At 41.4% G+C, this 57,131-nt stretch carries 53 protein-coding genes and 28 tRNA genes (1 of these 81 running past the window's edge); 31 read left to right on the top strand and 50 right to left on the bottom strand.

All coding sequences use genetic code 11. The annotated features are described in order from the left end of the window. The 5 genes from H6G75_RS22025 to H6G75_RS22005 all read right to left on the bottom strand — a co-directional run. Positions 1–294: the 5' end (the start) of a Crp/Fnr family transcriptional regulator gene (locus H6G75_RS22025; RefSeq protein ID WP_190982123.1), read on the bottom strand. It extends 390 nt beyond the left edge of the window; the window shows 294 of its 684 coding nt (coding positions 1–294); its start codon is at positions 292–294; the stop codon falls past the left edge of the window. A 205-nt stretch (positions 295–499) separates the two neighbouring features. Then, positions 500–1,660 (bottom strand): pilus assembly protein PilB, encoded by a 1,161-nt coding sequence (locus H6G75_RS22020; RefSeq protein ID WP_190982122.1) that lies wholly within the window; start codon positions 1,658–1,660, stop codon positions 500–502. Between the two features lie 256 nt (positions 1,661–1,916). Continuing rightward, positions 1,917–3,059, bottom strand: a complete 1,143-nt coding sequence (locus H6G75_RS22015; protein WP_242051610.1) for a HetZ-related protein 2 — start codon at positions 3,057–3,059, stop codon at positions 1,917–1,919. 871 nt (positions 3,060–3,930) lie between these two features. Continuing rightward, a complete protein-coding gene (locus H6G75_RS22010; RefSeq protein WP_190589813.1) occupies positions 3,931–4,281 on the bottom strand; it encodes a carbon dioxide-concentrating mechanism protein CcmK in 351 nt (116 codons plus the stop codon). A gap of 87 nt (positions 4,282–4,368) precedes the next feature. Further along, positions 4,369–4,680, bottom strand: a complete 312-nt coding sequence (locus tag H6G75_RS22005) for a carbon dioxide-concentrating mechanism protein CcmK (protein ID WP_190982120.1) — start codon at positions 4,678–4,680, stop codon at positions 4,369–4,371. A 153-nt stretch (positions 4,681–4,833) separates the two neighbouring features. On the opposite strand from H6G75_RS22005, the gene H6G75_RS22000 reads away from it, so the two are divergent. Then, the gene (locus H6G75_RS22000) at positions 4,834–5,727 is read left to right on the top strand and encodes an alpha/beta fold hydrolase (RefSeq protein WP_190982119.1); all 894 of its coding nucleotides are present in this window, start codon (positions 4,834–4,836) and stop codon (positions 5,725–5,727) included. A 245-nt stretch (positions 5,728–5,972) separates the two neighbouring features. Here the strand turns inward: H6G75_RS22000 and H6G75_RS21995 are convergent, their stop codons facing one another. From H6G75_RS21995 to H6G75_RS21985, 3 genes are all read right to left on the bottom strand, one after another. Beyond that, on the bottom strand, positions 5,973–6,740 hold the full coding sequence (locus H6G75_RS21995) for a ChaB family protein (protein WP_190982118.1): 768 nt from the start codon (positions 6,738–6,740) through the stop codon (positions 5,973–5,975). A 202-nt stretch (positions 6,741–6,942) separates the two neighbouring features. Next, complete coding sequence (locus H6G75_RS21990; RefSeq protein ID WP_190982117.1) at positions 6,943–7,482, bottom strand: Dps family protein; 540 nt, start codon at positions 7,480–7,482, stop codon at positions 6,943–6,945. A gap of 346 nt (positions 7,483–7,828) precedes the next feature. Next, positions 7,829–8,188, bottom strand: a complete 360-nt coding sequence (locus H6G75_RS21985) for a hypothetical protein (RefSeq protein WP_190982116.1) — start codon at positions 8,186–8,188, stop codon at positions 7,829–7,831. A gap of 631 nt (positions 8,189–8,819) precedes the next feature. Between H6G75_RS21985 and nfi the strand changes: the two genes are divergently transcribed. From nfi to H6G75_RS21960, 5 genes are all read left to right on the top strand, one after another. After that, positions 8,820–9,485, top strand: coding sequence for a deoxyribonuclease V (gene nfi / locus H6G75_RS21980; protein WP_190982115.1), 666 nt, complete (start codon positions 8,820–8,822; stop codon positions 9,483–9,485). A gap of 116 nt (positions 9,486–9,601) precedes the next feature. Then, on the top strand, positions 9,602–10,321 hold the full coding sequence (locus H6G75_RS21975) for a GDSL-type esterase/lipase family protein (RefSeq protein ID WP_190982114.1): 720 nt from the start codon (positions 9,602–9,604) through the stop codon (positions 10,319–10,321). A gap of 508 nt (positions 10,322–10,829) precedes the next feature. After that, positions 10,830–13,022 (top strand): cation:proton antiporter, encoded by a 2,193-nt coding sequence (locus tag H6G75_RS21970; RefSeq protein ID WP_190982113.1) that lies wholly within the window; start codon positions 10,830–10,832, stop codon positions 13,020–13,022. Positions 13,023–13,048: 26 nt separating this feature from the next. Next, positions 13,049–13,555, top strand: coding sequence for a hypothetical protein (locus H6G75_RS21965; protein ID WP_190982112.1), 507 nt, complete (start codon positions 13,049–13,051; stop codon positions 13,553–13,555). Positions 13,556–13,701: 146 nt separating this feature from the next. Then, positions 13,702–14,535, top strand: coding sequence for an AMIN domain-containing protein (locus tag H6G75_RS21960; protein WP_190982111.1), 834 nt, complete (start codon positions 13,702–13,704; stop codon positions 14,533–14,535). A gap of 122 nt (positions 14,536–14,657) precedes the next feature. Here the strand turns inward: H6G75_RS21960 and H6G75_RS21955 are convergent, their stop codons facing one another. Next, complete coding sequence (locus tag H6G75_RS21955; RefSeq protein WP_190982110.1) at positions 14,658–15,197, bottom strand: DUF3172 domain-containing protein; 540 nt, start codon at positions 15,195–15,197, stop codon at positions 14,658–14,660. Positions 15,198–15,462: 265 nt separating this feature from the next. Between H6G75_RS21955 and H6G75_RS21950 the strand changes: the two genes are divergently transcribed. Further along, the gene (locus H6G75_RS21950) at positions 15,463–16,290 is read left to right on the top strand and encodes an ABC transporter permease (protein ID WP_190982109.1); all 828 of its coding nucleotides are present in this window, start codon (positions 15,463–15,465) and stop codon (positions 16,288–16,290) included. A gap of 211 nt (positions 16,291–16,501) precedes the next feature. On the opposite strand, the gene H6G75_RS21945 is transcribed toward H6G75_RS21950, so the two are convergent. From H6G75_RS21945 to H6G75_RS21935, 3 genes are all read right to left on the bottom strand, one after another. Next, positions 16,502–16,852, bottom strand: a complete 351-nt coding sequence (locus H6G75_RS21945; protein ID WP_015113818.1) for a DUF1257 domain-containing protein — start codon at positions 16,850–16,852, stop codon at positions 16,502–16,504. 138 nt (positions 16,853–16,990) lie between these two features. Beyond that, positions 16,991–18,505, bottom strand: a complete 1,515-nt coding sequence (locus H6G75_RS21940) for an AAA family ATPase (RefSeq protein ID WP_190982108.1) — start codon at positions 18,503–18,505, stop codon at positions 16,991–16,993. An 86-nt stretch (positions 18,506–18,591) separates the two neighbouring features. Further along, the gene (locus H6G75_RS21935; protein WP_190982107.1) at positions 18,592–18,945 is read right to left on the bottom strand and encodes a hypothetical protein; all 354 of its coding nucleotides are present in this window, start codon (positions 18,943–18,945) and stop codon (positions 18,592–18,594) included. Positions 18,946–19,215: 270 nt separating this feature from the next. Between H6G75_RS21935 and H6G75_RS21930 the strand changes: the two genes are divergently transcribed. From H6G75_RS21930 to H6G75_RS33575, 3 genes are all read left to right on the top strand, one after another. Continuing rightward, positions 19,216–19,722 (top strand): hypothetical protein, encoded by a 507-nt coding sequence (locus H6G75_RS21930; protein ID WP_190982106.1) that lies wholly within the window; start codon positions 19,216–19,218, stop codon positions 19,720–19,722. Positions 19,723–19,872: 150 nt separating this feature from the next. Next, positions 19,873–21,027, top strand: coding sequence for an NAD-dependent epimerase/dehydratase family protein (locus tag H6G75_RS21925; RefSeq protein ID WP_190982105.1), 1,155 nt, complete (start codon positions 19,873–19,875; stop codon positions 21,025–21,027). An 11-nt stretch (positions 21,028–21,038) separates the two neighbouring features. Further along, the gene (locus H6G75_RS33575) at positions 21,039–21,173 is read left to right on the top strand and encodes a hypothetical protein (protein WP_277884100.1); all 135 of its coding nucleotides are present in this window, start codon (positions 21,039–21,041) and stop codon (positions 21,171–21,173) included. On the opposite strand, the gene H6G75_RS21920 is transcribed toward H6G75_RS33575, so the two are convergent. Beyond that, positions 21,163–21,759, bottom strand: coding sequence for a Uma2 family endonuclease (locus H6G75_RS21920; RefSeq protein WP_190982138.1), 597 nt, complete (start codon positions 21,757–21,759; stop codon positions 21,163–21,165). The two genes, H6G75_RS33575 and H6G75_RS21920, sit on opposite strands and share 11 nt — an antisense overlap. Positions 21,760–21,775: 16 nt before the next feature. On the opposite strand from H6G75_RS21920, the gene H6G75_RS21915 reads away from it, so the two are divergent. The 7 genes from H6G75_RS21915 (at position 21,776) to H6G75_RS21885 (ending at position 27,352) form a co-directional block, all read left to right on the top strand. Then, positions 21,776–21,952: a hypothetical protein gene (locus H6G75_RS21915; protein WP_190982104.1), complete on the top strand. Its 177-nt coding sequence runs from the start codon at positions 21,776–21,778 to the stop codon at positions 21,950–21,952. After that, entirely contained in the window at positions 21,949–22,158 is a 210-nt protein-coding gene (locus tag H6G75_RS21910) for a hypothetical protein (RefSeq protein WP_190982103.1), read from the top strand. The genes H6G75_RS21915 and H6G75_RS21910 overlap by 4 nt, the downstream gene beginning before the upstream one ends. Continuing rightward, positions 22,148–22,537 (top strand): type II toxin-antitoxin system VapC family toxin, encoded by a 390-nt coding sequence (locus tag H6G75_RS21905; RefSeq protein WP_190982102.1) that lies wholly within the window; start codon positions 22,148–22,150, stop codon positions 22,535–22,537. Before H6G75_RS21910 ends, H6G75_RS21905 begins: the two co-directional genes overlap by 11 nt. Positions 22,538–22,715: 178 nt before the next feature. Then, the gene (locus H6G75_RS21900) at positions 22,716–23,300 is read left to right on the top strand and encodes a hypothetical protein (RefSeq protein WP_190982101.1); all 585 of its coding nucleotides are present in this window, start codon (positions 22,716–22,718) and stop codon (positions 23,298–23,300) included. Further along, the gene (locus tag H6G75_RS21895; protein ID WP_190982100.1) at positions 23,281–23,484 is read left to right on the top strand and encodes a hypothetical protein; all 204 of its coding nucleotides are present in this window, start codon (positions 23,281–23,283) and stop codon (positions 23,482–23,484) included. The genes H6G75_RS21900 and H6G75_RS21895 overlap by 20 nt, the downstream gene beginning before the upstream one ends. A gap of 7 nt (positions 23,485–23,491) precedes the next feature. Further along, complete coding sequence (locus H6G75_RS21890) at positions 23,492–24,628, top strand: glycosyltransferase family 1 protein (protein ID WP_190982099.1); 1,137 nt, start codon at positions 23,492–23,494, stop codon at positions 24,626–24,628. A 117-nt stretch (positions 24,629–24,745) separates the two neighbouring features. Next, the gene (locus H6G75_RS21885) at positions 24,746–27,352 is read left to right on the top strand and encodes a GAF domain-containing protein (protein ID WP_190982098.1); all 2,607 of its coding nucleotides are present in this window, start codon (positions 24,746–24,748) and stop codon (positions 27,350–27,352) included. A gap of 54 nt (positions 27,353–27,406) precedes the next feature. Here H6G75_RS21885 and H6G75_RS21880 read toward each other — a convergent pair whose 3' ends face one another. Continuing rightward, a complete protein-coding gene (locus H6G75_RS21880; protein WP_397332498.1) occupies positions 27,407–27,670 on the bottom strand; it encodes a hypothetical protein in 264 nt (87 codons plus the stop codon). A 943-nt stretch (positions 27,671–28,613) separates the two neighbouring features. Between H6G75_RS21880 and purC the strand changes: the two genes are divergently transcribed. From purC to H6G75_RS21845, 7 genes are all read left to right on the top strand, one after another. Next, positions 28,614–29,351, top strand: coding sequence for a phosphoribosylaminoimidazolesuccinocarboxamide synthase (purC, locus tag H6G75_RS21875; protein ID WP_190982096.1), 738 nt, complete (start codon positions 28,614–28,616; stop codon positions 29,349–29,351). Positions 29,352–29,460: 109 nt separating this feature from the next. Next, positions 29,461–31,923, top strand: a complete 2,463-nt coding sequence (locus H6G75_RS21870; RefSeq protein WP_190982095.1) for a BamA/TamA family outer membrane protein — start codon at positions 29,461–29,463, stop codon at positions 31,921–31,923. Positions 31,924–32,069: 146 nt separating this feature from the next. Further along, entirely contained in the window at positions 32,070–32,939 is an 870-nt protein-coding gene (lpxC, locus tag H6G75_RS21865; RefSeq protein WP_190982094.1) for a UDP-3-O-acyl-N-acetylglucosamine deacetylase, read from the top strand. A 57-nt stretch (positions 32,940–32,996) separates the two neighbouring features. Then, entirely contained in the window at positions 32,997–33,521 is a 525-nt protein-coding gene (gene fabZ, locus H6G75_RS21860) for a 3-hydroxyacyl-ACP dehydratase FabZ (RefSeq protein ID WP_190982093.1), read from the top strand. A 228-nt stretch (positions 33,522–33,749) separates the two neighbouring features. Continuing rightward, positions 33,750–34,568 carry an acyl-ACP--UDP-N-acetylglucosamine O-acyltransferase gene (gene lpxA / locus H6G75_RS21855; protein ID WP_190982092.1) on the top strand — a complete coding sequence of 273 codons (819 nt, stop codon included), beginning with the start codon at positions 33,750–33,752 and terminating at the stop codon, positions 34,566–34,568. 132 nt (positions 34,569–34,700) lie between these two features. Further along, entirely contained in the window at positions 34,701–35,864 is a 1,164-nt protein-coding gene (gene lpxB / locus H6G75_RS21850) for a lipid-A-disaccharide synthase (protein ID WP_190982091.1), read from the top strand. Between the two features lie 319 nt (positions 35,865–36,183). Continuing rightward, entirely contained in the window at positions 36,184–37,431 is a 1,248-nt protein-coding gene (locus H6G75_RS21845; RefSeq protein WP_190982090.1) for a DNA cytosine methyltransferase, read from the top strand. A gap of 40 nt (positions 37,432–37,471) precedes the next feature. On the opposite strand, the gene H6G75_RS21840 is transcribed toward H6G75_RS21845, so the two are convergent. Further along, positions 37,472–38,641, bottom strand: a complete 1,170-nt coding sequence (locus H6G75_RS21840) for a hypothetical protein (RefSeq protein ID WP_190982089.1) — start codon at positions 38,639–38,641, stop codon at positions 37,472–37,474. 643 nt (positions 38,642–39,284) lie between these two features. Between H6G75_RS21840 and H6G75_RS21835 the strand changes: the two genes are divergently transcribed. After that, positions 39,285–40,310 carry a tetratricopeptide repeat protein gene (locus H6G75_RS21835; protein WP_190982088.1) on the top strand — a complete coding sequence of 342 codons (1,026 nt, stop codon included), beginning with the start codon at positions 39,285–39,287 and terminating at the stop codon, positions 40,308–40,310. A gap of 16 nt (positions 40,311–40,326) precedes the next feature. Here the strand turns inward: H6G75_RS21835 and H6G75_RS21830 are convergent. From H6G75_RS21830 to H6G75_RS21700, 27 genes are all read right to left on the bottom strand, one after another. Then, a tRNA-Lys gene (locus H6G75_RS21830) sits at positions 40,327–40,398 on the bottom strand. 100 nt (positions 40,399–40,498) lie between these two features. Further along, positions 40,499–40,581 (bottom strand) — tRNA-Ser (locus H6G75_RS21825). A gap of 7 nt (positions 40,582–40,588) precedes the next feature. Then, positions 40,589–40,662: transfer RNA gene (locus H6G75_RS21820), tRNA-His, on the bottom strand. A 6-nt stretch (positions 40,663–40,668) separates the two neighbouring features. Next, positions 40,669–40,742: transfer RNA gene (locus H6G75_RS21815), tRNA-Ala, on the bottom strand. Positions 40,743–40,827: 85 nt separating this feature from the next. Continuing rightward, a tRNA-Arg gene (locus tag H6G75_RS21810) sits at positions 40,828–40,901 on the bottom strand. Positions 40,902–40,907: 6 nt separating this feature from the next. Beyond that, positions 40,908–40,982 (bottom strand) — tRNA-Val (locus H6G75_RS21805). 5 nt (positions 40,983–40,987) lie between these two features. Beyond that, a tRNA-Gly gene (locus H6G75_RS21800) sits at positions 40,988–41,058 on the bottom strand. A gap of 9 nt (positions 41,059–41,067) precedes the next feature. Beyond that, positions 41,068–41,143, bottom strand: a tRNA-Thr gene (locus H6G75_RS21795). Positions 41,144–41,213: 70 nt separating this feature from the next. After that, a tRNA-Met gene (locus tag H6G75_RS21790) sits at positions 41,214–41,289 on the bottom strand. 10 nt (positions 41,290–41,299) lie between these two features. After that, positions 41,300–41,373: transfer RNA gene (locus H6G75_RS21785), tRNA-Leu, on the bottom strand. A 12-nt stretch (positions 41,374–41,385) separates the two neighbouring features. Beyond that, a tRNA-Leu gene (locus H6G75_RS21780) sits at positions 41,386–41,462 on the bottom strand. Between the two features lie 106 nt (positions 41,463–41,568). Beyond that, positions 41,569–41,642 (bottom strand) — tRNA-Pro (locus tag H6G75_RS21775). Position 41,643: 1 nt separating this feature from the next. Next, a tRNA-Leu gene (locus H6G75_RS21770) sits at positions 41,644–41,722 on the bottom strand. Between the two features lie 6 nt (positions 41,723–41,728). Then, positions 41,729–41,805: transfer RNA gene (locus tag H6G75_RS21765), tRNA-Leu, on the bottom strand. A 6-nt stretch (positions 41,806–41,811) separates the two neighbouring features. Then, positions 41,812–41,887: transfer RNA gene (locus H6G75_RS21760), tRNA-Gln, on the bottom strand. Between the two features lie 3 nt (positions 41,888–41,890). Then, positions 41,891–41,963, bottom strand: a tRNA-Gln gene (locus H6G75_RS21755). A 5-nt stretch (positions 41,964–41,968) separates the two neighbouring features. Next, a tRNA-Asn gene (locus H6G75_RS21750) sits at positions 41,969–42,044 on the bottom strand. Positions 42,045–42,050: 6 nt separating this feature from the next. After that, positions 42,051–42,124: transfer RNA gene (locus tag H6G75_RS21745), tRNA-Phe, on the bottom strand. An 82-nt stretch (positions 42,125–42,206) separates the two neighbouring features. Continuing rightward, positions 42,207–42,281: transfer RNA gene (locus tag H6G75_RS21740), tRNA-Arg, on the bottom strand. Positions 42,282–42,364: 83 nt separating this feature from the next. Continuing rightward, positions 42,365–42,454, bottom strand: a tRNA-Ser gene (locus H6G75_RS21735). A gap of 4 nt (positions 42,455–42,458) precedes the next feature. Continuing rightward, positions 42,459–42,541: transfer RNA gene (locus H6G75_RS21730), tRNA-Tyr, on the bottom strand. Positions 42,542–42,545: 4 nt separating this feature from the next. Next, positions 42,546–42,617 (bottom strand) — tRNA-Glu (locus tag H6G75_RS21725). A gap of 11 nt (positions 42,618–42,628) precedes the next feature. Next, a tRNA-Trp gene (locus tag H6G75_RS21720) sits at positions 42,629–42,700 on the bottom strand. 647 nt (positions 42,701–43,347) lie between these two features. Next, positions 43,348–43,420, bottom strand: a tRNA-Cys gene (locus tag H6G75_RS21715). Between the two features lie 3 nt (positions 43,421–43,423). Further along, a tRNA-Glu gene (locus H6G75_RS21710) sits at positions 43,424–43,500 on the bottom strand. Positions 43,501–43,503: 3 nt separating this feature from the next. Further along, positions 43,504–43,577 (bottom strand) — tRNA-Asp (locus H6G75_RS21705). Between the two features lie 119 nt (positions 43,578–43,696). Then, positions 43,697–43,846 carry a hypothetical protein gene (locus H6G75_RS21700; RefSeq protein ID WP_242051609.1) on the bottom strand — a complete coding sequence of 50 codons (150 nt, stop codon included), beginning with the start codon at positions 43,844–43,846 and terminating at the stop codon, positions 43,697–43,699. 244 nt (positions 43,847–44,090) lie between these two features. Between H6G75_RS21700 and H6G75_RS21695 the strand changes: the two genes are divergently transcribed. Continuing rightward, a complete protein-coding gene (locus H6G75_RS21695) occupies positions 44,091–44,933 on the top strand; it encodes a polysaccharide deacetylase family protein (protein WP_190982086.1) in 843 nt (280 codons plus the stop codon). Between the two features lie 19 nt (positions 44,934–44,952). On the opposite strand, the gene H6G75_RS21690 is transcribed toward H6G75_RS21695, so the two are convergent. The 3 genes from H6G75_RS21690 to H6G75_RS21680 form a co-directional block, all read right to left on the bottom strand. Further along, positions 44,953–45,345 (bottom strand): alr0857 family protein, encoded by a 393-nt coding sequence (locus H6G75_RS21690; RefSeq protein ID WP_190668242.1) that lies wholly within the window; start codon positions 45,343–45,345, stop codon positions 44,953–44,955. A 16-nt stretch (positions 45,346–45,361) separates the two neighbouring features. Then, positions 45,362–45,880, bottom strand: a complete 519-nt coding sequence (locus H6G75_RS21685) for an HNH endonuclease (RefSeq protein ID WP_190982085.1) — start codon at positions 45,878–45,880, stop codon at positions 45,362–45,364. Between the two features lie 81 nt (positions 45,881–45,961). Beyond that, positions 45,962–46,210 carry a hypothetical protein gene (locus H6G75_RS21680; protein ID WP_190982084.1) on the bottom strand — a complete coding sequence of 83 codons (249 nt, stop codon included), beginning with the start codon at positions 46,208–46,210 and terminating at the stop codon, positions 45,962–45,964. A gap of 71 nt (positions 46,211–46,281) precedes the next feature. Between H6G75_RS21680 and H6G75_RS21675 the strand changes: the two genes are divergently transcribed. From H6G75_RS21675 to H6G75_RS21665, 3 genes are all read left to right on the top strand, one after another. After that, positions 46,282–46,617, top strand: a complete 336-nt coding sequence (locus H6G75_RS21675) for a hypothetical protein (protein WP_015113795.1) — start codon at positions 46,282–46,284, stop codon at positions 46,615–46,617. 766 nt (positions 46,618–47,383) lie between these two features. Further along, positions 47,384–49,408 (top strand): GAF domain-containing sensor histidine kinase, encoded by a 2,025-nt coding sequence (locus H6G75_RS21670; protein WP_190982083.1) that lies wholly within the window; start codon positions 47,384–47,386, stop codon positions 49,406–49,408. Between the two features lie 9 nt (positions 49,409–49,417). Beyond that, a complete protein-coding gene (locus H6G75_RS21665; RefSeq protein ID WP_190982082.1) occupies positions 49,418–50,005 on the top strand; it encodes an SRPBCC family protein in 588 nt (195 codons plus the stop codon). A gap of 80 nt (positions 50,006–50,085) precedes the next feature. Here H6G75_RS21665 and H6G75_RS21660 read toward each other — a convergent pair. Together H6G75_RS21660 and H6G75_RS21655 are read right to left on the bottom strand one after the other, a co-directional pair. Next, positions 50,086–50,158: transfer RNA gene (locus H6G75_RS21660), tRNA-Glu, on the bottom strand. A gap of 49 nt (positions 50,159–50,207) precedes the next feature. Continuing rightward, a tRNA-Glu gene (locus tag H6G75_RS21655) sits at positions 50,208–50,280 on the bottom strand. 350 nt (positions 50,281–50,630) lie between these two features. Between H6G75_RS21655 and H6G75_RS21650 the strand changes: the two genes are divergently transcribed. Then, positions 50,631–52,553, top strand: a complete 1,923-nt coding sequence (locus H6G75_RS21650) for a sodium:proton antiporter (protein WP_190982081.1) — start codon at positions 50,631–50,633, stop codon at positions 52,551–52,553. On the opposite strand, the gene H6G75_RS21645 is transcribed toward H6G75_RS21650, so the two are convergent. Next, the gene (locus H6G75_RS21645; protein WP_190982080.1) at positions 52,520–53,155 is read right to left on the bottom strand and encodes a cytochrome b N-terminal domain-containing protein; all 636 of its coding nucleotides are present in this window, start codon (positions 53,153–53,155) and stop codon (positions 52,520–52,522) included. The two genes, H6G75_RS21650 and H6G75_RS21645, sit on opposite strands and share 34 nt — an antisense overlap. A gap of 96 nt (positions 53,156–53,251) precedes the next feature. Next, positions 53,252–53,947 carry a triacylglycerol lipase gene (locus H6G75_RS21640; RefSeq protein ID WP_190982079.1) on the bottom strand — a complete coding sequence of 232 codons (696 nt, stop codon included), beginning with the start codon at positions 53,945–53,947 and terminating at the stop codon, positions 53,252–53,254. A 546-nt stretch (positions 53,948–54,493) separates the two neighbouring features. Between H6G75_RS21640 and H6G75_RS21635 the strand changes: the two genes are divergently transcribed. Then, a complete protein-coding gene (locus H6G75_RS21635; protein ID WP_190982078.1) occupies positions 54,494–55,921 on the top strand; it encodes a hypothetical protein in 1,428 nt (475 codons plus the stop codon). 141 nt (positions 55,922–56,062) lie between these two features. Here H6G75_RS21635 and H6G75_RS21630 read toward each other — a convergent pair whose 3' ends face one another. Beyond that, positions 56,063–56,707: a Uma2 family endonuclease gene (locus tag H6G75_RS21630; protein WP_062294278.1), complete on the bottom strand. Its 645-nt coding sequence runs from the start codon at positions 56,705–56,707 to the stop codon at positions 56,063–56,065. Positions 56,708–57,131: the final 424 nt, after the last annotated feature.

Genomic DNA, 57,131 nt, shown 5'->3' with positions numbered 1-57,131 from the left:
TGAAAGGGCAATTACATCCGTAGAACGTGGAGATTCATCTAAAATTGCCATTTCGCCAAAAAAATCACCCCGACCTAAAATCGCTATGGCCACAGAATCTTCGCCAGAGGTACGGCGGACTTTTACCCAGCCAGATACTACAAAGTAAACGGCGTTACCCCAGGCATCTTCCATCAATACGGCTCGTCCTACGGGATATTCGTGATCAACGGCAACATTGAGCAGCCATTCTAAAGTTTGTGGGTTGGCTGTACTCAGCAAGGGGAAAAGTTCACTAAAAACCTCAGTCTGCATGAAATATCTGTAAAAAATGAATTCAATAATGGAAAATTTAGTTGACTGCTATAAGTTTTAAACCCGTTACCACAGTATTAATACATATTTAAAATGTAATAATTCAGACTAACAATCTATGGTTTTTCGGTTTAATGTTCCTTTACAACATAGCAATTATGTCAGGGATCGAAATCAGCGGTTTTACTGACCCAATTGTGATTTATTATTTGCTCATTGAATCGCTATTTGCTGTGAGTATTTTGACTTGTTGGTCTAAGTTTTCCACGATGCGATTTAAATTATCTAAAGCATCTGATTGTTCTGATGTGAGGCTAGAGTTGAGTATCAGCCTTTGATGCAGTTCTTGTAATTTATAGCTAAGTTGTTGAGAAATACCCAAAATATCACGGCTTAGACGAGCTAATTGTTGTTGTTGATAAAACTTTAAGGCGGCTCCTCGCAATACTTGTAGTGTGGCTTCTTCACCATAAATGCCTGGCATGACTCGCAGGCGTAATAACAAACGGTTTTGTTGATATAAACATTCTTTTTCTATTTGTTTTGGTTCTGTAATTGTGGCTACAGGTAAACTAGCAAATCGCTTTAATTCATTCAGTACACCTTGAAAAACTGATAGAGGTAAATTATCTAGTACCGACTGTACAACACCGTTATCACTCCAGAGTATCCTACCTTGGTAGGGTTGTCTTTCTAAATACAAGCGACCAATGCCGCCACCCAAAACTCGACCGAGTAATTCCTCTAGTAGTTTCTTGGGTGGGAGCAGTGCCAGCACTTCCACAGGAGTGGATAGTTCTGGGGTAGGGACTGGCAGGATGGTTAAATTAGTTGCCAGTGTAGCTTCTGTGATTTCTTCTTTGAGCTTTTGGGCTAAAGCTGAAAGGTTGGGTTCTGGAAGCGGCGGAAAATCTGTTAATTTGCGAGTATTTTCAGGAGTTTCCATATTTGCCACCATTGATGTTGGTGGTTGCTGTTGAGATGAGCTGAGATCAGAATGATTGAGGGCTGGAATATTTGAGCTAAAAGTATTTTTATAGTTGAGGTAGGCTGAGAGGATTTGGCGGTGGCTGTCGCTGGCAATTTCTTGAGCCACCATTGTGCAGTGGATATAAGCTAGGATGCGATTTACGTAATCAAGGGCGCTGCTGTCTTGCGGATGCACCATTCCTAGGAGTAATTTTTTACCTTCTAGTCGAAAGGGCAGAATTTGGTGGTACAAGCAAGCTTCAAAGGACAAGAGATGATCAATTAGCTGAAATATTTGTTGCCGATCGCTTTCTTGTTCTAAGTTGATCGGTATATTCGATAGTACCTGCTGCTCACTGGCTTCGGTATCATTTGATTTGTCCTCTGAAGACAACATAGGTTTAATTATTTACAGTTTCCTTATATTTTATTTTGCTCTAAGCTAGTTGGCAGTAAATAAAGATACTTTGTTATCTTGGTAAAAATTAAATTAATCTCAGTTAATCTCAGTAAGATGATGCTGGGTTTGATAGGTATAAATTTTTCTGTAATAATTAGTCTTTGTTGATGTCAGTGAGCGTGAGAAAGTTGCGCTCCCAAGGGCATTCCGCAAAGTCTCCGATGAATTTGAGGGCAGAAATTGCGGCTGCTGCTTATACTCCTGATTCTTCGGTTCTCAGTGATTGGGCGGTAAGATAAATTTTTGTCCATTCTCCCATTGCTTGATGGGTTTTCAGACCTAACTGTTGGGCGATCGCTTCTAGGGTATGACCTGCTTTGCGTAAATCTAGCACTTGCTGACCCAATGGTGTTAATTTTTGGTAAAGTTGTTGCCATTGGTTAGGTGTCAGTCCCAAATTATGTTCTTCTAAGGAAATTGATAGCCAGCTATTAACAAGTTCTGGTTTCCCTTTGAGGGCAAAAACCCGGACTGCATGGTAGCTGATTTTCTCCCGCAGACGGTAGATTTCTCGAATGGGTTTTTGCAGCTGTTTGGCAATTTCGTCTTGAGATTTGCCTTGGAGATATAACCGCAGCCAATCTACTGCGTCTTTTCCAAGATTTTCTTGTAAGTAGTCGGCAAATTCTGTTTGCACAGACTGGCGCAGTGCTTGTTGTTCTTCTAGTTGTTGTGCTTCTTGATATTCAGCGATCGCTTGGGTATCTACCAAGTTGACACGATTATCACTGTCATCGGTGAGAATTTCTTCGGAAACCAGTCTCACCAGATCACTACCCGGTACTTGAGTTAAGCCACCGCGCTGAGTCCGACGCAAGTAATTGACAAATCTGTAAACCAGTAGCGGTTGATTGCGGACGGGCCGCAAGGCATACTCTTCAATGCTGGCAAACAGTAATGTATCTTGTAGTCTTCTGTCGGTGGTGAATTCGGCAATACAGGCCATTTGTTGCTGCATATAAGTATCGCTTTGCAGCAGTTCTTGGATGACTTCTTGTAAGACATCTATGACACTGCGTTGGCGATCGCGGCTGAGGGCTACCCAAGTTTGAATTTTATGGCGTAAGCTGACTAAACTCCCTAAGCGAGTAATTAAGTTACGATAAGCCCGCTCTCTACCAAGACCCAAGTAGCGTTGATGTAAAATTTTCCAGCGATATTCCATTGCTTGTTTAGCAATTTCTAGTTGTTTGGGGTCTAATAGTTCAAATCTGTTTAAGTCTTTGCCTAAAAGCCACAAAACAATACTCTCCCTCACAGATGTGCTTTGTTCTGGAATTTCTACAGCTAGGCGTTTGTGCCAATACTGTGCCAGTTTGTCTGCATCTGTTGCCATAGTGAGATTGTTTTCCTCAAAACCTTGCCTTAAAGTTTGCATCACAACCCCCGTTGATCGTCACTCACTCTTAACATCTTGGCTGGCAGTTGTCCATGAATCGGTCACTTTCATGAAGACATTTCAGCGATTCTATTCTTATTTACGTTTTTATTCCCAAACTTTATGCAGAAGTTTTCAAATTAAAATTGGATTTTTATTTTCTGCACAATAAAAATTTTTGTAGTTAGCAATTTTTTTCATATTTCATAATTTTCAATTTTTGTCAACTTATCATCAAAATACCTAAAAAGCTGACTAATCCTAAATCAATCTGATCAGGACAAACTAGGATTAAAGTGCTTCAGTTCGGAAAAACGAGAAAGTCTACACTGCTACTCAAGAACCAGTGAGATTTACCGAAATTTCAGACGTTATCTTGAGTGGATAAGTTTCACGTCCTCAAATCTTTGCTTCGTGTTTGAGGAAATATGTAATTTTTCTTATCAATTTCTACTAACTTTTCTATGGCGCTCATATCTAAAAGCCATAGTTTTTACAGTTAACTCCTTAATTCTGTTCAGGATGGGAAAGTTGTATGAAAGATTGCCGTGATCGCTAACACTACAATTTTCTTAAAATTTCATGCTGTTGGTAAAGCAATTTTTTTTAATTATAGGCAAATTTGACAACTAGTCGTAGAAGTAATTTGTTTCTCTTAAGAGTTTCTATTCCAGGAATGGAGATAGTGGCAGGGAAAAATGGAATTAAATTGCAACCGCATACTTAGCAAAAAGTCAATAGTCTAGTCGCAATTATTAATCATTGATTAGCAATTGGACTGGGGACTTTTGACTTTAGCAAGGGAATTAATATGTGAATAAATCTAACTTTATCTGCCGTTACCAGACCTGATGATCGGATTTTCTACGGAGTCACGATACTGCTGTACCTCTGCGGTGTAAGCAATTGGTAAAACAGCCTCCACGTTTTCATGAGGACGAGGGATAATTACCCAAGATTCTAATGTGCCTCCATAAACATTTTCTGCTGCTTCCACACCGGCAGCCATCGCGGTTTTTACTTCCGAAACATCTCCCCGAATATTTACTGTAAAACGTGCGCTACCAACTCGGATATAACCAACGAGGGTAACTCGGCCAGCTTTTACCATTGCGTCTGCTGCGGCTAACACAGCAGGAAAACCCTTAGTTTCCAGCGAACCAACTGCCTGTAGTGACATTAGCAATCTCCTGATATAAATCAACCTATGTATCGCTGCAAAATTAATTGTAGGCAGCTTTGTTACAAATTTTAATGGCGAAACTGTTTAGAAGATCCGGAAAGGCTCAGATTTCTGGGTGAAGTGGATGGGCAGAACTGTTTCCACATTTTCTGGGGGATTAGGAACTATATAATGAGTGATTACTGTTTCCGCCTTTACCTGCTCCCCAGCATTTATACCTTGTTCAACAGCTCTGTTGACTTCAGCAACATGTCCTCGGACAGCAACAACAAAGCGACCACTTTCCGCTAGTCCATAATACACCAGCGTGACTGCGGCAGATTTCACCATTGCATCTGCTGCGGCTAACACAGATGGAAAACCTAAAGTTTCAATTACGCCAACAGCCATTGGCATGGCATTAGCTCCTGAGACAATAAATAGAGTGATCTTTATTTTACGCGGGTTTGGCTCCAATGGTGACATTCATGACTGTTTTTTTCAGTACACTGAGTCATTGGCTGACAAATCAGCACGATTTTGGCGATGGGGTGTTGTAAACTATAACTTATGTTTCCCAGCTTTTTACCAGCCGCAGTTAGGCAATTAACTGAACAAAACTCGATCGCACTAGCTCGGAGTATTCAAAGTCAAGCGATCGCCACTCCTTTATCTGATCAACCAATCACCACTACTTATGTGAAACAAGGCAGTGGTGGCACACCAATTTTACTGATCCACGGCTTTGATAGTTCTGTATTAGAATTTCGTCGATTACTACCACTACTGGCAGAAAATAATCAAACCTGGGCAGTGGATTTACTCGGTTTTGGCTTTACCGACAGACTCCAAGGCATAGCATTTAGTCCTGTCGCCATTAAAACCCATCTATATTATTTCTGGAAAACCTTAATTAAAGAGCCTGTAATTTTAGTGGGTGCATCGATGGGAGGTGCAGCCGCCATTGACTTTACACTCACCTATCCAGAAGTCGTCAAAAAACTGGTGTTAATTGATAGTGCTGGCTTAAAAGCAGGTTCACCTTTAGCAAAATTCATGTTTCCGCCCTTAGATAATTGGGCGACACAATTTTTGCGTAATCCTAAAGTCCGCGATCGCATTTCTCGCACTGCTTATAAAAATCCTAGTTTAATTACTCTAGATGCTACATATTGTGGCGGACTGCATTTAGAAATGCCGAGTTGGCATCTAGCTTTAATTGCTTTTACCAAAAGTGGTGGTTACAGTGCTTTTAGATTTAAGCAACTAGAACAAATTCTGCAACCCACATTAATTCTTTGGGGAGACTCAGATAAAATCTTAGGCACTACAGATGCGAAAAGATTTAAACGAGCTATTCCCAATAGTAAACTCATTTGGATTCAAGATTCCGGTCATATCCCTCATCTAGAACAACCACAAGCTACAGCCCAGCATATTCTTGAATTTGGAGATGAGTCATAAACAGGACTGACGCACAAAGCTGATCTGTTAAGAATTGGTGTAAGGGTGTGAGGGTACAAGGGTTTTAAAAATTCCAAATTTTCTAGTAGGATGGGCATGTTGCCCGTCCTATTAGGGCAGGCAACATGCCTACTCCACAAAATGGATAATTTATTTTTTGTCAAGATTAAAAAGGTGAAAGGAAATGTTGATCAAGTTCCTTTCACCCTTTGATTTTCAGCTAACAAACCAAGATAAGCGATCGCTTAAACACCTACTTTTTGTTTTGACCAAACACCGTTTTCATCTTCATCAAACCGCTGGTGTACGGCTTCCCAAGCAGCTTGTTCGGCATTAAACTCATCACTGGTTTCATTCAACACAGCATTGTAACGCTCGATGAAGACTCGTTGCGCTTCTTCAGATAAATGAGCGCGGACTTCAGGAGATAAATCCTCTGGGTTATTACATGGGCCAGGACAAGGATGAACCAAAGTTTTGTCCATTGTACTCAGTTCTTCAGCACCAGCACTTTCTAAAAGTAGTTGAAATTCACCAGCACGATTAGCTGGTACTTCTGTCATTAATAGAAATTCGCCAGCTTGTAAGCGAGTTTGGTAAACTGCGGCCTTATCTTCCGGCATTCCCCAAGCGGTGAACACCGACACTAAACCAGCACCAGCACTACCTGCGATCGCACCACTAGCAGCCCCTAATAGTAATGCACTGATTGGCCCAGCCGCCACAATCGGCCCAACAAAGGGAATGAACAGTACGCCTACGCCTGTGAGCAAACTGAGGAAAGAGCCAAATAGCGAACCAAAAATCGCCCCTGTTCGCAATCCACCTAAAATTACATCTTTTTTAGTGATAAAGCCTGCAATTCGCGTTTCTGACTGAAAATTTCGTCCCATCACCGAAATGTGATCTCTGGGTACACCCCGGTCAAGTAAACGTCGAATTACATCATCAACTTGCTTCTGTTCTTTAAATACAGCTGATATAGTACGCTCTGCTTGATAAACTTCTGGCACCTGACATACTCCTTAAAATTTGCTTTTGTATAGTTCAGGACTCATACCAATTCACACAACTACTGATACACATCACTTTTTCTGAGCCGCTGCTGGCGTTGCGATCTCCGAGCGAAGTCGAGGCGCGGGTTGCCCATGTGTATCATGTTTAAGGTAAATTGGCGTAAGTCCTACCTAGGTTTAGAGATAAATCTGCGTTAAGCTACACACCCACAGGAGTTTTTGTGCCTGCTTCTGGCTTGCTACCATCAGGCTGTAATTCTTGACCTTCAATAAAAGAGCGCAACATCCAAGCCATTTCTTCATGCTCTTCCATCAGTCCAGTTAAAAAGTCGGCAGTTCCTTCATCATGGAACTCTTCACTGGACTGATCTATATGTTCTCTGAGGTTGCGAATAATCTGCTCATGATCTTCCACCAGATTTGCTACCATCCCTGTGGCTGTCGGAACGTCACCTGAGTGTTCTTTAAGAGTAGCAATTTGGAGAAATCCTTCCATTGTACCCACAGGGTAACAACCTAATGCTCTCACCCGTTCGGCTAAAGCATCAATATTTTCAGTTAGCTTTTCGTAGTGTTCTTCCCAAAGTTGGTGCAAACTACGGAACTGAGGGCCGACTACATCCCAATGATACTTTTTAGTTTTTACTAACAGTAAATAGGCATCTGCTAAATCTTGATTTAACAGATTAGTCACACCTTGACGCTGTTCTTCTGTCAAACCAATGTTGATTGCACGCATGGATTCTAATTCCTAAATAGACTTATTTATAAGTTCACAAAAATCAAATATTATTTACATCAACCATAGGAAAGATTACCAGAGAACAATTATTTACAACTTAAGGTGATATTGATTTCAGACTTAGAATAGAAAAATTATCAAAGTAGTTAAAAATAGATAGATATCCGACTTCTTCAATAAGTCAGATATCTAAACATCTCAAAGTTGCGGAACTAAAGATGAAGAGTATTGATCCTAATTAGCAGCCACAGTCTTTACTTGGCACATAATTATCATTCAAAGATTATGCAGTATTACCCAATATCACTAGTTAGATTACCTTTGTGACTGCTGATTAGCATTTTTACTTTTTACCTGTTACTTTTTCTAACAGGTTTTCTACTTCATCTCTCACTGAGGTTGAAGCTTGAGAGTTGTCAGGACGCTTCATTTTATCAATGTCAGCATCACCTTGCACTTCGTTGAGTCCTTTATTTGATTCTTCTTGAACTTTCTCCAATCCAGGAGGTGCGGATCTACCAACTTCATCAGTTTTCTTTTGAGTTTCTAACAGTTGTGTGGTAGCTTCTGTAGGGTCACTTTTATAGCTTTCAATTGCGAAAGCAGGAAAAGCATTAGAAAATAAAACTAATGCACAGGTAAAAGCTATAATTAGGAAACGTACTGGACGTAATAGAGATAAAGCAGAAGTCATATTCTTCATGTGAATTCCTCAAAAACAACGTTAACAACACATAAGTTATATTTTTCCAGCACAGCTAATTTATGCCATCATCAGGGTAAATGTTGGCGCAAAATTATTAAGATATACTGGGCTAGTGAGTTATTTTTAGGTAGATATTTGCAGAATAATCTAATTGTGAATTACTGGCGCTGTTGGCTGAATCAAAGTTCATATAGCCATACAGTTTTTAGTGTTTCACAATCATTTTTCTTAGCGAATTTCACCTAACTTATATTTACGTTGAATCATCCTACTTTGGGATCGACCTGTAGAGTGAAGTTTATCGCTTATGCTTTAGAGGGAAGATCAACCTGTAGGTAGAGTGGTTAAATATCACTAAATTTGACAGATTATTCGGTTTATTTGGCCTTGATGGAGCGTAGTTGCTAGATTAGCTTGTGGTATTTATCAAGGATTGGGCTTTGATAACGATGTCTAGGGAAATTAAAGAATTAGCAGAAAAGAGTAAATTAGCGATGTCTGATGATAAGTCCTACTCTTCGAGAACGACTTAGTCGAACTTAGACTCGACGAGAACTGCCAAGACTCTGAATCTTTCACCGCTTTGCGTCTACGCACCCATTTAATTATATTTTTCTCTCCAGATATTATGAAGATTTATCAACCTCATAATTGGCCTCAAACCCTAGAGGAAGCTATCACTATTCAAGAAAGTTTGCGCGAACAAGTAATTACAGAAGATCAAATCCCAGAAACTATTAGTTATGTTGCTGGTGTTGATATGGGTTTTGCAGAGGAGGGTACAATTAGCCGTGCTGCTGTAGCAGTGCTGAGTTTTCCTGATTTAAAAGTTGTAGAAACAGCCTTGGCGCATCGTCCGACTTCGTTTCCCTACATTCCTGGGTTTCTTTCCTTTCGAGAAATTCCAGCTGTACTGGATGCTTTAGCAAAAATTCAAACAGTACCAGATATTATTCTCTGTGATGGACAAGGTATTGCCCATCCCCGCAGACTTGGTATAGCTAGTCATCTTGGGGTAATTTTAGATATGCCGACGATTGGTGTGGCTAAATCACTGTTCATTGGCAAGCATCAAGAATTACCGGAAACTAGAGGTAGTTGGCAACCACTCATACATCAAGGTGAAACTATTGGTGCAGTGTTACGGACACGCATTGGGGTTAAACCTTTGTATATTTCTAGTGGTCACAAAATTAGCTTAACCACAGCAATTGATTATGTATTGCGCTGTACACCAAAATACAGATTACCAGAAACGACCCGTGTTGCTGATAAGTTAGCGTCTAACAGATAATTCAGTGAAACATTCAGAAAAGTCAACATTGCAGCACCCATGACAAAAAAGATACGCTGGAATAGTGTAGAAATGTATAGAATCTTGTAAAGATATAAAATATAGTCTTTTTTAAGATGCAAACATTACAAGCTCTTTCTTCAATGCAACTGTCTTTAGCCCCTAATCAATGTCAGTCTTTGAAGATTGTCGCTCTTGGAGACAGCATAGTTTACGGTTTTGGTGATCCCGAACGTGGTGGTTGGGTAGAACAACTGCGGCGATGGTGGATGTTGCCTGGTAGTGCTGGTCATGTTTTATATAATTTAGGTGTCAGAGGCGATCGCACACAACAAGTAGCCCAAAGACTAGAAGTAGAATTTCGTCATCGTGGCGAACTCCGTAATCGTGTTCCTGATTTAATTATTCTTTCAGTTGGGGTGAATGATTCAGCGCGGTTAGGTCGTCCCAATGGCAAAAATTACACAGATTTCGCCACTTTTGAAGCCGATATTGCCCATTTACTAGACTTGGCGCAGCAACTTTGTCCAGTTTTATTTGTGGGTATGACACCTGTAGATGAAACTAAAATGCCATTTCTGGATTGTTTTTATTTCAATCATACTGACCAACACCGTTATAAAGAAGCCACGCGCCTAGCTTGTCAACAACGTCAAATTCCTTACTTGGATATTTTTGACCAATGGATGGGACGTGGTGAAATTTGGTTACGCCAAAGAATGAATGCTGATGGTTTACATCCCAATACATTAGGCTACCAAGCATTGTTAGATGATGTGTTGAAATGGGATGCTTTAGCACCCTATCATGCTCAACCAGAATACCAATTGAGATAAATGTATCGGCGGAGTCAATTTAAAAGCCAAAATTGTTTGACTCACGCCAATTTTTATCAATGAATTTGTCAAAAACAAGCATATCCCCGACTTCTTGAAGAAGTCGGGGATATGAAATTTTCTATGTTTAAAAAACAAATAGTAATGTTCTAAATCAGTAGTTGGCAGTAATTTTCACTATTTCCAACACATTAATATTAAGTAATTCTCCAGATAAAATTTAATTTAAAATTGTTAACTGCGTTTATCAACGCTTAGACGTTAATACAAAAGATATAACTAGCAATTATTCATTATTCATTAATGTTTTTGCTGCATTTTTGCTAATTATTCTCTGAATATCCCATAAATTTAACCAATTCGCACTTGATTTATATAACCATGTTGTAACAACAATTAACATCAAAATAAGGCATAAATTTACATGGAATATGATGAATTAGGTTGACAATTTCCCATTGTTTCAAGAATCATCTTAGGGAAACCAGATAGTTATTCAGAGGAAACCATGCACACAGTTATTCTCGTTCTCATCGAGGTGCTGATTGTTATTGGAATGTCCCGGCTCATAGGTCTGGCATTCAAATCAATTAAGCAACCTTTGGTAATTGGTGAGATTGTTGCCGGGATTATGCTTGGCCCATCTTTATTCGGATTGCTTACCCCCCATCTAGCAGCTAGTTTGTTCCCGCCAGAAACAATTCCCTTCCTTAATGTTTTATCTCAGGTGGGATTAATATTTTTCATGTTTTTGATTGGCTTAGAACTTAATCCTAAATATCTTAGTGGAAACTTACAAGCAGCAATTCTTACCTCAAACGTCAGCATCATTGTGCCGTTTTCTCTGGCAACTGTTTTGTCTTTACTGCTGTATCCTCTGGTTTCTAATGCTGGTGTTTCGTTTACTGCTTTTGCCTTATTTTTAGGTGCAGCAATGTCAATTACTGCTTTTCCTGTGTTGGCGCGAATTATTACAGAGAATAATTTGCAGGGAACGCGTTTAGGAACCCTAGCATTAACTTGTGCAGCAGTAGATGATGTGACGGCGTGGTGTATTTTAGCAGTAGCGATCGCAGTTGCACGTACTGGTAATTTTTTTGGTGCTATACCTACCATTATTGAAAGCATAGTCTACATTGGCTTTATGCTGACGGTGGGGCGCTGGTTTCTGAAACGATTAGCAACTTACTACCGCCGGACTGGACGCTTAAGCCAGTTACTTTTAGCTGTAATTTATATGGCGGTAGTTGGCTCTGCACTCATCACCGAACTAATTGGGATTCATTTGATTTTTGGGGCATTTTTATTGGGAGCCGCCATGCCCAAAAATGCAGATTTAGTGCGAGAATTAGCCGTCAAAACTGAAGATTTTGTTTTGATATTTCTGCTACCAATATTTTTTGCCTACAGTGGTTTGCGGACACAGATTGGTTTATTAAATCGTCCTGATTTGTGGTTATTGTGTGGCTTGGTATTGCTAGTGGCGATCGCAGGCAAGTATATTGGCACTTATGTCGCTGCTCGTGTCAGTGGAATTAATAAACGCGAAGCTTCAGCCCTTGGTTGGTTAATGAATACTCGCGGTTTAACAGAACTCATTGTTCTCAATATCGGTTTGGAGTTAAAAGTAATTTCGCCCCTAGTCTTTACCATGCTGGTGATTATGGCATTGGTAACAACATTTATGACTTCGCCGCTACTAGAGTGGACATATCCAAAACGCCTCATCAAGTTAGATGTTGTTGAACCAGACTTAGAAGTAGAAACAACTACTGAAACCCCGAATATTGTTGAACCTGCTCCTAGTTACCGAATTTTAGTCCCAGTGGCAAATCCCAGCACCCAAAAAGGTTTGGTACAGTTAGCAGTGGCGTTGGGGCTGAATTACAAACAACCTGCTGTCGTCAATCCTCTCAGCTTAATTGAATTGCAAGAAGATTATGCTTTTGAGAGTACCCCAGTGGAAGCAGAACGATTAATTCTTCAGCGTCGCCTGGAACTAGAAGAATTAATTAATACCTTAGAACCGCCAATAGCTCGTTCTCATATACATCCCATCATTCGCGTATCAAGTAATGTGGCGCGAGAAACTGCTCAAATAGCCAAAATTGAGCAACCTGATTTAATTCTAGTGGGATGGCACCGTCCAGCTTTTAGTAATAATCGCTTAGGTGGTCGAGTTGGTCAAATTCTGAGCATCGCACCAGTGGATGTTGCTGTGTTTGTAGACCGTGGTTCCGAACGCTTAGAAAATTTATTAGTGCCTTACTCAGCCAATATCCATGATGATTTAGCCTTGATTTTAGCTTTGAGACTCTTGCTGAACCGTGACACTTGTATGTTGCGAATTTTACAGGTACTGGGAGATAACCAACATCAAGAAGAGTTGAGTTATGAACTGCACAAAATGATAGAGCAATTACCAGCTAGTGTACGCGATCGCATCGAAATTAAAACCGTCGAATCTCCAGAGCCAATTCAAGCTGTAGTAGAAGCTTCTGAAGCTGTCGACTTGACAATTGCTGGTACTAGCCGCGTTTGGGGAATTGAACGTCAAACCCTTGGCAGATATACAGATGCTTTAGCTATTCAATGTCGTTCTTCCCTACTTATTACCCGCCGTCATAGCCAAGTTACATCCCATTTGGCTTCTGTACTCCCAGAAATTAGCAACCAAGAATCAACAGTCACACAATTTTAGATTTTGGATTTCCACAAGTTAAACAGATGAATCATTTGAATGCTAAATCTTTAACCTTCTACGGAGTAGCCATAGGTTCAGTGTTACTGTTGTTTAAAACCGTCACCGCCTATGGAGAAAGTAATCTTAAAGCCCCTCCTGTAGTTGATGGCCGCTACCTTTTGACTCTGGCGACAAAATTACCCAGTTGTGAAACCGCAAGTTCTCTGGTATTAAATATGCAACAATCAGGTATTTACTTGAATGCCTCTTTAGTACCAGTTAATCTCAGTACAGAGACTGAACAACCTTCTCTGACAGGTATCTTGAAAAATCAACAGATCAGTTTTTCTGGCAAAGTTGATCCAAAAATTATGTGTCTTGATTCCAACTCTCAGACTAACTCAAATCAAGCGATCGCTATGCAAATACAGCTAATAGATCAAGATAAAATCACAGGAGAATTCACAGTCAATGGTATTCCTCAAACCCTGAAATTCACTGCTGCTAAACAATCAACACCAGAAAAATCACAAAAAGTAAATCCACATTAAAATATGGGCAAATTATGAAAGTCAGAAATTGGGTGAAGTTAGGCACGAAAACTAAAAACTAAGGGTTTAGCTGGTGAAAGGGTAGATATTTTTCCAACCCTTACACCCTCCCAAAATCAAGGTTCTTGTTGCAAAGGAATCAAATAATGTATACAAACCGAAAACCTCAATGGTTTTTATTATGGAGTCAGGGTGTTAGCATCAGTTTGCTAGGATTTTACACAGCAATTTCTTTAGAAACTCCTAGTACTTATGCGGCACAAATCGCTAAATTGAATGACTGGCAATTTTATCCAGAAGCAGCCCAACTAGAATTTACACTGTCAGCAGCAACAAAGCCTCAATATTTCTATCTTTCCCAACCTCCACGTCTGGTTATTGACTTGCCAGATACTAAATTGGGTTATGTTGCAACCAAGCAAAGTTATTCTGGAGCAATTCAACGAGTCCGAGTTTCTCAATTGAACGCCAACATAACTCGAATCGTTCTAGATTTAGCAGATGGAATTTATATAGATATCAATCAGGTAAAACTACAACCTGTATCTAGATACAACCCCACACGCTGGGTATTGCGTCCTTTTACTTCTAGTACAAATCTTTCAATTCAACCGACTAACAGACAGCCTAGCATCAATAGCCTACCGCCAGCGTCTCACAACTACTATCCACCAACACCTACTAATTTAAATTCCAACTCTAATTATCTACAGTTACCAAGTACATTACCGCCCATTTCTAATAACCAACAGCAACCTTATATTACAGTACCTCCACTTGCCCCCAGTACTCCATATCAAATCCAAGGCTCAGTTCTGCCTCCAGCTAACTTTCCTAATCAACCTAGTAATGTGAATAATATTCCGCCCCTAGCCAACCCTAATTTTCCCGTCCCTACAACACCAAGCACACCCAACTATCAATCAAATGAAGTCCAAATCCCAGTGATTGAGTTTGGACAACCTCTTCCCAAGCCATAAGTTAAAAGTGCTGAGTGCTGTACACTGAGCGACTTGCCTTGAGCGAAGTCGAAAGGAGTCGAAGTGTGAGTGCTGAGTAAAATACTAGTCCCTAGCCCCTAGTCTCTAACCCCCAGCCTCTCTTAAAATCTATCTGTTTCTTGAGGCACTGCAACTGCACCTGGTTGAGATGTGAAGAAGTTTTGTGCTGCTTCGTTTTGATAAATACATCTAATATCAGGCTTTTCGCTATCTAAACTACCTGTAAAACCAAAGGTATTCAGACGATTTTTACATTCTCTGACTTGTTCTGAAGTGATAAGTTTGCGTTGTTCTAAAATTGCCCAGTTATTTTGCCGTAACACACACCCAGGACGCATACTTGGTTGAGCAACATAAACGTTAAATGGGTTGAGTGTAACAAATAACCTGGCATCCATCACCATTGCACTAGCGCCGTATTGTACGCAAATCTCTGGGTTGGGGGCTTTTGTATCAATAAACTCCCGCGAAGCTACGTTGGAGGGCGTTAATGTAGTTGTGGAGCTAAAAGCAATGCCAATCCCAATACCTAAAACTAGCACACCTCCCAAAACAGCGATCGTCGTGAGGTTGAACAGAGAAGGCTGAAAAGCCGGTGGTTTAGAGGTTGTGGCTGATCTACCAGTAGATTTACGTCTCATTTTTACTTTACACCTTCACATTTTGGAAAGCAGGGAGCTGTTTGCACTGCTCTCCTTATTTCAGTATGCCGATTTTGAGCGATGATTGTCTGCAAAATTTTAGTAGTACGATGACTTTTTAGAGTCTAAATAAAATTGCCTCACTATATCTAGTGATTCATAATACATAAATTGTCAAATAAGCATTTTTGATGATAAGTATTAATTGCATCACTGAAGAGTGTAAAGTATTATTACAAAAACTTTGATCAGTGACTGCAAGCAAGTGACAACTCAAAAAGTATTCCTCTGGGGAAAACAAGTTAAAACTACACAATTTCAACTTTTAGTAGCGGATAGTCTGACAATTTTTTGGGGAGAGTGGTTAAAATTGCGAGCCAGAATCACTCAAGTTGCCGCCACTGGTTTAATCTCACCGCTAATATATATTTTGGCGTTTGGTTTGGGATTAGGTAGCTCAATTAGACCAGGCTCAAGTGTGACCGGGAATTATGATAATTATCTAGAATTTATTCTGCCGGGGATGGTAGCTTTATCATCGATGACGATTAGTTTCGGTGGTACGACATTTTCCATTTGTGGCGAAAGGCTGTTTAGCAAAACCTTTGAAGAGATGTTACTGGTTCCCATAAATCCTTTAGCTCTGCATATTGGTAAAATGCTGGCGGGAATTGTGCGGGGTTTGATGACATCTGGTTCGGTAATTTTGGTAGCACTACTGTTTACCGGAAACTGGAATTTTTTAAATCCGTTATTTTTGTTGTTGCTAGTGTTGAATTGTGCTGTATTTGCGGGGTTGGGGGTAATTGTTGGGTTAAGTGTGCGATCGCTCGAATCTGTGGGACTATATAACAACTTCGTAATTGTGCCGATGTCTTTCCTCGGTGCAACTTTTTTTGACCCCAGCACCTTACCAGTAGCGTTGAAATGTGTAGTTTACTTATTACCTTTAACCTACGCCAGCACTGGTTTACGGGCAGTTGTTTACTCACCTTTATCTGAGTTTCCCTGGTACAGTATACCGATTTTATTAGTAGTGGCGATCGCTTTATCCTTGTGGGGTAGTTACAAATTTTCTCAGCAAAAAGATTGAGAAGATATATTTTCAGGACAGTCATTGGAGAAATCACAGCAACCATGACTATCTGGGGTAGTACCATTTGATGATTTATTCTACATAAAATTATCACACATAAAAAATGCAGGACTGAGAATCAACCCAGCCCCGAAATAAGGCAAAAAAAGCGGGCTAACCGCTATAGTGTGGTTAACCCGTGCAGCTTTGGGAACGCGCAGAGAAATTACTATTGCAATACCAACTTAACGTTAGCGTTTTGCAAACCGCGCTGTTTTACTTCAGCCAAAGTCTTGTTGACTGCATATTTTTGATTAATAGAGTTGATTAACTCGGTTTGGTTGTGCTTTTTAGCAACGCCCCACAGGTCAGCGATGAGGTCGAAGGAACCATCGCTATTGCGAGACCAGCCGAGATCATATTCGCCTTCCAAAACAGCAACGATGTCGGAACGTACACGCTGACCGTTATAACCGCGTACATCTGCTTCTGTCTTTACGGTAATACCCAAGTCGCGTAAAGAAGCTTTGAGGATTTCTGCATCGGTGATTTTGGTGCGAAGAGTGCTAAAGTGAGACATTTGGGTTTCCTCCAATGAGAAGATTGAGAAAAGAACAACGGTTTATCATCGGCAAGCCGCACTGAACAAGACGCGGCTTTTTCTCTCAACTGCTAGTTTATTCAACTAGCCTTTCCCCTGGGTTAGCAGGGAAAGCTTTTAGAACTCCATTCGCTGATATTCAGCAACGGAGGATGCGGCTGGTCTTGCTCGCTGTCTAGCCCAGTCTCTGAGGGCTGTTACCTGTTCTTGCATCGTGCGAGACAGTGGCAAGGTTGCTTTCAGTGCCGCAATAATATCTAGTTGGGTGAACTCACGATCTTGGGCAAAAGCTTCATACATTGCCGCAACTATCGCTTGTTCAATTTCTGCCCCAGAAAAGCCATCCGACATCTTGGCTAGTTGCTCTAAATCAAAGCGGGAGATGTCTTCACGACGGCGCTTGCTTAGGTGAATATTGAAGATATCACTCCGTTCTTCTGGTGTAGGCAGATCCACAAAGAAAATCTCATCAAATCGACCTTTCCTCAAGAATTCCCCAGGTAAGCGTTCGACTCGGTTGGCTGTAGCCATGACAAACACTGGAGATTTTTTCTCTTGCATCCATGTGAGGAAAGACCCAAATATCCTGCTTGATGTGCCACCATCAGAGTCACCAGAACCAGCACTACCAGCAAAGGATTTGTCTAACTCGTCAATAAACAGAATCGCTGGAGAGATAGATTCTGCTGTTTTGAGGGCGTTACGCAGATTTGCCTCACTTCGTCCCACCATTGAGCCGTCGTATACACGTCCCATATCCAGGCGCAACAACGGTAAACCCCAAAGCCGGGATGTTGTCTTGGCTATCAATGATTTACCACAACCAGGTACTCCTAAAATTAGCATCCCTTTGGGTTGGGGCAAACCATACTCTCTTGCTCTTTCGGTAAAAGCATTTGAGCGTTGCTTTAGCCATTTCTTTAATTCTTCTAAGCCACCTACTGCATCAATGGTTTCATCTTCTTCGATATATTCTAAGATGCCATTGCGCCGAATTAGTTGCTTTTTCTCTGATAAAACTATATCAACTTCGTCTTCAGTTAGTCGTCCGGTGGTGACTTGGGCTTTGCGATATACTTTTTCAGATTCATCTTTGGTTAAACCTAAAGCGGCTCTGAGGAGTTTTTCGCGTGCTTCTGTTGTCAACCGTCGCCCACGATGGTGATCTAAATGGGAAGTTAAAACTTTATTCAACTCCGCCATATCTGGAAGTTGGAAGTCTAATACTACTACTTCCTTTTCCAATTCTATGGGGACTTGGTGCATCGGCGACATTAAAATAATATTTTTTTGTTGCCCTTTAAAACTAGCGATCGCATCTCGCAACGATCTTGTTGTTGCAGGCGCATCAATAAATGGGTGTAAATCTTTAAGAATAAATATACCAGGCTCTTTTTGCCGAATTATCCAATCAATTGCCGCCTCTGGGGAAACTGTGTTGTGTTGGCTTCCAGTCCGGGGTTGACCATATTCCACGATGCCATGAGTTACTGTCCAGACATAAACTCGGCGTTGGGGCTTTAACACTTGAGCGATTGTGGAAATTGATTGCTCTGCTCGCTCTTCCTCGGAGGTCACAAGGTAGATTAGAGGGTATTGAGCTTGAATTAAGATGTTGAGCTCTTCTTTCATACAATCGACCTACTTGAGACCTAATACTGTAAAGAACAGACTTGTAACGATGATTGAATTATGAATCACTTACTCATAATTCTTATCTAGCAAGGGACTAACTCTTCTTCACTCTTGGGATGGGTTGGCACTTCTTCGATTTCATCAATGGAAATAGGCTCTTGACCAATCAATCCAGGCTGATGACCTAAAGCAACTAATTCCCCATCACGTAACGCAAGTGAACTTTCGCAAGCCGGACAGGAATAAACTCTGTGAGTCCTCCCATAAGCAGAAGCTTCTAATTCTTCTACTAATTCTGAATTCGCCAAGTAAAAGTAGAGAGCGCGTTCGGCAAGCTCTGACATTGGCTCAGAATCAATTGCTGAACGGATCTTCAACCTTTTGTGCAGTTCCGGCGATATATAAAAAGTAACCTTTTGCTTAGTTTGCGTTTGCATATAACTCTTTGGCGGTCTTACCCGGGTATGTATATCACGTTATCGGCTCCTTGATTACTTGTCAAGCTGGTAAAACGTTTTGACGGCAATTTCGTTACATTTATTTACATTGTTTTATGCCTGTTAAGGTAAGCTAAGTTATATTTAGAACAAAGCTAAAATTAGCTTAAATAACAGTCAAATATTAGATAAAAGCTGGAATAATCTCGATAAAACTAAATAATTTCAAGACTTGTACAAACTCAGTGATATGGAAAAATATATATTATTATGTTTATTTTTTCAGTGAAAACTGGCAGTAATTGGAGAAATATTTATACAAGATATCAAACTGTGGCGAGTGCGATCGCTTTATCGTTGCTGTTATCAGGATGCAGCCAACCTTTTAAGGTTTCTGAAACGCAATGGCAGACTTATAAAAATTCCCGTTATAACTTTGAATTTCCATATCCCAGCAATTGGACTGTGTTAGCAACTCCCGATAACGATGATGGTGTTGTCTTCGTTTCACCACGCAGTCAAAAGGTGGAAATTAGAGGTTGGGCAAGCAATCTCTCACAAGAAACCAAAAATGCCATCCAGCCTAACTTTCAGACCACACAAGGAGTATCCGGGGTTTTGTTAGTAGAAGTTGGTCAGCAAGAGGGTTCGATGAAATTGACCTTAACTCAAGGTAAAGTTACTTATTACTGGCAGGGAAAAAGCCCCAGCCAAGAGTTTTCCAATTATTACCCGTTGTTTTATTACATAGCCCAGCAATATCGGGTAAAAGTATGAAGTGTGAAGTGTGAAGTATGAAATCTTATGCCTTTTGACAGATGACCAATGACGAATGACTAATGACTCATCACTAATCACTACTTTTGATGGTTGAGGGGGTACAGAAACCTGATAGATTTAGCTATCAGCGAGTAAAAACTGGTGAAAATGAAAGTCCTGGTTATTGGTGGCGATGGGTATTGCGGTTGGGCAACCGCACTTTACCTCTCCAATCGAGGTTACGAAGTTGGAATTTTAGATAGTTTGGTGCGTCGGCACTGGGATAACGAACTTGGTATCGCAACTCTGACTCCGATCGCACCGATTCAGCAACGTATCCAGCGCTGGCAAGATTTGACCGGCAAATCTATCGACCTATTCATAGGCGATATCACTAATTACGAATTTCTGCAAAAAACTTTACATCAATTTGAACCAAATGCGATCGTGCATTTTGGCGAACAGCGTTCCGCGCCATTCTCGATGATTGACCGCGAACACGCAGTTCTCACCCAAGTCAATAATGTAGTTGGCACACTCAACTTGCTGTATGCCATGCGCGAAGACTTCCCTGACTGCCACTTAGTCAAGTTGGGAACAATGGGTGAATATGGTACACCTAACATCGATATTGAAGAAGGGTATATCACCATTGAACATAATGGGCGCAAAGATACCTTACCGTATCCCAAGCAGCCCGGTTCAATGTATCACCTCAGCAAAGTGCATGATAGTCATAATATCCACTTTGCTTGTCGGATTTGGGGATTGCGTGCAACAGACTTAAATCAAGGCGTGGTTTATGGTGTCTTAACCGAAGAAACGGGAATGGACGAACTGTTGATTAATCGCCTAGATTACGATGGTGTATTTGGGACAGCATTAAACCGCTTCTGTATTCAAGCTGCCATTGGTCATCCTTTAACGGTGTATGGTAAAGGTGGACAAACTCGCGGATTCTTAGATATTCGGGATACAGTGCGCTGTATGGAATTAGCGATCGCTAATCCTGCTGAACCTGGAGAATTCCGCGTCTTCAACCAATTTACCGAACTATTTAGTGTGGGTGACTTGGCACTGATGGTCAAAAAAGCAGGTAACGCCTTGGGATTAAATGTTGATATCAACAACATAGATAACCCCAGAGTTGAAAAAGAAGAACATTACTTCAACGCCAAAAATACCAAACTGCTTGACCTCGGCTTACAACCTCACTACCTCTCAGACTCGTTACTTGATTCGCTGTTAAACTTTGCAGTTAAGTATCAACAACGAGTTGATAAAAAACAAATTTTGCCGAAAGTTTCTTGGCATAGAAATTAGGTGAAAACTGTATGAGGCTGGTGACAGAATCTTATCTCAATCAAATCACTCGCTGGCCTCAAACTGGTCGTCATATACTAGCGCAGTATGACGACCAGACAGTTGTAGTTTATCAAGCCTATCGTCCAGAAATGTTCAAAAATTAATACGACGATAGATTTCAGTTAGGGGAATTTCTACATTTAAGTGGAAAAAGATTGTCTGTTCAAGGCGAGAGTAAACTTGCCATTGCCAGCGATCGCTACTTTGACGATCAAGGTTGTGATAGTGTTCAATGTAAGGTTCAGTTTGGCTCACCAGCAGATATTCACAAAAGCTGGACAAAGAGCGATATTTGCGGAACTTTTCACCGCGATCGTAAGCCTCAGTGGATGGCGATAGAACTTCGACAATCAGTAAAGGATTGAGAATTTCATCATTGCGATTTTCATTAAATTCTGGTTGACCATGAACAATCATCAAATCAGTATAAGTACCACACTGATATTCAGGAATCCAAACGCGCAAGTCACTGTTGTACAAACGGAAATCGCTGTCTCTCAGCAAAAATCCCAAGTAAATTAATAAGTTGCTGGCGATCGCACTGTGGGCTTCCGAACCTCCCGACATTGTAATAATCTCTCCATTGCGGTATTCATGGCGTTCTGGATGGGTTTCTTCCATTGCCCGATACTCGTCTAATGTGAGGCGAGTTTTGACTATATCTGGGGTACTGGAATGAGCAAAGACCACAATCAGACCTCTTGCAATGATTACCTCCAAAATTATTCTCACCAACGAGAGAAAGAATTGCCAATTTGATGAGAAGGCGATCGCTGGAATGTCTCAATCACCAAAATTCTGGGATATCCACCAAGCAGCAAAGTTAGTGTTTGGATATACTGGAGCTAAATATACTCACTTTGCTAGGAAACCCACGATATGAAAATTCGTGAGCAATTGATTCAAGAACTCGAACAGGCTCCCGATGACATAGTACAAACAGTGCTGGACTTTTTACACAGGGTTAAAGCTATACGTAAAAATCATCCTCTGGCAAAGTTTGCAGGAATTTTAAGCGATTCAGAGGCGCAAGAACTACAGCACACAATTGCAACAGAGTGCCGTCGGGTAGATTTGAATGAGTGGTGAGATTGCGCTAGATACCTCTGTTGCGGTTCGTTTTCTGAATGGAGATGTAACGATTACCGAGAGAGTATTAACTTTACCAGAAATAATTTTACCAACGATTGTTGTTGGAGAATTATTGTTTGGTGCAGAAAATTCTACACGCCCATTACAAAATTTACCTCGCTATTTGGAGTTTATATCGGTTTGTGTAGTTGTGCCATTAGATAGAGAAACAGCAGTTGTCTATGCCCGAATCCGGTTGGCATTGAAACGTAAGGGGCGACCAATCCCGATGAATGATGTATGGATTGCTGCTCAGTGCTTAGAACATAATTGGGTGTTGGTGACAGACGACACTGATTTTGATTACGTAGATGGAATTATATTAGAACACTGGTAGCGAAGTCTGACGCAGTATACACGACAGCTAAAAAAGAAGTTTCCGTATATTGAGACAGAAGGTAGTTTTAATGCTTGGTATATTAGGATTGAGAAAAAGATTATACAGGAAATTTTCGTATAATAAGTAGTTATGCGGCTGAGTTCTTGGTGAAAATAGTAGTTTCAAGCTTAAAGGTATGGGAGTAGACATATATATCTACGCTGAGATTCGGAGGAACAATGAGTGGGAACCAATACCCGAACCTGCTGCTACTCAATATTCGAGGGGCAAAAAAGTTCCTATCGATCCAGTTGATCTTCGCTGTACCCCATATCGATTGTTTGTAATGCTTGGAGGTGTTTATCACGGAAGCGTCATAGGTATAGCAGAACCTATTGCAAAGCCACGAAATTTTCCCGATGACATGAATGTTTTCTACAAAACTTATTTTGATAAGTATGGTACAGGATTTGCACGCTCTTGGTTGCTGCTCAGAGAAATCGTCGATTATGGTTGGGATGATAAGAATGTAACGTATCGAGCCTGTGTCAATAAAACCTATGCCTCTCTTTTCGATGAGCATTGTCCATTCCCGGAAACCTTTCCACCAGGGGCATCTATTTACCACAGGCAACAACCTGACACCGTGTGGGTGTCATGGAGAAGTAGTTGCCGAGAATTTGTAAACCTGGATTACGAAACTTGTTTAGAAGATTTCATCGAAGAATTGACAAAGTTAGGCGATCCAGACAAGGTAAGAATTGTATTTTGGTTTCTTTAGGCAAGAAGCGCGATCGCCTAATCTTCTAGTTGGCTTCCCAGACAAAACCCAAAAGTTGCTACGCCATTACGCAGCACTCAATATTTCTCACCATACACAATTGATTCCGCTACGAGAAACAGTTTACTCTGTTGTAGAACCTGAAATTCAACAGCAGTTGAGATTACCTGCGTGGACTGAATAATTTTTGTATGAGAATAGCCCTATTCACCGAAACCTTTTTGCCGAAAGTAGATGGCATAGTTACACGTCTACGCCATACAGTTGACCATCTACAGCGTGATGGAAATCAAGTTTTAGTGATTGCCCCAGAGGGTGGAATCACGGAACATAAAGGAGCGAAAGTTTACGGCGTTAGTGGCTTTCCTTTGCCTCTGTACCCAGAGTTAAAAATGGCACTACCCCGCCCAGCCATTGGTTATGCTTTAGAAGAATTCCAGCCAGATGTGATTCACGTTGTAAACCCTGCTGTGTTAGGATTATCAGGCATTTTTTATAGCAAAGTTTTAAAAATACCCTTAGTCGCTTCTTACCATACCCATTTACCGCAATATCTCCAGCATTACGGCTTAGGAATGTTAGAAGGCTTGTTGTGGGAATTGCTCAAAGGCGCTCATAATCAAGCATTGTTGAATCTTTGTACCTCGACAGCCATGATGGAGGAATTGTCATCACATGGCATTGAAAGAGTAGACTTGTGGCAGAGGGGCGTAGATACAGAATTATTTCATCCTAATTTAGCCAGTTTAGAGATGCGATCGCACCTTTCCCAAAACCATCCCGAAAGTCCCTTATTGTTGTATGTTGGTCGCTTATCTGCCGAAAAAGAAATTGAACGCATTAAACCAATCTTAGAAGCAATTCCCCAAGCGCGATTAGCTTTAGTGGGAGATGGCCCCCATCGCCAAGCCCTAGAAAAACACTTTGCTGGAACCAACACCCATTTTGTTGGTTATCTCATGGGACGTGAGTTAGGTTCTGCTTTTGCGAGTGCTGATGCTTTTATTTTCCCTTCCCGCACAGAAACTTTGGGGTTAGTCTTATTAGAAGCAATGGCCGCTGGTTGTCCGGTGGTGGCTGCCCGTTCTGGCGGCATCCCTGATATTGTTACAGATGGTGTGAATGGATATCTTTTTAACCCCAAAGCAGACATTCAAGATGCGATTTCTGCGACAATTCGCCTCTTGGAAAATCAGCAAGAACGAGATATCATTCGTCAAAATGCTCGTAAAGAAGCAGAAAAATGGGGGTGGGCAGCAGCCACACGCCAGTTGCAAGATTACTATCACAAAATAGTCTCAGTCAAACAGCCAACAGCAGCAGTTTAAATTAAGGATGGGAATTGTGGGGCATTGCTGCTCCACAATTTTCGGAACGATTAACGATAGATAAAAGCACAATCTCAGCTTTAAATCTAAAATCTAAAATCTAAAATCTAAAATTCCATGACTCTTCCCAACCCTGGTAGCGTCTTGGCTACATTAACTGAACTCACACAAGTTAATCGCACCCACGCCTTACTACGTCGTGTCAAAGACCTTTCTGTTAACGAATTTGTCTGTCTACTTGATTTTATAACGGCTGAGTTCCAACAATTTCTCAGAGCCATTGAATTAATTAATAATGAAGCTCTAGAAACAATGTTGGAGAAGGTACTAGAAGCCATTACTTTAAAAATTGGTCAAATTCTCCAAGCTGAACACACAGCAATTTTTTTAGTTGACTATGATAAAGGTCAACTCTGGTCAAAAGTTCCCCAAGATAATAGTCAAAAATTCTTAGAAATTAGAACCCCAATTAATGTTGGCATTCCTGGGCATGTAGCGAGTACAGCCCAATATTTGAACATTGCGGAAACTGCAACGCATCCTTTGTTTAGTCCAGATTTAGAAAAACAAATGGGCTATAAAATTCGCAATATTTTATGTATGCCTGTTGTTAGTAGTAAAAGTCAAACTGTTGCTGTTGTGCAACTGGCCAATAAAGAAGGTGATGTGCCTTTTAATCATGAAGATGAAGAATCATTCCGAGATTTTGCTGCTTCTATTGGGATTATTTTAGAAACTTGTCAATCTTTTTATGTAGCAGCCCGCAATCAACGAGGTGCAACAGCATTATTAAGGGCGACTCAAACATTAGGGCAGAGTTTAGACTTAGAAGCAACTTTGCAAATAGTCATGGAACAAGCGCGAATTTTGATGCAAGCAGACCGGAGTACCCTGTTTTTGTATCGCAAAGAAATGGGCGAACTTTGGACAAAAGTCGCAGCCGCAGCATCGCCCACAGACTTTCTTGAAATTCGGATGCCGGCAAATCGGGGAATTGCTGGTTATGTAGCCTCGACAGGAGACGCATTAAATATTCCTGATGCTTATAAAGACCCACGTTTTGACCCCAGTACAGATAGAAAAACTGGCTATGTAACGCGGAATATTTTATGTTTGCCAGTGTTTAATTCAGCTAATGAATTAATTGGTGTAACGCAGCTAATTAATAAACAAAAAGGCAGTTTTAGCGCCTCTGATGAAGAGTTTATGCGAGCTTTTAATATTCAAGCAGGCATAGCATTAGAAAATGCGCGACTGTTTGAAAATGTCCTGCTAGAAAAACAGTATCAAAAAGACATTTTGCAAAGTCTATCTGATGCTGTAATTTCGACTGATATGATTGGAAGAATTGTCACCATTAATGATGCTGCTTTAGAGTTATTAGGTTGTCCTTTAGGGGAGGTTAATAACAAAAGCAATAAATTATTATGGGAGCAAAATTTAATCGGTCGCTTTGTTTGGGAAGTAGTACCAATTGAAAATTTGCAAATGCGCTTAGAAGACAGTTTGACATCGGGCGCTAGACATTATGTTCCAGAACAAAGTTTAATGGTGGGGCTATATCAAGCACTGACTTTAGACGGGCGAGTAAATAGTGAGAATCAAGACTCAGCTTTGCAAACTGGCACAACTCACCAGTTGATTTTAACAGTCCGCGATCGCAATAACCCCGATTTTTTCATTCCTTGGAATTTACTGTTAACTCCTCCATCCCAATTAATCCCCGCTAATCAAATAGCACAGTTAGAACGCAGTATTAATTTAACTGTGAATCCCCTAACCAACCCAGAAGGGGGAGTGAGAGGTGGTTTGGTGGTTTTAGAAGACATTAGCCAAGAAAAACGCCTAAAAACCACAATGTATCGTTACCTGACTCCCCATGTCGCCGAACAAGTCATGGCTTTGGGTGAAGATGCTTTGATGGTGGGTGAACGCAAGGATGTGACTGTCTTATTTTCTGATATTCGTGGCTACACCACTTTGACGGAAAATTTGGGCGCAGCCGAAGTTGTATCGCTGTTGAACCAGTATTTTGAAACAATGGTGGAAGCAGTTTTTAATTATGAAGGTACTTTAGATAAATTTATTGGTGATGCTTTAATGGCTGTGTTTGGTGCGCCTTTACCAATCACAGAAAACCATGCTTGGCAGGCGGTACAATCAGCGTTAGATATGCGCCAACGTCTGCAAGAATTTAACCAACGGCGAATTATTCAGGAACAACCCCAAATTCGCATCGGGATTGGGATCAGTTCTGGGGAAGTTGTTTCTGGTAATATTGGCTCTCACAAACGCATGGATTACACTGTGATTGGTGATAGTGTAAACTTAAGCGCCCGTTTAGAAGCCGTCACAAAAGAATATGGCTGTGATATTATTTTGAGCGAATTTACCTACCAACTTTGCAGCGATCGCATTTGGGTGCGGGAGTTAGATAAAATTCGGGTTAAAGGTAAAAACCAAGCTGTGAATATTTATGAGTTAATTGGCGATCGCAATACACCTTTAGATGCTGATACCCAAGAATTTTTGTTTCATTATCATAACGGCCGGGCTGCTTATTTAGCAAAGGATTTTGTCGGAGCGATCGCTAGTTTTACCGCCGCAAAACACCTCCGTCCCAAAGACCAAGCCGTAGAAATTCATTTAGAACGCGCCCAAAATTATCACAAAACACCACCGCCAGATTCCTGGGATGGTGTTTGGACAATTGTCAGCAAATAATACCCAAATTTTTTCCTGTCTGTCTTAATGATAAGTATTTGACTAAACACGATATCATTCTTCAGCCTCTCCCCCTTCATCTCTAAAAAGATTCTCACCAATTCTTAGCTGTTTTTTACTTTGTTTTAGCTGCTTCCACAAAGCTTTTATTTGTTCGTACGCATCTTCTGGCGGGATTTTTCCACCTGTTTCTAAGCTACAAACATAACTAACTTTATTCGCAAATTCCTGAAGATTAGAATTAAATACTAAGTTTTCTGGTTTAACTTGACCATAATAGCGGCCTTGAGGGTAAATAAAATCATCTTTGTTCACTATCTTTTGCTCCACTTGTTAAACTCAGTTATTGTTTTAATATCTGAACTCAAGCCATGAGTTATGCACTTATAGCAAGTCTTTAATGAATTACCAACAAATCCACTCTCTTGCTTCTACCTCAACAGATAGTTGAGAAATTAAGTAGGATTTATATATCTTGCGGCTAAAAGCAAAAAGGCTTGATCGGCATTTATCGTTTGTTGTGCAGTAATTGCTAATAGTGTAACCTTCTGCCAATTACTAATTGACATTCTCTAGTATTAAATACCAATCACAATTTTCAATGACTATTTACTTAGTCATAGTTTATACTATATAGTTTAGAGAGAAAAAATCAGTTTTTGAGTAAAAAAATCTACAGTCAGATTGTAATAATTTCCTGGGAAATTTACCTCTACTAGAGGTTATATATTATATATCTGAGGTTTAGCATTAAGTAATTAATCTTTACTATAACTTGCTACTGACCAGTAAAATTCAATTTACCAACGGCAGCTTTTGTTACGCAAAATAACCGATAGAACCCAAATTTAGGTGGTTGTTTTACAGTCACAAGATTTACGGATAATACCCAGCAAGTTTGATATCAGGCTACTGTTGAAAACCCTGAAAACTCATTTCATAATTGATGAATTGACAGCAGCTTGTTAGTCAATGAAGTACAGAATTTAGTTCTCAAAGCTAGAAGAGAGTTTATTCTCATTCGAGATTATGGCTTGTGGCTGCCGAATTTTGCGGTATTTGTGCAGACGGGGAGTAGAGAGTAAGACAGAGCATTTTTCGTGTGTGCTGTTGTTTTCCGCAATTTAAGAAGAATCTGATATATGTTTCATTTTTTGATTATGCACTGATGATTAATTAGCGAATCTTTGTTAACTAAAGATAAAATGGTTAAGCCCGAAAGGACACAAGTCTCCCATTGCTGAAAAGTTTACCTCCTACCATGTCTGTTCATTCCAAACTCTACGAAGGCAAAGCAAAAATACTCTATACAACTGATAATCCAGAAATATTGCTGGCTGATTTTAAAGATGATGCGACTGCGTTTAACGCCCAAAAGCGTGGCAGTATCATCGGTAAGGGAAAAATTAACTGTAGTATTTCAAGCCAGTTATTTAAACAGTTGGAAGCCCAAGGGGTTAAAACCCACTTTATTGATAGCCCAGCACCCAATCAAATGCGGGTGAAAGCAGTAAAAATTTTACCCATAGAAGTAGTTGTGAGAAATATTGCGGCTGGTAGCCTGAGTCAACAAACAGGTTTACCAGTGGGTACAGTTTTAAAACAGCCTTTGGTAGAGTTTTATTACAAAAATGATCAATTAGGAGACCCGTTGTTGACGCGCGATCGCCTACTCTTAATGGAATTAGCTACAGAGGAACAAGTAGACGTAATTAAGAATCTAGCATTGCAAATCAACGAGTTTCTACAGAACTTTTGGCAGCAATGTGGCATTACCTTAGTAGACTTCAAACTAGAATTCGGCTTAGATACACAACAGCAAATACTCCTGGCAGATGAGATTAGTCCAGATACCTGTCGTTTGTGGGACACTACAGAAACTGACCCCAACCGTCGCGTCCTGGACAAAGACCGCTTCCGCCGAGATTTAGGCAATGTAGAAGATGCGTACCAAGAGGTTTTACAGCGAGTGCTGCAAACAGTAGACAGTAAAAATTAAACTGATGTACCTTGTCATTGGTCATTGGTCTTGACAAAGGACGAATGACCAACGACTAATGACTAATAACTAGTGTGTGATTGTGTGCGGAAGTGAAGAGGAATATATAATGCGTTTATCTCCTATATTAGTAGCAGCTGTAGCAATTGCAGCGCCATTAAGTGGTTCTTTTAGAGCGAATGCCCAAACTGCTGAAGATTTACAACCCACAGCGAAAATTTTAAAACCCGCTACAAAGCAGCCACAAGAGAAGGACGCAGGGCAAAGTTCAGCGAGGGAAAGTTTACCAACTGCGATCGCTTCCCCAGAAGCTAAGGTACTCAAAGATACTCAACCAAAATCTGTGACAATTTTGCCAACACAACCAGATGCAAAATCACAGGTAATAGTCCCAACAATTGCCCAAACGCCAGAAACAATCCCCAATTCTGATACTCAACAGCCCAACACCATTCCTGATAATTCCACTCCAGCGACACAACCGACATCTCCAGAAAATACCACCCCACCAGCCATAGAACCGACATCTCCCCAGAATCCCCAGCCGGAAAATATCACACCTCCCACCATAGAACCGGCATTTCCCCAGAATCCTCAGCCGGAAAATACCACCCCACCAACCATAGAACCGGCATTTCCCCAGAATCCTCAGCCGGAAAATACCACACCCCCCACCATAGAACCGGCTTTTCCCACATCTCCAGGGAATACCCAACCAAATGGCGCTACCGAATCAACCGAACCAAGGGTATTGGTATCAGAAGTAGTCATCAGACCCCAAACAGGACAATTACCACCAGAATTAGAAGATAAAGTTTATCAGGTCATTCGGACTCAACCAGGGCGGACAACTACCCGCACCCAACTACAAGAAGATATTAATTCGATTTTTGGTACAGGTTTCTTTTCCAACGTCCAAGCTGTACCAGAAGATACACCCTTGGGCGTACGAGTTAGCTTTATTGTCCAGCCCAACCCTGTACTGACAAAAGTGCAAGTCGAAGCTAATCCTGGTACTGGTGTTGCTTCGGTTCTGCCAGCAAGCACGGCAGATGAAGTTTTTAAAGATCAGTATGGTAAAATCCTCAACCTACGCGACTTGCAAGAAGGGATCAAAACCTTAACTAAACGTTATCAAGACCAAGGTTATGTGTTAGCCAATGTGATTGGTGCGCCCCAAGTTTCCGAAAATGGAGTTGTAACGCTACAAGTCGCTGAAGGTGTCGTCGAAAATATTAAAGTCCGGTTCCGCAATAAAGAAGGTCAAGAAACCGACGACCAAGGTAGACCAATTCGTGGACGGACACAGGAGTATATTATTACACGGGAAGTGGAGTTAAAGCCAGGACAGGTATTTAACCGAAATACAGTCCAAAAAGACCTACAACGGGTATATGGACTAGGATTATTTGAAGATGTGAATGTTTCTTTAGACCCTGGTACTGACCCCAGTAAAGTTGATGTAGTAATTAATGTTGCCGAACGCAGTAGTGGTTCGATCGCAGCAGGTGCTGGTATTAGTTCTGCCAGTGGATTATTTGGTACAGTCAGCTATCAACAGCAAAACCTCAACGGCAGAAACCAAAAATTAGGTGCAGAAGTCCAGGTAGGAACCAGGGAATTATTGTTTGATTTACGCTATACCGACCCCTGGATTGCTGGTGATCCTTACCGCACCTCCTACACAGCCAATATTTTCCGCCGCAGTTCAATTTCCTTGGTATATGAAGGCACAGATGATAACGTGGAAACTTTTAAAACTGGGGAAACAGAAGGCGATCGCCCCCGTGTTTTACGTTTAGGTGGAGGCGTTACCTTTACCCGTCCGTTGTCCAATAATCCCTACGAACGCGCCGAATGGACTGCCTCAGCCGGGTTGCAATATCAACGCGTTTCCACCCGTGATGCTGATGGTAATCTCAGAAGATTTGGTACAGTTTACAACAATGGCCAACCCGGAGAGTTAATTCCGTTAAGCTTCTCTGGTACAGGTCAAGACGACTTAGTACTATTACAACTAGGTACACAGCGCGATCGTCGTAACAATGCCCTACAACCCACGAGTGGCTCGTTCCTGCGCTTCGGAGTTGACCAATCATTACCAATAGGTGAAGGTAATATTTTACTCACTAGACTACGGGGTAGCTATAGCCAATACATCCCCGTGAAACTCCTGAACTTTTCCAAAGGCGCACAAACTCTCGCCTTTAATATTCAAGGCGGTACTATCCTCGGTGATTTGCCTCCTTACGAAGCTTTTACTCTAGGCGGCAGTAACTCTGTACGTGGTTATGAAGAAGGAACACTAGCCAGCAGTCGTAGTTACGTGCAAGCAACTTTAGAGTATCGCTTCCCTGTATTTTCCATCGTGAGCGGTGCAGCCTTTGTCGATTTTGGTACTGACTTAGGCACCAATACTAGGGCGGCGGATGTTCTCAACAAAAACGGTACTGGCTATGGTTATGGTTTGGGTGTGCGCGTGCAATCACCCTTGGGGCCAATTCGCATCGACTACGGTATCAACGATGATGGTGATAGCCGCATCAACTTTGGCATTGGGGAAAGGTTCTAAATTTGTCAAGAGTCATTAGTCCTTCGTCTTTTGTGCTTTGTTCATCACTACAACTTCACAAATGACCAAGGACTAATGACAAAGAACTATTGACTCTTTGACCCTCGACCCTTGACTATTTATTAAGGTGTATTAAATTTTCGCCGATGCAACAGCACACCATCGCCGGGGAAATCTGCCAAACAGGAGTCGGACTGCATAGCGGTATTACTACCAATGTGCGGATATTACCAGCCCCAGCCAATTGCGGGCGCTATTTTGTGCGGGTAGATTTGCCAGATTTGCCAATTATTCCTGCCCAAATTGCCGCAGTCAATGAAACTGTACTGTCTACTCAATTGGGTAAAGGTGCCGCATCTGTCCGCACAGTCGAGCATTTATTGGCAACTTTGTCAAGTATGGGTGTGAATAATGCCCGGATTGAAATTGACGGGCCAGAAGTGCCGCTATTGGATGGTTCAGCCCAAATTTGGGCTGCTAGTGTTGCTCAAGTTGGCTTACAACCGCAAACAGCAGATGACAACTCAGAGCAATGGGTTCTTGCAGAACCAATCTGGATTTATCAAAACGATGCCTTTGTCTGTGCTATCCCGTCCGCAGAAACCCGCTTTAGTTATGGGATTGATTTTGATTTACCTCCAATTGGCAATCAATGGCACAGTTGGTTATTAGCGGCTGATGTGGGCGAGGCTGCTGTTAGCTTTGCGGCAGAAATTGCACCTGCGCGTACTTTTGGTTTATTACATCAAATAGAATACTTACAAAAGGCTGGATTAATTAAAGGCGGCAGCTTAGACAATGCACTCGTTTGCGGCTCTGAAGGATGGTTAAATCCGCCATTAAGATTTGCAAATGAGCCAGTCCGTCATAAGATGTTGGACTTAGTAGGAGATTTGAGTTTATTGGGAATTTTTCCCCAAGCTCATTTCTTAGCGTATAAAGCCAGCCACAATTTACATATTCAACTCGCCGAAAGGATTTTAGCGGCACAGCAAAATCCCACTGACAAAATCTGAGGGGTTTCAACGCCATTCCACATTTAATTTCCACAGTCAAAGTCACACAAACTGCCAATGTCGTCAATTCTTGCAGAAGTAAATAGTAGCGATGCGATCGCATCCTCATCTGATATCACCCAAACTCCAACTGCACCGGAAGTGAAAAAAACCTTCACATCCGAAGAAATTCAGCAGTTGCTCCCCCATCGCTATCCATTTCTACTGGTAGACAAAATTATTGACTATGTACCAGGAAAAGTGGCTGTAGGCGTTAAAAATGTTACTATTAACGAACCTCAATTTCAAGGTCATTTCCCCGGTAGACCACTCATGCCAGGTGTGCTAATTGTCGAAGCAATGGCACAAGTCGGTGGAATTGTGTTAACACAACTACCAGAATACAATGCAGGTGGACTGTTTGTATTTGCTGGCATTGATAAAGCCCGCTTTCGTCGTCAAGTTGTCCCTGGAGATCAACTGATTATGACAGTGGAACTGTTATGTATCAAACAACGTCGGTTTGGGAAGATGCAAGCTCGGGCCGAAGTTGACGGACAACTCGCTGCTGAAGGCGAATTGATGTTTTCTTTAGTTGGTTAACAACTTGTTTGAGTGTCTTAGTACAACCGTGATGTACCTAGACGCAAACCTAAACAAGCATAACAGGTTAACAACTGTCCACACAGTATTTGAAAATTTCTTGATTTTCGCTGCCCTCACACTTAACTTGCTTTGCCCGACACTTTCGATTGCTGAAGTTATTACAACTCAGCAACACCAGATGCGATTAACGCACTGGTTTCTCACGACAGTTCTGGAGATTCACCCTTGAAGACTCTTATTCATCCAACGGCGGTAGTTCATCCTAAAGCGGAACTCCACCCTACAGTGCAAGTTGGTGCCTATGCTGTGATTGGAGCGCATGTCAAAGTTGGCCCAGAAACAATTATTGGCGCTCATGTAGTGCTAGAAGGGCCTTGCGAAATTGGGGCGCGAAATCAGATTTTTCCAGGTGCAGCTATCGGTATGGAACCCCAGGATCTCAAATTTGTAGGAGAACCAACCTGGGTAAAAATCGGTGACGACAATGTAATTCGAGAGTATGTCACCGTTAACCGTGCCACAGGTGAAGGAGAAGCCACAATCATCGGCAGTAATAATTTGCTGATGGCTTATGTGCATGTGGCGCATAATTGCATCATTGAAGATCATGTAATTATTCCCAACTCGGTAGCTTTAGCAGGTCATGTCCATATCGAGTCTCGCGCCAGATTAGGCGGCGTTTTGGGAGTTCATCAATTTGTCCATATTGGTAGACACTCAATGGTGGGTGGGATGTCTCGCATTGATCGGGATGTACCGCCATATATGCTAGTAGAAGGTAATCCGGTACGAGTCAGAACCCTGAATTTGGTGGGGCTGAAGCGTTCTGGAATGTCAGCCAGTGACCTGCAAACCCTCAAAAAAGCCTTCCGCATTCTCTACCGTTCTAACTTGACTTTTAAAGAAGCATTAGAACAGTTAGAACAGCTAGGAGATACAGAAGAACTACAGCATTTACGTCGCTTTATACTCCTGTCTCAAATGCCAGGAAGACGTGGCTTGATTCCAGGAAAAGGAAAAGCAGGCACGAGTGATGATTCTTAAGTTATATCTGAGAAATTAGGGTGAATTCAGCAAGTAAGAATTCAGAATTAATTCTGACTCCTAGATTCTGAATTCTTCTTTAACTCAACTTCTAATTTCTCATGGCAAAATTTTTAGTAATTGTTAATTAAAATGCGGATATTTATCAGCACTGGCGAAGTGTCTGGCGATTTGCAAGGTTCGCTGTTAATTGCAGCAATGCAACGCCAAGCTGCTGCTGCTGGGTTGGCGTTAGAAATTGTCGCCCTCGGTGGCGAAAAAATGGCAAAGGCGGGGGCAACTATTTTGGGCAATACCAGTGGGATTGGCTCAATGGGTCTTTTAGAATCTTTGCCTTATGTTGTACCCACTTTATTAGTACAACGAAAAGCGATCGCCTATCTCAAGCAAAACCCGCCAGACTTAGTGGTGCTGATTGATTATATGGGGCCAAACCTCGGCATTGGCACTTATATGCGACAAAATCTGCCAGATGTGCCTGTGGTTTATTACATTGCCCCACAAGAGTGGGTGTGGTCAATGAGTCTGCGAAATACCTCTCGCATTGTTGGTTTTACAGACAAACTCTTAGCAATATTCCCCGAAGAAGCCAGATATTATCAAGAAAATGGCGGAAATGTCAGTTGGGTGGGACATCCGTTAATTGATCGGATGCAGAATGTACCTAATCGTCAGGCGGCGCGTGCTGAATTAGGAATCGCATCAGAACAAATTGCGATCGCACTTCTCCCCGCTTCTCGTCAGCAAGAACTAAAATATCTTTTACCAGTCATTTTTCAAGCAGCGCAGACAATTCAAGCCAAGTTACCAGAAGCTCACTTTTGGATTCCCTTATCTTTGGAAAGCTTTAAACAACCAATAGAGTCAGCAATTCAAAGTTACGGTTTGCGAGCCACAATTGTATCTGGTCAACAAAAAGAAGTGTTTGCTGCGTCTGATTTCGCCATTACTAAATCTGGCACAGTCAATTTAGAACTGGCGTTGTTTAACGTGCCGCAAGTTGTAGTTTATCGCCTCAATGCTGTTACAGTGTGGATTGCACGGAAAATCCTTAAAGGTTCCATTCCCTTTGCTTCCCCAGTCAACTTAGTGGTAATGCGGGAAATTGTACCAGAGTTGTTACAAGAACAAGCCACACCAGAGAATATTACCCAAGCCGCAATGGAAATACTGCTGAATCCTGAACGCAGACGGCAGACATTGACAGATTATGCCCAAATGCGACAATGTTTAGGTGATACTGGCGTATGCGATCGCGCTGCTCAAGAAATTTTGCAAATGCTAACTGAAGTGTGAAGTATGAAGTATAAATTATGAAGTCTGAAGTGTGAAGTTTGAAGATATGAATTCGACAGACCTCTCCCTCTCCTTGTAGGAGCTACGGTGTACACACAAATCCGGGTTGAGTGCATCTTTTCCGCCTCGGAATCAATTCCGAGTCTCATAGCGCAAGTCCTCTTAGGAGGATTCAACCACAAGTTCATTTCAGTCCACGCTTTGTGGACTTTGGCTATGAGCCTGGAACTAAAGTTCCAGGCGGGACGCGATTTCATACAGCAAATTTTCGAGCAAACTATTTTTAACTCAGCACTTTTAACTCAGCACTCAGCACTCAATGAGAAAACGACGACCAATCGCAGTTGATTTGTTCGCAGGCGCAGGTGGTATGACCCTTGGCTTTGAACAAGCTGGCTTTGATGTATTGGCTGCCGTTGAAATTGATCCTATCCACTGCGCCACTCACGAATTTAACTTTCCGGGGTGTACAGTTTTTTGTAAAAGCGTAGAAGATACTACAGGAAAAGAAATTCGCAAACGTTCCAAAATTGGCAATCGTGAAATTGATGCGGTGATTTGTGGTAGTCCCTGTCAAGGCTTTTCCCTCATGGGGAAACGGGTTTTTGATGACCCACGCAACTCTCTAGTATTTCACTTTCATCGGTTGGTGTTAGAACTACAACCGAAATACTTTGTGATGGAAAATGTTCGCGGTATAACCGTTGGCGAACACAAACAAATTCTGAAAAGTTTAATTAGTGAGTTTCAAACTCACGGTTATCAAGTAGAAGAAAATTATCAAATTCTGAATGCTGCTCACTATGGTGTACCACAATCCCGTGAGCGATTATTTCTGTTAGGCGCGAGAGGAGATGTCAACTTACCAAAGTATCCCCAACCAATTACCCAAATAGCCAAGCCAAATCAGTCAACATCACAAAATGCTTTACCACTGAGTCCGACAGTGTGGGATGCAATTGGTGATCTCCCAGAAGTAGAAAATTATGCAGAGTTATTAGAAAAAGATTGGGTATTTGCTGATTATGGCAAACCTAGTGATTATGCCTTGATACTGCGCGGTATTAATAATTTAGCAGATGATTATAGCTGCGATCGCCAATTCGATGCCCGCATTCTCTCTTCTAGTTTCCGCACTCAACACACACCCACAACCATTCAACGTTTTCAAGAAACTCCCCAAGGTGAAAGAGAACCCATTAGCCGTTTTCATAAACTGCATCCGGCTGGTGTCTGCAATACCTTACGCGCCGGAACAGATAGATACAGGGGTTCTTTCACGTCTCCCCGACCAATTCATCCACATACACCCCGTTGTATCACCGTCAGAGAAGCCGCACGCCTCCATTCTTACCCAGACTGGTTTCGATTTCACGTCACTAAATGGCATGGTTTTCGCCAAGTCGGTAATTCTGTACCCCCACTCTTAGCCAAAGCTGTTGCTACTGAGATTATTCGTACTCTCAACGTCATCCCCATCAAACCCAAGTTTTCACAGCAGCTAGGAGATGAAAAGCTATTGCAATTGAAGATATTGCAAGCTACACAACGTTATTTAAAGAATTAAATATTCAGATAAAAATCAAGTTACATTTTTTGCGATCGCATCACTTAATACTAGTCACATTTTTTTGAGCATAGCTAAGATTACGCTGATATTCAACAATCTTTTGCTGTGCTAGTGCATAATTCGGACTAGATGAAGGTACTGATTGCATCAACGATATAGCAGTTTCCCATTGTTTAACAATGTTTTGCCATTCTGTTGGAGATTTAGCTGATTGCGTCAGATTAGCAGCACTAATCGCTTGATTCACAGCCTCACGAAAATTATCTGGTTGAGGTGATACTATAGGCAACTGTGAATCAACTGGTGTCGTTGTTGGCTGAGATGTTATTGATAAAGTTGGTGATTGATTGTTCGAGGAAGTAGACAATATAATCTTATTTTGAATATTTAGTAATTTGATTATTAAACATAAAGCTGCAATTATTGATGGAATTAATATCCAAAGCCACTTTTTTTGCTTTAGATTCCAAAATTTTTGCTTGTTGACTTGATTGAATTTTGGCTCAGTTTTAGGGTTTATCTTGGATGAAGTTGCGTATACTCCCATTTCATTTCGTAATTTATTAAACTCTATATTGATTTCTGAATCAGTACTTTTTTCATCTTTAATTGCTTCTTTATTGAGAGAATAAACTGATATATATCTGAGTTTAACCAAGTGTTCGACATGATATATTACAGAAGAAATAGAAATATAAAAAATCCCGAATATTCCTATAATTGTTCTTTGATACTCCGTATAGTAAATGATAGGTTGATTGTAACTAATATCAAATATAGGCAGAAAAAAAGTAGTCAAAAGAAATGCTGTTAAACCAGCAATAATAATCACCAGCCAGCCGTACAAACCTTCCCACCAACTCATTAATCCTGGTAATAAACCTCTTGGTTTACCTATTTCTGGAGCTTGAATTTGAGAAAGAAAAGAACCAAGGAATAAATGTAAAAAATGGTGGGTAAAAGCAATGACTGGAATAGGAGAGAGAATGATTAATATATAGAGGACAACAAATAATTCTATACTTCCGGTTAAATAAGTTACACGGTAACTTACCATTCCAGCTTTTTCGACTATAAAGATAATAACTCGTAAAAATATGGCTAAAATCAACGCTTTTAGCCAAGAACTGGGATAAGGAAACCATATAGGCCAAGGAGAATTATTCTGTTGCTCTTTGCTAAAATCCAGAGACTTTGGCTTTTTCATAAGTAATAAAAGGGAACATCAAGGTCATAACCTACTAGTTTTAAAATTCCCTATTTATCAGCCAAATAAACATTGAATTTTTTTATACCGTATATAAAAGCATTTAAGCGGCAATGTGGACTAAGTGTTATCTACAGCAAATTTAATCTTATGCTCTAGGTAAATATAGCCATTCTAAATGGTTTATCCTCATTTTTCCTTGTCTCTATTCTCTTTAGTTCATCTATCAAATAGGAATGCTATATCTCTTCAAGGCTTAGTAACAATCCTTTGATTTAGCCTGGAATTGTCATATTTCGTAACAAAAATACAAAATTTACTTTACATAAAATCTGAAAGAAACACGTCTTAAAATTACCTAAAAATCTCCTAATTTTTCAGATTTTCGCAAAAACAACTTCTCCGGTTACTAAGAATATGACTTTACAAGTATAAGCTATAAAAAATAACCGATTATCTTATAAATTCGTAGCAATTAGTTAGTTTAGTAGAAAAACATAACACAATTTACTATTTACATCCTATATCTCAAGGTAGAAAATAAGGTTTAACATTATTTTGGGCAACCTAAGCAAATTTATGTCTTAGGGATGTTGGCTCAAAGTCAGTCTGCCTAATTTTTCTTTGGTGTAACTGAGGTCAAATGACGCAATCAATCAATCCAGTCCAAGAGTGGAAACAACGTCGAGATCAAGCAACCCGCTACTACCAGGAAGGGAAACTTCAAGAATCACTTGCTTTGGCAACAAAAAATCTAGAATTAGCTAGAGCAATTTCTGATCGAGCCAAAGAGGGTTACACGTTAAACGACCTCGGTTTAGCTCACCTTGGTTGCTGGCAGCCTCAAAAAGCATTAGAGTGTTTTGAGCAGGCGCTTTTGGTTGCTCAAGAGATAGGTAACGCCAGCGCCGAAGCCACCGCACTCAGTAATCTTGGTTCTACTTACAGCCGTCTGGGAAAGTTTTCGCAAGCATTGAAATATTTAGATCAAGCCTTAGATATCTTTAGAAGATTGCAAGATACTCAAGGTGAAATTTCCACGCTCAATGATGTGGCACTAATTTACACTAAATTGGGAGAACCAAAACGCGCACTGTTGCTACAACACCAAATTCTCTCAATGCGGCGATTTATAGGCGATTTTTCTGGTGAAGCAGCAACATTAAATGGTCTTGGGTTTGCTTACAGTGTTTTAGGCAAACATGGGCAAGCTCTAGAATATTTGCAGGAAGCACTTTCTATTCAACGAGCCGTGAAAAATTTGGTGGGTGAAGCAACCACAATGAATAATCTTGCTTCTGTTTACAGTGATTTAGGGCAACCTAAACAAGCACTGCTAATTTACTATCAAGTACTTTTATCGCGTCGCGCCCTGAAAGATATTTCTGGTGAAGCCACAACCTTAAATAATATTGGTTATACCTACAGTGTTTTGGGTAATAACTGGCAGGCGATGAAATTTTATAAACAAGCGATCGCAATTTATCAAAAATTAGGCGATCGCTTGGGAGAAATTTCGACTTTACTAAATATGGGCAGTTTGTACGCCTCAACAAAACGCAAAAGAAAAGCCCTATCTTGCTACCAAAATGCCCATGAATTATCTCAGCAAATCGAGTCTCAGCCACTCTTACAGAAAGTACAGCAGCACATAGACTCTCTCTTATAGAAGTTAGTTTTGAAAATGGGTGGTAGAGGAGTCGAACCTCTCTATGACGGATTAAAAGCCCGTTGCACAGCCGCTATGCCAACCACCCAGGAATAAGGAGTGGGAAGTAAAATCCACCAGGGAGGTACTGCCCCTCCTATAACTGTGTTATCAGCACAGCGCCTCACTTTTCGGCTTCAGGTGGAAGGCGGAAGATGGAAGAATCGAACTCCTGGGTGTTACCCCACCCCGGTTTTCAAGACCGGTTGCCAACCATTTAGCGGCATCTTCCATTCAGGGGTGTCCGACGGGGCTTGAACCCGCTATGACTGGTTCCACAAACCAGCGCCTCGACCGCTTTGGCTTCAGACACCATCAATGGAATCAATGGGAATTGAACCCATAACCTCCTGCTTGCAAGGCAGGCGCTCTAGCCATTTGAGCTATGACCCCATCAAAAAAGTAAAAAGTGTAAAGTAAAAAGTAAAAGTTAAATTCTTCTTTTGCCTTTTAACTTTTTACTTTTGACTTATTCAGGCGAGAGTGGTAGGACTCAAACCTACAACCTTCGAGTTAGAAGCTCGATGCTCTCTTCAATTGAGCTACACTCCCAATAATTGGTAGTCCTGGCAGGATTTGAACCCGCAACTTATTGCTTGTAAGGCAATTGCTCTACCTTTGAACTACAGGACTACGCAAGCGATCGACGAGACTCGAACTCGTACCGTGAGTTTGGAAGACTCTGATGCTGCCGTTACACCACGATCGCACTTCATTCTGGAGCTGGTGACAGGAGTTGAACCTGCAACCTACTGATTACAAGTCAGTTGCTCTGCCAATTGAGCTACACCAGCACTTGTGAAAAAGTAAAAAGATTGTCTTTTTCTTGACTTTTGCCTTTTAAATTTTTACTTTTGCCTTATTTGGTGACGGGGGCAGGAGTTGCACCTGCTGATATGAGGCTTATGAGACCTCTGAGCCACTCTTGCTCCATCCCCGCATTTCACCAATGCCCCTGACTGGATTTGAACCAGTAACCTCCTCGTTCTAAGCGAAGCGCCTCTTCCGGTTGGGCTACAAGGGCATACTTTGATTTTGGTACTCCCGACAGGAGTCGAACCTGCAAAAAACTAGATCCTCGGTCTAGTGCGTCTTCCGTTCCGCCACGGGAGCTTAGTACCCCTGACAGGATTTGTAGACGCGAAGCGGCTTCCCGAAGGGTAGCTGTAAAATCTGGACTCTGATTCCAGCACGTATGCCGTTCCGTCACAGGGGCATATCGGGATGGCAGGATTTGAACCTGCAACCTTCAGCTCCCAAAGCTGCCGCGCTACCAAGTTGCGCCACATCCCGTTGGTACTCCTGGTGGGAGTTGAACCCACACAATTAACAGATTTTAAGTCTGCCGCCTCTTCCAGTTGGGCTACAGGAGCCAGTTTTGGTACTCTTGGTGGGATTTGAACCCACAACATACCGTTTTTGAGACGGCAGCCTCTTCCAATTGGGCTACAAGAGCAAAATTTGGCAGCCCTGCCAGGGGTCGAACCTGGAATCTTCGCCTTCAAAGGGCGGGATGTTGCCAATTACACCACAGGGCTTTATTGCCAGGGCAGGGTTTGAACCTGCAACCTCATCGTTCAGAGCGATGCGACTTTCCAATTCGTCCACCCGGCAATGAATGGCTGCCTCGGCAGGTATCGAACCTGCGACCTTTCGCTTAACAGGCGATCGCTACTACCACTGAGCTACGAGGCAACGCAGCCCCCCAGGTCGGAATCGAACCGACGACCTCCTGTTCTTCAGACAGGCGCTACTACCAACTGAGCTACCAGGGGATAAGAAGGAGAGATGGGTAATTACCCCGTGGACTGGTTTAATTCAACTTGAATCAGCCACTCCACCACCTCTCCTATGTAACGAGAGCGGAGGGATTTGAACCCCCACGTCTTCAGTTTCGTAGACTGAGATGTTATCCAGTTACACCACACTCTCAATAGGGGTTAGGGACTAGAGGCTAGAGATTAGAGACTAGGGGCTAGGGCTAGTGTTTTTCTCAGCACTCAGCACTTTTCAGGCGGAGAGAGAGGGATTTGAACCCTCGACGGGTATTAACTACCCGTTTCCTCTTAGCAGGAGGATGCTTTTAGCCACTCAGCCACCTCTCCACAGTGGGTCGAGCAGGATTTGAACCTGCGAACAAAATAGAACAGTTTTACAGACTGTCGCCTTTAACCAGACTCGGCCATCGACCCATAATTCCCCCGACGGGATTTGAACCCGCAATCTCCGCTTTGAAAGAGCAGTGACTTAACCGTTCGTCCACGGGGGCAAAAGTAGAACGCAGGGACTAGGATTTGAACCTAGAACATCGGATTTGGAGTCACGAGGTGTTGCCGTTACACCATCCCTGCATTAGCAGTAAAGACTTATAACTTCCTTTTACACAAAATTACTAACATAAATTATGGTAAGGCATTGCTCTAACTGCCAAAGTTTTAGCAACTAATTCAAAGTAAGTTGAGGATGATGAATCTCTGCATGACAATTGCTACAAACTAAAATACATTTTTTAAGTTCTGCGTTTATCTTTGCCTCACTATGATTCCCCAATTCTCTAAGACTTAACTTGAATTCTTTCAACCCTGGATCAAGGTGATGAAAGTGCATTGCCGCTAAGTTCTTGTTGTATCCACATATAGAACAACATCCTCCTTTTTGTGTAACTAGCAATTTTTTCCTTTCCAAGCCTTTAGCTTTCTGTTTTTGGTAATTGAGAGCTATATGTTTACACTGTATTGAACAATATTTCCTCTGTGAACCAGTCAGTTGTTTTTGACAAACTGAACAACCTTCCCGTACTTGTGAGAGATTGAGTCTGTTAAAAGATTTAAATGGCGTACATTCTAGACAGTATTTTCGAGTTGAAAGATTTCTAGATTTACCATCAATTTTTATCCAGGTTGGGAATTTTTGATTGCAGTTTTGACAAACAGGCATTTTTTGTAGCTTAAGAAAATATTAATATAATATTTTCTTAAGCTACACTGCAACGTACCAAAGGCTGAGGTGAGATTTGAACTCACGATGTCGGTTTTGCAGACCAATGCCTTCAACCACTTGGCTACTCAGCCGTTTGGGAGCCTTGACGGGAGTTGCACCCGCTTCTCTGTGCTTGAGAGGCGCAGCGACTTATCTAGTCGTCCACAAGGCTACACGGGAGTAACGAGACTTGAACTCGCAACCTATCGCTCGACAGGCGATCGCTCTCACCATTTGAGCTATACCCCCATGTGTGGTATCTGTGCCTAATGTTTAGGCTCATAGGCACAGACGATTTTTGATGAACTTGCCCATTCCTTATTCAGTTTTCAAGGTTCGGAAAAATTACTTTGCTTGAGAAAAAACTTTTAACCAAATAACCGACGCTCTAAGTAATAAACCTTTTGTGTATTACTGATGTATTCGGCGGTTTTCGCTTGAGCCAATTGAGAATTTTTGGCTTTGATATCCTCTACTTCTGGTTGTTTAGAAGTGAGAGAGGCTTGCTTGACTGGCAACTTTCGTTGATTCCAGTGCCTGTTCTGTATGTTTGTGTAGAACATGACTTTTACCGTTTGGAGGCTTTGTCTTTCGCCTCACTACATAAATACTACATAAATACTACAAAGAATGTCAAGGGGTTGAGGAAAAATTTTTGAAAATTGCTGAAAACCCTTATATTGCTTGGCTTTTGATTTATTAACCTCTCTAAAAAGTAAAACTACAAGCTTATGATGGGCTGAATATTTTTAGGAGCCTAATGTGAAAAAAAAAGACCTGAAGTTATACAGAATATTTGGTTGTGTAGCGATCGCCTTTTGTGTAACAAGCTGTAGCACGTCTGCAAAATTGGAAAATACCCAACCAATGAACAAAGTTCATGCAGCACAAGCGCCAGATCAACCAGTCACCAACCCAAGAGATGGTAATTCACAGCCATCAACTCAGCCAGAAAACCTTAATTTCGAGGTTCCGGCAAAATTTCAAGGAAAAACCTTATATAAAGTAGAGCCTAGTAATCAAGAGAAAGTTATTGCCTTGACGGTTGATGATGGCCCCTGGCCAAAAACAACCTTACAAATGCTGGATATATTCAAAGCAAATAACGTCAAGGTGACATTCTTTTGGGTGGGGAGTGCTTTACAAGCCAATCCTGAAATTGCCAAGCGAGTTGTAGCTGAAGGACACGCCATCGGCAACCATACTTGGCATCACTGGTATAAAAATATGGATGCAGCCACAGCCAAAAAGGAAATTGACCGCACCTCTGACTTGATTTACAAAACAACAGGGGTCAAAACAACCTTGTTTCGTCCTCCTGGGGGCTTTTTAAATAATGGATTAGCGGCTTACGCCAAAAGCCAGAAATATTCTGTAGTTATGTGGTCTTTGACTTCTGCCGACACAGACCCCCGTGCTAAACCCCAAGCATTTGTCAATAATGTATTGAAAGGCGCAAAACCAGGAGCTATTGTTTTAATGCACGATGGTGGTGGCGATCGCCATAGAACAGTAGAAGCATTGCCACAAATCATCACCGGGCTGAAACAGCAAGGCTACCGATTCGTGACAATACCAGAACTGCTAGAAAAAAGTGGAAAGTAGAAGTATGAAATTTCACACTTCATACTTCATACTTCACCGATTCACAAGCTTGAGCTTCTTGCCACAGTTTTTGCAGAAAGAACTCAGTGCGATCGCTCATTGTGGTGATGAACACACCCACAGAATCTTCAGCACCATTCGATAGCCAAGAACCGCGCAGGGTGACTTCCACATATTCGCTATCGCAGACACACAAGGCGATGACTTCCCGATCATCTCGTTTCACCTCCGCCTTAAGTGCTTCTACCCCTGGCAGATCAACAGGTAGCAAAAAGGAAGCAGTACTGGGTTCAACACACAAATTTTGTCCAACTCGCATAGCGAAAATTACGCGCTGTGCTACCCACTCCTCTAGTGACTGAGGAATACACTCTAAACAAAAGCTCCTTTCGGTGTAAGTTAATTTCAGCATTCCTTATGCTCTCCTGCTATTCCAGGTTTGCTTGCACATTTGTCCAAAATTGTTCTGCAAAAGCGATCGCGGGGTGAATGGGTGCTTTTGGTGTTTTCCGTAGCCGCATTCCAGTCTCAGACAAGGTGCGATCGCCTTTATGGGAGTTACATCTTTCACAAGCTGTGACTACGTTATCCCAGGTATGTAAGCCACCTTTGGATCGGGGGATGACATGATCTAAGGTCAGACGTTTGCTGCTACCGCAATATTGACAAGTGTGATGGTCTCGCCGCAAAACTTCTCGCCGATTTACTGGTGGTACTTTCCATGTCCGTTCATTAGAGCCAATTTTCAAACGAATGTGTTTTGGTACGTCAATTACTAGACTGGGTGAATGAACTCGCCATCCGCCTTCAGTAGCAAAATCCAGTGGTTCTGCTTTGTTTGTCACTAACAGCACAATCGCTCGCTTGATATTTACGCGACACAGAGGCAAGTAATTTTGCGAAAATACCACTACGGATTGCTCTAACACTTGCATTGCGATCGTCACAGCTTCACTCCTTATTAAAAAACCCCCGCTTCTGGTTTAAGTGAAGCGGGGGTTAGAAATTTACCAAAAACTTCTCTGGTGTTATATCGGTACAGCATTCTCTTGTCTGTACCTCCCGCTTATTTTTTTCAGTTGTGGTTTTGCATTCAGCACATCTATGCCGAGATATCTAAAATCATAATTCCCCTCTGTGATTAGCCAATGAATATGGCTACCATCGCCCATAAATAAATACTCCACTTCCATAGCGGCTGATTCCCAACTAAATCGGCAGTTGGTAGCACACAAAGAAGTAGAGATGGGGTAAATGGATTTCACAGAAAATTTCACCTATTGAACATTCCTTTAAACATACTACACTTGTATTACTATCCTGTCCATACCTTTAAGGAGAAAAAGTCATGCACACAATTACTCGCACCCCAACAACCGACATGGAAGTTACTAGCATTCGCCTAGAACGAGAACTCAAAGACAAACTTAAAGAAATAGCTGGCAATCAAGGCTATCAAGCCTTAATCCGCGATATTCTCTGGAATTATGTCCAGCAAAAATCCGGTGAGTGGAAGCCGCGATTTTCACGAGCCGACATTCGAGCTAGTATAGCCGCCACCGCCCAGCAGGAAGAACGTTGTGTACTCACGGGTCAATTAATTCAACCTCAACAGCCTATGTTATTAGGACTCACTCGGAATGGGGATATGGTTCCTCTCAGTGTCGAAAGTTTAGCTGGATAGTTGTTTATTCATGGGAAAGCAGCTTGGTCATTCATCTCGGTAACTAAGCTGCTTTCCATCTTTAGGGGCAGCACTCAATCAATATTTTTTATTTAAAATATTTATATATATTTGTTAAGCTGCCAACACAGCAGCCAAACTCAAAAGCAAACTGGAGTTTTAGTCACAGGTATGTGATGACACTTGATACAGTAAATGACAAGCTTTATCACCACATAATCAATATACTCAAGAAATTGATATTACCATCTACAAACCTTTTAGAGAGGGACAAAAGCACTCACGAAGTTTTTTCCGAGGTTCTGTCATAATAGAATTTAATTTTTTGCAAAGCCACAGAAATGTACTTAGCACAAGAAAAATATTTGGCAACAAATATTACTAAAATTAATATATTATTCGGTATTAATGCGGTAATTGTTTTGAGAGTTTTTATCTTAATTCCAGAGAAATTACGGTTTATGTATAGTTACCGACAAGCTATCCTAGGCCAAAGTCTAGTAGCTTAGGTCTGCGTCAAAGCCCCAAATCCTCTGTAAGCAGCACCTTAATATATTTTAGAGATTTTTATATACCCATGTATAAATTAGTTTAATATACCAGTTACTTATTCATCTGCCAAAGAAAGGGGCTATAACAGGTGAGAGAAACTCTTGATAAAAGACTTGCCACTAACTAGGGTGCAGAGACATAACTTAAATGAAAATAATATGCCAAGACATTGGGTGCATACGATATGAGGTCATTATCCAAAAGCGTGCCAGGAATGAAAAAAAGTTTATCATTGCCGCCACAGTGTCCAGATGACCTAGACAGACTACAATCATACCCACTCAAGCTGATGCAGCATCAGAAAGAACCAACTCTTCAGTTGGTACAAAAAATTAATCACATCATCGCCAATAACTCAGCAACGACATTGATGCTGCAAGAAATTGCCAGATTACTAGGCAATGCCTTCAAAGTCGATTGCTGTTGTTTAGTCACAGTATCTCCCAGTACAGCAGCCAGTGAATCAATTGCTGCCAATTGGTGTTCTGACGAGTATTTAGCCGGGTTAAGGCACGGCCAATTATTTTCCACAGAACATTTGTTAATGGACTCGCCTGTAGTTCAATGTGCAGCAGAACCCTTCACTATTGAGGATATTTCGACTATCCAAGATAGTCTGGTAGTGGGAGGACAACATCTCCAATTACCAATTAGATCAGTTTTGGCAATTCCTACGAGATTTGCCGGACAAATCAATGGGGTTATTAGCCTGATTAAATTCCAACAATATGATTGGAGTGAGTCAGAAAAACAACTGTTAAATTTTGTTGAGTCAGCTTGTGCGATCGCTTTTTCTCAAGTCGCTCAAATCCACTTAATCGCTTCGCAACAACAGCATTTGCAAAAAAGCGAACAACATCAAAGCTTAATCAAACAATTAACTATATTAAGTCGGAGTAATTTGGAGCTAAATCAAATGCTCCAGTTAGCAATTTCCTCAACAGCCGAATCTTTACAGGCAGACCGAGGTTTGCTGATCTTGCTGAAATATAAAGATCCTTTATTTAGAACTCAAAACAAGAAACAAATTCCCAAAGCCAAGGCCAATGTAGTTGCAGAGTGGAACCGGAATACACCTACTTACACCACTAATAAATCAGATGTAGAGCCGCAGTCATTTCTGATTTCTGAATGTGGTTTGTGCCAAAGAGTGTTCACAGACTCAGGCAAAGCCGTAGTGATTGAGGACTATACAGACTTCCAAGATATGGTAACGGTTGCTTCGTTGTTTTCGGTAGAACTCTTACCGTCTTTGCTGTTAGTGCCATTAGAAAATCAAGGCAAAGTTCTAGGATTTATTGTCCTACAACAAAAAACAGCCCGTAGTTGGCAAGCTTCCGAATTAAATTTGGTGGAAATGGTCTGCGCTCAAATGAGCAATGCCATTATTCAATCACAAACATTGCGGCAAGTACAGACTTTGGTAGATGAGCGCACAGCTAAACTCCAAAGTAGCCTAGAACTGCAAGCAAAATTGCACGAAAAAACACGACAATATGTTGATCAGCTACGGGAACTCAATCATCTCAAAGATGAATTTTTGAGTAACATGAGCGATCGCCTGCGGTATCCACTGACAAACATGCAAATGTCCATCAAAAACTTGCGCTTGCCGGGAATTCAACCAGAGCGTCAAGCCAGATACATGGATATTCTAGAGCAAGAATGTACGAAAGAAATTAACTTAATTAACGATTTGTTGACACTCCAGAAATTAGAGTCTAAGCAAGAACGTCCCCAGTTTGAAACCATAGATTTAAATACCAGAGTTCAAGCATTGACAAATAATCTGAACTCAAAACTATCAGCTAAAGCTTTAACTATAAATCTAGATTTACCCCAGGATTCCTTAAAAATACAGACAGAATTAGAAAGTTTTAATCGTATCTTGCAAGAATTATTCACGAATGCCTGTACATATTCGGAGCCGGAAACGGTGATTAATGTGCAAGCATATCACCAAGTTGAACAATTAATTGATCAAGTTATTATTAAAGTGACTAATACAGGACGGGGAATTTCTGAAGAAGAAGCAACCTACATCTTTGATCGGTTCCGTCGTGGTAAAGGTGGAAGATGGACTCCGGGAACGGGTTTAGGGCTTGCTTTAGTTAAATCTTTAGTACAGCATTTAAATGGAGCGATCGCCGTTGAAAGTACTCCCATCCCCGATTCTGAACAAAGCCAAGTTTGTTTTACTCTCACACTGCCACAATTTTCGGACGAAAGCGAGTTATAAATTCTGACCGTGACTGAACAACAAAACCTCACAGCTAACCTTGATTTTACCGCCCCTATTGATGACACTAGCCTAGAAGACAATTTGGCTGTTGATACAGCTAATTTGCCCCCTGTAGTTGTCCAAATCGAGAAAATAGCGGAGCGACAACGACAAATTTCTGCCAACATCCACATTCCTCATCCTGTGGAACGTATATGGCAAGTACTGACAGATTACGAAGCCTTAGTTGATTTCATCCCTAATCTTGCTAAAAGTCGTTTACTAGAGCATCCTAACGGTGGTATTCGACTGGAGCAAGTAGGTTCTCAGCGTTTATTGAATTTCAACTTTTGCGCCCGTGTCGTTTTAGACTTAGAAGAACATTTTCCCAAAGAAATTAGTTTTTCGATGGTTGAGGGAGATTTCAAAGGCTTTTCTGGTACTTGGAGCCTAGAACCCATTTCCCTGGATGGAACTGTGGGAACAAACCTTTGCTACACCATCCAAGTCTGGCCCAAATTAACTATGCCAGTGACTATTATAGAACGTCGGCTGAGTAAGGATTTACAGCTAAATCTTTTAGCCATCTACCAACGTGTAGAACAATTGGTCTAGCTACGTGTCAAGTTTTCCTGATGCAACTCGTCTTAAACAGGCAAACTTGACCTTTTAATAAATAATGAATTTGTTTAAAATACCCCCAGGGGAATTCGAATCCCCGTCGCCTCCGTGAAAGGGAGGTGTCCTAGGCCTCTAGACGATGGGGGCATAAGACTTTCGACTGTAACTTTAGTTTGATGCTGCCTTGCTGGTAAAGTACCCCCAGGGGAATTCGAATCCCCGTCGCCTCCGTGAAAGGGAGGTGTCCTAGGCCTCTAGACGATGGGGGCATCGCAATCAAACCTTTTATAAATTAACTAATTTTTTCAATGATGTCAACAGCTTTTGCAAAAAAACAATTTTTGTTGCAAAGAAACTCAGATGCAGAAGCAAGCGGCAGGGATGTCAAAAAGAGGAAAAGGGGCAGGGTGCAGAGGAAAATTAATTGAAGACAAATGACTGTTAGCCATGAACTACCACTTTTCTGGGAACTAGAGGACAATAGAGTATCGTAAACAACCAAGTATGAAACGAAATCAAAAGTTAATCAGGTACAAAGAATCTAATGCGGTACTCTGGAGAAGTAGTTTTTACACTTCTTTACAAGAGATTTTGAAATCAGTCGCTCAAAATCCACAACATGGAAGCATCTCTTGAAATCACCCTACAAATGGTGATCGCTGTTGTCGCAGGTATTAGCGCCCAAGTGATAGCTGCATACTTGCGTGTACCAAGTATTGTGCTATTGCTCTTTTTGGGTATTATTCTCGGCTCTGATGGTCTGGGATTGTTGCACCCGCATTTGCTAGGTACAGGATTAGAAGTAATTGTTTCCTTAGCAACGGCAATCATTCTCTTTGAAGGTGGACTGAATTTAGATTTACGAGAGTTAGGCAGGGTTTCCGTCAGCCTGCAATTGCTCGTCACCCTAGGAACACTAATTACCCTCCTAGGCGGTAGTATGGCAGCTCATTGGCTGGGGGAATTTCCTTGGAATATCGCTTTTCTTTATGCTTCTATAGTCGTGGTTACGGGGCCGACTGTGGTTGGGCCGTTACTCAAACAAATAAATGTAGATCGACAGGTAGCAACTCTATTAGAAGGTGAAGGGGTTTTAATTGACCCCGTAGGTGCGATTCTGGCTTTCGTTGTCTTAGATACGATTGTGAATGGTGATGCTGACCCAGTGAATGCGATTGTGGGTCTATTAATGCGTTTAGGGGTAGGTGCAGCAATTGGTGCAGTTGGTGGCTACCTGATGAGTTGGGTTTTCAAACGTGCTAGTTTGCTGTCGTTTGAGTTGAAAAACCTGGTAGTTTTGGCAATACTGTGGGGTCTGTTTTCCCTAGCTCAGACAATTCGCAGTGAATCGGGTGTGATGACAACGGTTGTTGCAGGTGCGGTGTTTGCCAATTCTTCTGTACCAGAAGAACGACTATTACGCAGCTTTAAAGGTCAGTTAACGATTCTCAGCGTGTCTGTGTTGTTTATTTTGTTAGCGGCTGATTTATCTATTGCCAGTGTGTTTGCTTTGGGTTGGGGTAGTGTTTTAACGGTTTTAGTACTGATGTTTGTGGTACGGCCGATTAATATCCTGGCTTGTACGTGGAACAGTAACCTCAACTGGCGACAGAAATTATTTTTAAGCTGGGTAGCTCCGAGAGGAATTGTTTCGGCTTCAGTGGCTTCTTTGTTCGCAATTTTACTAACACAGCATGGCATCAATGGTGGAGATGCAATAAAAGCTTTAGTATTTTTGACTATTATTATGACTGTGGTTTGCCAGGGGTTAACGGCTGGCGGAATTGCCCAGTTATTACAAATCACCTCTAAAGATGCGACTGGAGTGGTGATTGTTGGTTGTAATCCTTTGAGTTTGTTAATTGCTCGCTTCTTTCAAGAACGAGAAGAGTCTGTGGTGATGATTGACACCGACCCGGAACGCTGCGAAAAAGCCGCCGAGCAGAATATTCGTGTGATTGCTAGTAGCGCCCTAGATACGGGAGTTTTGGAAGAAGCTGGATTGGCTTCGATGGGGACTTTTTTAGCAGTGACAAGTAACGGGGAGGTAAATTTTGTGCTGGCGCAACGGGCGGCGGAAGAATTTAATCCTCCACGAGTGTTAGCTGTATTTCCGCGTGATCCTCAAGCTAGTAATGGCGGAAATCAAAAGACGGTGAGTCAGGCTTTTGTCAGTGAATTAACAATTAAGACTTGGAATGAATACCTAAATGACGGGCGTGTGAAGTTAGGGACAATTACTTTGGATGCAGCAGATGTTGACAGTCAACAAGAACGCATCCAAGAAAAAATTCGGACTGGGGTGTTGCTACCGCTACTCTTAGAACGAGAAGAGCGTCTCCAAGTTATGCCAGCTAATCACGATTGGGAAATAGGCGATCGCATTATCTATTTACTGCACGACCCCAGACCAAATTTGTTAAAACGCTTATCTGGTGCGAGCCAATCTACACCATTGGCTGTAGAAAAGTTACCAGAATTAGAAGAAGTTGCTGTACCAACGTTGGCTCAACTTTCTACTAGCGAAGTTTCAGGAAGTTGATTTAAAACTTCTGCTGTATAAGTTTGCTGTTCTTGCCAGACAAGAGCCAGTAAATGTACCACAGCCAAAATTAAGGTAGCCGCCGCCACTATGTAACTGTGGATGGTGTAAATATGTTCAACTGTGAGGGTGTTAATCGCGCCACCGCCAGTTAAGATATTTCGCAATTGCTCCCCAATCAGAGGAATGGCTTCGATGGTTCCCAATTCGATGCTGAACCGCCAGTATCCTTCTTGTGTCCAGTCGAGGAGCATGGCTGTCCAATCTAGTCCGATCGCACTTAAGGTTAATAAAATCCCGCTTACCCAAGCAACTAGCCAACTCTGGCTAAATTGTCGCCCTAAAAACATGACGACAATCTGCACCAAGGCGATCGCAATTAAACCGTTACCTGCGATTTCGTGGGTTCGGTAAAACAGCCAGCCATAAGGCACTTGAGTGTTAATCATTTTCAAAGAATTGTAAGCACCACCAGCTGTCGGTTCGTAATAAAAAGACAGCAAAACGCCAGTGGTAGTGTAAATCAAGCACAGGGTCAGAATTACGACTGATAATACCGTTGCAAGTCGTCGCAAAATTCTCTCGAACTGGGTGCTTTGCATGGTTCACCCCTCCTGATTTTTAAAAATATATATTTTTATTACATTTTACATAATTAATATAAATATTTTTTGTCTTTATTAAAGATATATGTATTTTTAAAGCAAATATTTTACCCAAGTCTGGAGTGCTTCTGGGGAACCGTACCAAATTCCCGGACTTCTGGGTGAGTGTCTTACACCTTCAATGATGAGATTTTCAGCTCCTGCCAGATGAGCAGCAGCAATGGGGGTGATACCATCTCCCCAGGTATTACCTTGACCACAGGTTAATTGGTAACTGCTGTAAGCTAACCAGCTACCAGGCCGTCTTGCGCCAAAAATAGTTTTGCCAGCCACACAGACATAACGGACATTTTTGTAAAATGCACCGGGATAGTTGTTGGTTACAAAGTCTAAATTCCAACGAGTCCAGCGTTCTTGGCTGATATGAGGTGTACCTAAAGTGATGAGGGAGGCTACTAAAGAATGGGCATTCCAAATTGATGGATTAGTTTGATGGCGGGGAGTATACGGTTTTTCTCCTAAATAAATCCGGGAAATCCAGCCGCCAGCTGAATGTCCAATTAGGTTGACTTGCTGAGACTGATATTCCTGCAATATTTGTTTAACAGTCAGGTCAAGCTTTTGCAAAATTGGTGTCACAGGCCTACCGCCAACAGTCGGGAGCCAATCACGCCGTCTTAATGGTACTGTAACTGTGGGAAACCCCAACTGTGTGAGGGCAGTTTCTAAGTTGAGGTAGGCGATCGCACTTTCTAAATATCCAGGGACAATAACTGTAGGTAACGGCATTTGCTCATTCAAATCCAAATTTTATAGTTAGATATGATGTCACTAAAATATCAGTAATTAGGAATCCCCATCTATTAGCAAAACAGCAAACCTAACTACAATTAAAAACTAACTGATGTGATACCATGTCATCTGGATGCAATTTTTTGCATACAATTAACTAACTGTCTACTGACAAATCTCAACTGACTAAATAACATTTATCTTGCTAGTTGAGTCGGGTAGATTTTAGATTGATATATCTCTAGACTGATGCGTGGGTTTTCACGGACAACTACTGTAATTGTCAGTTTGGACTGCGTAAATCTAGACGCAAGATAGAAATTAGTGAAGTGATAACTATTTAATTAACATTCTGATCTGCAACTGCAACCAAAAAAGATAAAATTGCGTCATTAAAAAATTGAACCGTGACAAAAAATCGAAGTTTTGTCGTTTTGAATTTTACCCAAAAAGTGATTTTCTTTAGAAGGGCGCATTTTGTACCACCAAGATAATATTGATTTGCGAATAAACTGTAACTGAGCCGAGTGAACGATAACAGCTATGTCTTACGTCTCCCTGCTAAAAAATATACCTGAAATTTTAAGCCAGCCAACTGGAATCGCTGCTTTAGCTTCAATTGGGATTCATGGTGCCATTGCACTGATTGTGCCATTAATGCCGGTAGATCCCAATAAACCCAAAGATGCAGCATCATCAAAATCAGTGGGTATTTTGGAGTTAAGCCAAGCTGATCAAAATCGTTTACCTCAAACTCCAGGTACATCTCAATTTGCTGTGCAACCACAACTACCAACATTGTCGCAACAGCAACTAGCACTTCAACCACAAACACTTCCGCCTAACTTGGGTGGACAAACAACTGTCGTTCCTCCGCTACCACCATCTGGGTATACACAGTCGGTAGTACCATCCCTACCGACCACTTCTAATAACTACCGTATTTCTTCATTACCTACTAGGCAGTCTATACAGTTTCCTAGACAAAGTTATCGCTTTGACTCCGGTTTTAAAGCTGGGAACCAAAAATTTACTGCTGCAATTCCTAATTTTGATGACAAGCCAGTCATTCCAGAAAAATCGCAACCGCTTCCAGTAGACAAATTACCAGATTTACCCCCAGCACCACTACCGTCGGAAATTCTCAATAGTCCAACTCCAAATCCGGCATATAGCTCAAATGTGACAACGGCCAATAACAAAGTTACTCCCCAACCTGTACAGCCTGAGAATAATGTGGCAGTTACTCCCAGTGTAACTTCAGGAAATGTTATCAATCAAACACCCAAGACTGGGGATAATACAACATCAACAGCAAGTCTCCCCAATTTAAAGCCAATCAACACACCCAGCTTACCGACAAAAGCTCCCAATCAAACACTAATAGCCCAAGTTCAGTCTTACGAAGAACTGCGAAAAGCACTCCAACAGCAATACCCTAATTCAGAAGAAAAACCAGTGATTCGGGATACAGTTGCTGTGAGTAAAGCAGGAGTGGAAGGTACAGTCTTAGGGGTTTTAGTAGTAGATCCTGAGGGCAAAGTATTGGATATCAAATTCCAAGATAAATTGCTTTCTCCAGCACTGCAATTAAAAGCCAGACAATATTTTAATGCCAAATCTTTAAAGGGTGAGAAAACAATTAGCCGTTATCCATTTAACCTACGTTTCCAAGACAGTAGCAAAACGGCTGGAGATGGTTCACAGCAGACACCATCAGTCACAACTCAACCAGCAACAGGTACTCAACCAATAATCATTCCCGCAGGTAATAGCAGCCAGCTACAACCTAATCCAGTGGCGACAGCTAAACCATTGATTACACCAGCAACTGATAAAATTCAGCCAACACCATCGACATCTAGAACTAATAGGAATCAATTATCTTCTTCCCAAGAACCTGATCGTCAACTCATCCAAAAGTTACGTGATGTCAGGGAAAAAAGAGAAAATTCCAATTCAGAAAAATAAAATTGCTAACTGTGTGGGATAGCGATCGCTCTAAATTGTCTGTTCAAGAAACAGAGCGTAACGCCAAGAAATGAAAAATCCAGGCTTTAGAGTAGCCTACAATCTTTGTGCGTCAGTCCTGTTATCTAAAAATAGCGATCGCTACTTAGATAAATATTCTCTTATCCAACTCCGAAACGCCTTCAGTGTTGCATTTCTACCTAAGATTTTACTTTGTTCCAGATATTGAGGAATCAGTTCAATCAATGGTAAATCGGGAAAACTTAAACTTGATTTAGACTCTACATAATTCCCATCTTGTAAAACGTTAATTTTCAATGTGCCTTTTTCAAAACGCCACAACTCTGGCACTTTTAAAGCCTGATAAATATCAGGATGGGTACGGGAAGTAATATCAATTTCCAAAGCCAAGTCAGGAGGCGGATCAACTGTTAAATCTATCCGCTTTTTACCACGAATTGCAGCTTCATTTTTAATATAAAAACATTGGTCGGGTTCTATACCTTGAGCCATAAATTCATTTTTGAAGGTAGTAGAACCCAGACATCTAAATTCAATATCTAGCTCTTCTAAAAGTGCTTTGACTAAATCACTGATAATTTCTTTATTGTCTTCATGTTCTGGCAATGGAGCCATAATTTCTAATATTCCCTGATCATAAGCAATTCGCGCTGCACGATGTTCGCCTAACTCTTCAATAATTGTTTCTAATTCTTGCCAAGTGACATCTTGCAATAACACCCTTTGTCCTGGCGGTACATAGATACGTTTTAACTCCAGCAACATATTTTTTGCTCCTTGTAGCTAAGTTACACAGCATTATGCTGCTATGCTTACCATTATGGACGATGCGTTGTTCAGTGGTTTGGCACACAGCTTGCCTGCTTTGTGGTTTGTGTCCTGCTAATTAGCGATCGCCTATTCCAACAGTATGAAAATGTCAGCTACTGTTTACTTTTTAGTATGTGCTGACGCTCGGAGCAGTTATGAGCGATCGCTCTTTGTAATAATTTCTTCTAAAGAGATATCATTCTTAGCTTGTGTGTAAATAACTTAACAATTTATTTCTATTTTAATGGGGTATAAGCTGTTCAGCATTTAAATTGTGTATAATAGAAAGCTGAATTAAGTAAAAAAAAGGAATAATGCCAGCAAAAAATCATTTAACTTCTCAGCAAATAGAGAAACTACAAAAAGCCTTAAAACTGGA

The sequence above is a fragment of the Nostoc sp. FACHB-280 genome (genome assembly GCF_014697615.1).
Lineage (GTDB): Bacteria > Cyanobacteriota > Cyanobacteriia > Cyanobacteriales > Nostocaceae > Nostoc_B.
The sequence above is the reverse complement of the archived record's forward strand: the minus strand, read 5'-3'. Positions and strand labels throughout refer to the sequence as shown.

Excerpts from the sequence above, each read along its gene's own strand:
- H6G75_RS22020 (WP_190982122.1), bottom strand. The coding sequence starts at position 1,660 with ATGTTGTCTTCAGAGGACAAATCAAATGATACCGAAGCCAGTGAGCAG.
- H6G75_RS22015 (WP_242051610.1), bottom strand. The coding sequence starts at position 3,059 with ATGGCAACAGATGCAGACAAACTGGCACAGTATTGGCACAAACGCCTA.
- H6G75_RS22010 (WP_190589813.1), bottom strand. The coding sequence starts at position 4,281 with ATGTCACTACAGGCAGTTGGTTCGCTGGAAACTAAGGGTTTTCCTGCT.
- H6G75_RS22005 (WP_190982120.1), bottom strand. The coding sequence starts at position 4,680 with ATGCCAATGGCTGTTGGCGTAATTGAAACTTTAGGTTTTCCATCTGTG.
- H6G75_RS22000 (WP_190982119.1), top strand. The coding sequence starts at position 4,834 with ATGTTTCCCAGCTTTTTACCAGCCGCAGTTAGGCAATTAACTGAACAA.
- H6G75_RS21990 (WP_190982117.1), bottom strand. The coding sequence starts at position 7,482 with ATGCGTGCAATCAACATTGGTTTGACAGAAGAACAGCGTCAAGGTGTG.
- H6G75_RS21985 (WP_190982116.1), bottom strand. The coding sequence starts at position 8,188 with ATGAAGAATATGACTTCTGCTTTATCTCTATTACGTCCAGTACGTTTC.
- nfi (WP_190982115.1), top strand. The coding sequence starts at position 8,820 with ATGAAGATTTATCAACCTCATAATTGGCCTCAAACCCTAGAGGAAGCT.
- H6G75_RS21975 (WP_190982114.1), top strand. The coding sequence starts at position 9,602 with ATGCAAACATTACAAGCTCTTTCTTCAATGCAACTGTCTTTAGCCCCT.
- H6G75_RS21970 (WP_190982113.1), top strand. The coding sequence starts at position 10,830 with ATGCACACAGTTATTCTCGTTCTCATCGAGGTGCTGATTGTTATTGGA.
- H6G75_RS21965 (WP_190982112.1), top strand. The coding sequence starts at position 13,049 with ATGAATCATTTGAATGCTAAATCTTTAACCTTCTACGGAGTAGCCATA.
- H6G75_RS21960 (WP_190982111.1), top strand. The coding sequence starts at position 13,702 with ATGTATACAAACCGAAAACCTCAATGGTTTTTATTATGGAGTCAGGGT.
- H6G75_RS21955 (WP_190982110.1), bottom strand. The coding sequence starts at position 15,197 with ATGAGACGTAAATCTACTGGTAGATCAGCCACAACCTCTAAACCACCG.
- H6G75_RS21945 (WP_015113818.1), bottom strand. The coding sequence starts at position 16,852 with ATGTCTCACTTTAGCACTCTTCGCACCAAAATCACCGATGCAGAAATC.
- H6G75_RS21940 (WP_190982108.1), bottom strand. The coding sequence starts at position 18,505 with ATGAAAGAAGAGCTCAACATCTTAATTCAAGCTCAATACCCTCTAATC.
- H6G75_RS21935 (WP_190982107.1), bottom strand. The coding sequence starts at position 18,945 with ATGCAAACGCAAACTAAGCAAAAGGTTACTTTTTATATATCGCCGGAA.
- H6G75_RS21930 (WP_190982106.1), top strand. The coding sequence starts at position 19,216 with ATGTTTATTTTTTCAGTGAAAACTGGCAGTAATTGGAGAAATATTTAT.
- H6G75_RS21925 (WP_190982105.1), top strand. The coding sequence starts at position 19,873 with ATGAAAGTCCTGGTTATTGGTGGCGATGGGTATTGCGGTTGGGCAACC.
- H6G75_RS33575 (WP_277884100.1), top strand. The coding sequence starts at position 21,039 with ATGAGGCTGGTGACAGAATCTTATCTCAATCAAATCACTCGCTGGCCT.
- H6G75_RS21915 (WP_190982104.1), top strand. The coding sequence starts at position 21,776 with ATGATTACCTCCAAAATTATTCTCACCAACGAGAGAAAGAATTGCCAA.
- H6G75_RS21910 (WP_190982103.1), top strand. The coding sequence starts at position 21,949 with ATGAAAATTCGTGAGCAATTGATTCAAGAACTCGAACAGGCTCCCGAT.
- H6G75_RS21905 (WP_190982102.1), top strand. The coding sequence starts at position 22,148 with ATGAGTGGTGAGATTGCGCTAGATACCTCTGTTGCGGTTCGTTTTCTG.
- H6G75_RS21900 (WP_190982101.1), top strand. The coding sequence starts at position 22,716 with ATGGGAGTAGACATATATATCTACGCTGAGATTCGGAGGAACAATGAG.
- H6G75_RS21890 (WP_190982099.1), top strand. The coding sequence starts at position 23,492 with ATGAGAATAGCCCTATTCACCGAAACCTTTTTGCCGAAAGTAGATGGC.
- H6G75_RS21885 (WP_190982098.1), top strand. The coding sequence starts at position 24,746 with ATGACTCTTCCCAACCCTGGTAGCGTCTTGGCTACATTAACTGAACTC.
- purC (WP_190982096.1), top strand. The coding sequence starts at position 28,614 with ATGTCTGTTCATTCCAAACTCTACGAAGGCAAAGCAAAAATACTCTAT.
- H6G75_RS21870 (WP_190982095.1), top strand. The coding sequence starts at position 29,461 with ATGCGTTTATCTCCTATATTAGTAGCAGCTGTAGCAATTGCAGCGCCA.
- lpxC (WP_190982094.1), top strand. The coding sequence starts at position 32,070 with ATGCAACAGCACACCATCGCCGGGGAAATCTGCCAAACAGGAGTCGGA.
- fabZ (WP_190982093.1), top strand. The coding sequence starts at position 32,997 with ATGTCGTCAATTCTTGCAGAAGTAAATAGTAGCGATGCGATCGCATCC.
- lpxB (WP_190982091.1), top strand. The coding sequence starts at position 34,701 with ATGCGGATATTTATCAGCACTGGCGAAGTGTCTGGCGATTTGCAAGGT.
- H6G75_RS21845 (WP_190982090.1), top strand. The coding sequence starts at position 36,184 with ATGAGAAAACGACGACCAATCGCAGTTGATTTGTTCGCAGGCGCAGGT.
- H6G75_RS21840 (WP_190982089.1), bottom strand. The coding sequence starts at position 38,641 with ATGAAAAAGCCAAAGTCTCTGGATTTTAGCAAAGAGCAACAGAATAAT.
- H6G75_RS21835 (WP_190982088.1), top strand. The coding sequence starts at position 39,285 with ATGACGCAATCAATCAATCCAGTCCAAGAGTGGAAACAACGTCGAGAT.
- H6G75_RS21690 (WP_190668242.1), bottom strand. The coding sequence starts at position 45,345 with ATGCTGAAATTAACTTACACCGAAAGGAGCTTTTGTTTAGAGTGTATT.
- H6G75_RS21675 (WP_015113795.1), top strand. The coding sequence starts at position 46,282 with ATGCACACAATTACTCGCACCCCAACAACCGACATGGAAGTTACTAGC.
- H6G75_RS21670 (WP_190982083.1), top strand. The coding sequence starts at position 47,384 with ATGAAAAAAAGTTTATCATTGCCGCCACAGTGTCCAGATGACCTAGAC.
- H6G75_RS21650 (WP_190982081.1), top strand. The coding sequence starts at position 50,631 with ATGGAAGCATCTCTTGAAATCACCCTACAAATGGTGATCGCTGTTGTC.
- H6G75_RS21645 (WP_190982080.1), bottom strand. The coding sequence starts at position 53,155 with ATGCAAAGCACCCAGTTCGAGAGAATTTTGCGACGACTTGCAACGGTA.
- H6G75_RS21640 (WP_190982079.1), bottom strand. The coding sequence starts at position 53,947 with ATGCCGTTACCTACAGTTATTGTCCCTGGATATTTAGAAAGTGCGATC.
- H6G75_RS21635 (WP_190982078.1), top strand. The coding sequence starts at position 54,494 with ATGTCTTACGTCTCCCTGCTAAAAAATATACCTGAAATTTTAAGCCAG.
- H6G75_RS21630 (WP_062294278.1), bottom strand. The coding sequence starts at position 56,707 with ATGTTGCTGGAGTTAAAACGTATCTATGTACCGCCAGGACAAAGGGTG.